The organism is Nonomuraea sp. NPDC050310 (assembly GCF_040655795.1).
Taxonomy (GTDB): domain Bacteria; phylum Actinomycetota; class Actinomycetes; order Streptosporangiales; family Streptosporangiaceae; genus Nonomuraea.
In genome coordinates this window covers 55910-107994 of sequence record NZ_JBFAKP010000025.1, presented here as the reverse complement: position 1 = coordinate 107994, position 52085 = coordinate 55910, and the positions used below count along the sequence as shown (strand labels likewise).

Genomic DNA, 52085 nt, shown 5'->3' with positions numbered 1-52085 from the left:
ATCGGGCTCTACCAGCCCGACGAGGCGCACCTCACCGCGCTCGGCGAGGAGTTCGGGCTGCACGAGCTGGCGGTCGAGGACGCGGTCGTCGCCCACCAGCGGCCCAAGCTCGAACGCTACGGCGAGACGCTCTTCGTCGTGCTGCGCGCCGCGCGCTACGACGACGCGGCCGAGGAGGTGGAGTTCGGCGAGATCCACCTGTTCGTCGGCCCCGACTTCGTGCTGACCGTCCGGCACGGCAACGCGCCCCCGCTGCATGCGGTGCGCGAGCGGCTGGAAAGCGACCCCGACCTGCTGGCCCGCGGTCCGGAGGCGGTGCTGTACGCCGTGCTGGACCACGTCGTCGACGGCTACGCGCCGGTGGTCGCGGGGCTGCAGAACGACATCGACGAGATCGAGACACAGGTGTTCGGCGGCGATCCCGGCGTCTCCCGGCGTATCTACGAGCTGTCGCGCGAGGTCATCGAGTTTCAGCGGGCCACCCGCCCGCTGCTCACCATCCTGGACAGCCTGACCTCCGGCTTCGTCAAGTACGCCACCCAGGAGGAGCTGCAGCGGTACCTGCGCGACGTGGCCGACCACGCCACCACCGTGGCCGAGCGGGTCGACGGCCTGCGCCAGATGCTGACCGACATCCTGGCGGTCAACGCCACCTTGGTCACCCAGGCGCAGAACGAGGAGATCAAGCACATGACGCAGGCCAGCCTCGCCCAGAACGAGGAGATCAAGAAGATCTCCTCGTGGGCGGCGATCCTGTTCGCCCCGACGCTGATCGGGACGGTCTACGGCATGAACTTCGAGGCGCCCGGCATGCCGGAACTGCGCTGGGCCTACGGCTACCCCTTCGCGCTGGGCCTGATGCTGCTGACCTGCGCCACCCTGTACCTGATCTTCAAGCGGCGCGACTGGCTCTGACCCCGGCGGGCGCCGCTCAACTGGCGGTGCCCTCGGTGATCCTCCGGAGGGTGGCGGTGTACTCGCGGAAGGCGGTACGGCCCGCGTCGGTCAGCGACAGCCAGGTGCGCGGGCGCTTGCCGACGAAGCCCTTGGTCGCCTCCACGTACCCCGCCTTCTCCAGCGTGGTGATGTGCTTGGACAGCAGCGAGTCGCTGACCTCGATCGTGTCCCTCAGGTAGCCGAACTCGGCGGTGTCCGCCGCCGCGAGCATCGCCATGATGGACAGCCGTACCGGGGCGTGGATGATCTCGTCGAGGGCGTGACGTGGGTGGCTTGCGAGCACCCAGCCGGGGCCGGCGGGCTCGCGCGGGTGCGGGAACATCGCGTAGAGCGCCGCGAGCGGTCGTCCCCACGAACGCGTAGGTGATCCGGTAGGCGAGCCGGGAGTGCGACCGGCCGTGCCCGCGTAGGGTGCCTCTCATGGGCAGGCTTCAGGCGTTGCTCGGCATCGAGCATCCGATCGTCCAGGGTCCCTTCGGCGGAGGGCTGTCGTCGGTGGCGCTGGTGGCGGCCGTCTCCGAGGCCGGCGGGCTCGGGTCGTACGGCGGGAACACGCTGGGGCCGGCGGAGCTGACCGGGCTGGTCGGCGAGCTGAAGGCGGCCACGGCCCGGCCGTTCGCGGTCAACCTCTGGGTGCCGCAGCCCGGCGAAGGGACCGCCCGGGTGAGCGAGGCGGATCTGGCGCGGCTCCAGCCGTACTACGACCGGTTCGGGCTGGCGCCGCCGGAGAGCCTGACGATCCCGGACTTCGCCGAGCAGGCCGAAGCGTTGCTGGCGGCGGAGCCGTACGTGATCAGTTTCGTCATGGGCGTGCCACCCGCCTGGGTGCTGGCCGAGGCCCGGCGCAGGGGCGTGGTGACGATCGGCACGGCCACGACCGTGGAGGAGGCGGTCGCGCTGGCCGAGGCGGGGCTGGACGCGGTCGTGGCCTCCGGCGCCGATGCCGGAGGCCACCGCGGGGCGTTCCTGCGGCCCGTGCGCGAGTCGCTGGTCGGCACCTTCTCGCTGGTCCCGCAGGTCGCCGACGCGGTCGAGGTGCCGGTGATCGCGGCCGGGGGCATCGCCGACCGGCGCGGTGTCCGCGCGGCGCTGGCCCTGGGCGCCGACGGCGTGCAGATCGGCACCGGTTTCCTGGCCACCGAGGAGTCGGCCGCGCGGCCCGCGCACAAGCAGGCGCTCCTCGGCCCGGAGGGGCGGATCACGGTGCTGACCCGCCTGTTCTCCGGTCGTACGGCACGCGCCATCCCCAACCGCTTCATCAGGGAGCTGGCCGCCCACGAGGCGGACGTGCCGGACTACCCGCTGCAGAACGCGCTGATGATGCCCATCCGCCGCCAGGGCGACCCGGACTACCTCAACCTGTGGTCCGGCCAGGCCGCGCCGCTGGCGGTGGGCGGCAGGGCGGCCGACTACCTGGCCGTCCTCGTGGAGCCGCGTTCTACGGAACGCTGACCAGGTCAGGGGGCGGGACGGGTGTCCAGGCCGTAGCTGACCCGGTCGATCCAGTAGGGGCCGCAGCTCGCGCCGCTCCACTGGCCGGTGTTGGTGCGCACCCAGGCCCCGTCGCGGCGGCCGTTGACGCACTGGACCCAGGCGCGGAACTCGTAGGCGGGCCCGCTGGTCGCGCAGCGGGCCGAGAAGGAGTTCTGGCCGATGGAGTACTCACAGTCGCCGGCCGCCGAGGCGGCGGACGCCGAACCGATGGTGATGGCGCCCGCGGCGAGCGCGGTCGCGGCGAGGACGCGCAGGACTCTTCTCATTCCCTCTCCCAGGGCTGGTGATGACGGTGGGCCGTACGCGCGACGGAAGTAATTCTTAGGAAACTTTCCTAAGCAAACGACACCGTGCGCGGCCCGTCAACCCCACGGGTTCCTGGTTGACCCGTGCCGGGAACGGTGCCCCGCCGAGGTGAGGACCGCCACGACACGCCCAGGCGAAGGCAGGCCCGATGCGCATGCCGGCAAACTTTTCTCTGCCCAATCACGGAGCGCCTATGGTCCCCCGCAATAACGCCGCATACACGTGTCCGTGACAAATAATTCTTTGACGGGGATTATCAAAACTCGCGAAAGTGTCGCGGGAATGGCGAAGATACCGTCGTCCCATGACCTCGTCCAGAGTTCTCGCCGTGGTGCTGGCCGGCGGGCAGGGAAAGCGTCTGCTGCCTTTGACGTTGCGCAGAGCCAAGCCCAACATGACCTTCGGTGGGATGTTCCGCTTGATCGACTTCGTGCTGTCGAACCTGACCAACGCCGGCCATCTGCGAATAGTGGTGTTGACGCAGCACCACAGCGCCGGACTCGACCGCTACATCTCTCGGGGCTGGCAGCTCTCCTCGCGGGTGGGCCACTACGTCGCGCCGATCCCGGCGCAGCGGCAGTTCGGGCCGCAGTGGTTCTCGGGCTCGGCGGACGCGTTGTTCCAGAACCTGCATTTGATGCGGGAAGAGCTGCCCGAGCACGTGCTGGTGTTCGGCGCCGACCACGTGTACCGGATGGACCCGGCGCAGATGCTGGCCCAGCACGTCGAGTCGGGCGCCGACGTCACGGTGGCGGCGATCCGGCAGCCGCGGGAGCTGGCGCACCACTTCGGGGTGATCGAGTGCGGCCAGGCGGGCCGGCGGATCGTCCGGTTCAGGGAGAAGCCGAGCGACCCGGCCGGGCTGCCGGACTCGCCGCAGGAGATCCGCGCCTCCATGGGCAACTACGTGTTCCGCACCGACTCGCTGATCGACGCGCTGGAGCGCGACGCCCGTGACCTGGCGAGCAAGCACGACATCGGCGCGGACATCATCCCGTATCTGACGCGGGAGGGCCGCGCGGAGGTCTACGACTTCGCGCGCAACCACGTGCCCGGGGTGAACGCCCACGAGCGCGGCTACTGGCGGGACGTGGGCACGCTGGACGCCTACTACGAGGCGCACATGGACCTGATCGGGCCGGAGCCGGCGTTCTCGCTCTACAACGCGGACTGGCCGATCCGGACCTACCACGACCTGCTGGCCCCGGTGAGCTTCGGCCGGGAGCGCGCCTGCCGTACCGTCGACTCGTTGTTGTCGCCCGGCGTCGTCGTCGAGGCCGAGGCCGAGATCGAGCGGTCGGTGCTCGCGCCGCGGGTCAGCCTGGGAGCCCGGGCCCAGATCACCGACTCGGTCCTGCTGGGCAACGCGCGGATCGGGCGCGACGCGATCGTCCGGCGAGCCATCGTCGACCGCGACGTCGTCATCCCGGACGGGGCGCGCATCGGCGTCGACCCCGACCAGGACCACGAGCTCTTCCAGGTCACCGCCAACGGCATCGTGGTCGTCGGCAACGACGACGCCCGCCCCGCCCAGGCGCGGGTGGAAGCGGCCGGAGACCTGGCGATAGCACCGCGACACTGAGAGCCGGGCACAGCGACTCGGGAAAACTCGATCAAAGAGTGCGGAGATCATCAGGTTCCGCCGGACGAGGCGGGTATGCCTGAACGCGCAATCGTCGGAACCATCCATTCGGGGGAAAGATGTTCACACACAGCAAACCCAATCGGAAGGGACAGGTGGAGGTCCTCTTCACGCTGCCCCGTGAAGTCGGCCCGGTGTCGGTCGTCGGCGACTTCAACGGCTGGGACCCGTTCGCGCACCCGATGACCCTGGGCGAGGACGGTCACTACAAGGTCGCGATCGCCGTACCGCAGGGCGAGGCGTTCGCCTTCCGCTACCTGGGCGAGGGCGGCCGCTGGTTCGACGACGAGGGCGCCGAGGAGTACGACCACCGCGGTGCGGTCTTCCGCGTTCCGGCGCCGAAGGCCCGCACCACCACGGCCAAGCCGCGCGTCGCCGCGACCAGGGCCACCGCCGCCGCGCGCTGAGCGGTGGCGCGTGTTCGCGAGCATGGTCGTGATTGCGCGTCGTGAGGCCCCTTGCCTCCCGCGACGCTGATGCCGCAGGCAGGCGATCGGCCGGTCACCGTACGCGGGGACCGGCCGGCGTCGGTCCGGACCGCCTGCGGCGCGGACGGAACCGTTTGACAGCCCGCCATCGGGGGAGCCGAGACTGATGACCGACAACATCCCGCCGCAAGAGCAGCCCTATCCCGGTCACACCGACCGGATGACGCCGGAGCCCAAGGACGAGATGCGCGACTACCAGGGTCGCGACCTGCTCGCCGGCAAGCGGGCGCTCATCACCGGCGGCGACTCCGGCATCGGCCGGGCCGTCGCGGTCGCCTTCGCCAAGGAGGGCGCCGACGTCGCCATCGCCTACCTGAACGAGCACGACGACGCGGCCCACACCCGCTCCCTGGTGGAGAAGGCGGGCCGGCGCTGCCTCACCATCCCCGGCGACCTCGCCGAGCCCGAGCACTGCCGGAAGGTGGTCGAGGCGACCGTCGCCGAGCTGGGCGGCCTCGACATCCTGGTGAACAACGTGGCCTACCAGGAGCCGGTCGAGTCCCTCGGCGAGCTGAGCGACGAGCAGTGGCTGCGCACGTTCGCGGTCAACATCCACAGCTACTTCCGCGTCACCCAGGCCGCGTTGCCGCACCTCGGCGACGGGTCGGCGATCATCAACACCTCCTCGGTCAACGGGCTGCGCGGCAACAAGACGCTCATCGACTACGCGGCGACCAAGGGCGCGGTCAACGCCTTCACCCAGTCGATGGCCCAGAACCTCATGGACCGCGGCATCAGGGTCAACGCGGTCGCGCCGGGACCGGTGTGGACGCCGCTCATCCCCGCGACCATGCCGGCCGACCGGGCGGAGGGCTTCGGCCAGCAGGCGCCCATGGGCCGGGCGGCCGACCCGGACGAGATCGCCCCGTCGTACGTGTTCTTCGCGGCCGGGCGGCTGTCGTCGTACTACACGGGGGAGGTGCTCGCCCCGGTCGGCGGCGAGACGATGCCCGGCTGATCGGGTGGAGCCGCGGTCTAACTGCGGTGCAGGGAGGCGGCGAGGCGGTGCCCGGCCCAGCGCTTGACGCGGCGGAGCGCCGCCAGCCCGCTGGCCGCCCGGTCCAGCCGGTGGTACAGCCGCGGCGGCAGGTACGGCAGCAGCGGTGAGTGCCGCTGGCCGAGCAGGGCGAACATCTGGTCCGGCGGCAGCCGCAGGTAACGCGGCAGGTTCTCGTAGAACCGGGCGCTGTAGCGCGCCGCGCTCTGCAGCGGGCGCAACGCCGCCTTCCGCGCCCGCTCGTACTCCAGCAGGGCCCGATCCCCGCCGCCGACCGTGCCGGCCAGCGCGATGGCGTCCTCGATGGCCAAGGTCGTGCCGGCCCCGATCGAGTAGTGGGTGCTGTGCGCCGCGTCGCCGAGCAGGACGAGGTTGCCGCGTGACCACGACCGGTTGGTGACCGTCTGGAAGCGGAGCCACTGGACCTCGTCCTGGCCCCGGCCGATCAGGGGATGGCCGTCCAGGATCCCGGCGAAGAGCTTCTCCAGCAGGGAGAGGGTGTCCGCCTCGCCGGCGCGGTCCAGGCCCAGCCCTCGCCAGGTGCCGGGGGAGCACTCGATCACGCACGTGCCGCGCTCGGCGCTGTAGCGGTAGCCGTAGCACCAGATCCAGCCGTGCTCGGTCTCGACGAAGGCGAAGGTGAAGGCGTCGAACGCCTTCGTGGTGCCGAGCCAGAGATAGGTGTTGCCGCCGGTCGCGACCTCGGTGCCGAACGCGGCCTCGTGGCGGGCGCGCAGCCGGCTGTGCACGCCGTCGGCGGCGACGACCAGGTCGGCGTCCAGGGGCTCGTCGGTGATCTCGCGCTCGAACTCCACCCGCACCCCCAGGTCGGTCGCGCGGTTGGCCAGGATGTCGAGTAGCCGGTGCCGGCCGATGCCGAAGCCCTCGTCGCCGCGGTGCCGGGCGGTGCGCTCGCCGATGTGGGCGACGCCGTCGCGCCAGCGCACCGACGCGGCGGCGATGGCGCGGGCCGATTGGGGGTCGTGCTCCTGGAGCTTGGTCAGGAAGGATCCCCAGTAGGTGACACCCCAGCCGTAGGTCGCGCCGGCCGGGTTCCGTTCGTACACCGTGATGTCGTGATCAGGGGCCTTGAGCTTCCGCAGGATCGCGAAATACAGGCCGGCGGGTCCGCCGCCGACGCAGCTCACCTTCACATGTGCTCCCTGACCAGGCGGTTTGTCTGTCGCTCAGCGTAGTCATTTGGCCACGAACTGCCCGGATCGGCACGCCCGTTGTCAGCCGCCCGGAAAAGTGATATCACTTTGCTATAGGCTCGATAGCAACCGCCAAGGAGTAGAGATGGTGGACGCAACGGAAGAGGTCATCGTCGACATGCCGGCGCCGCGCACCAGCGAGCGCCAGGCGCGGGGAGCCAACGGCTTCGTCGTGCTGACCGTGGCGACGATCGTGCTCCTCGGCGGGATCGCCGCGCTCATCGGAGGCATCGTCATGCTCGCCGGCGGGGCCGGGACGAGCGGCTGGCTGGTCCTCGCGCTGGGCGTGCTCGCGGCGCTGGCCGGATTCGTCCTGTACTTCGGCCTGTCGGCCGTCGCGCCCGGCGAGGCGCGGGTCGTGCAGTTGCTGGGCCGCTACGTCGGCACCCTGCGCACGCCCGGCCTGCAGTGGGTCAACCCGTTCACGGTACGGCGCCGCGTCTCGACCAGGATCCGCAACCACGAGACCGACGTGACGAAGGTCAACGACGCCGACGGCAACCCGATCCAGATCGCCACCGTGGTCGTCTGGCAGGTCCAGGACACTGCCCAGGCCGTCTTCGAGGTCGACGACTTCGTGGAGTTCGTCGCCATCCAGGCCGAGACGGCCGTCCGGCACATCGCCGGCAGCTACCCCTACGACTCCCACGGCGAGCCCAGGCTGTCGCTGCGTGACAACGCCGAGGAGATCAACGAGAAGCTGGCCGCCGAGATCTCCGTCCGGGTCGCCTCGGCCGGCGTGAAGGTGATCGAGGCCCGGATCGTCCACCTGGCCTACGCGCCCGAGATCGCGCACGCGATGTTGCGCCGCCAGCAGGCCGGCGCCGTGGTCGCGGCCCGCCAGCGGATCGTCGAAGGCGCGGTCGGCATGGTCGAGATGGCCCTGGCCAAGCTCGCCGAGGACGGCGTGGTCGAGCTCGACGAGGAGCGCAAGGCGGCGATGGTCAGCAACCTGCTGGTGGTGCTGGTCGGTGACCGCGACACCCAGCCGGTCGTCAACACCGGCACGCTCTACCAGTAACCGCCGTGGAGCGGAAGAAGATCCTGCTGCGCCTCGATCCCACGGTCCACGACGCGCTGGCCAGGTGGGCGGCCGACGACCTGCGCAGCACGAACGCGCAGATCGAGTTCCTGCTGCGCAAGGCGCTCAACGAGGCGGGGCGCCTGCCCGGCGGGGTGGGTCAGATGCGCAGGCAGGGCCGGCCCCCGAAGAAGCAGACGGAGGAGTCCGAGGATGAGAGCGCAGCGGAGAAGCACACGGGCGATGGCGCGGCGGAGGCGGACGGCGCCGGGTGAGTCCCTGGCCGAGTCGGTGTTCCTGCTCGCCTTCGACGTCCGCAAGCAGCGGCTGGCCGGGCTGAGCGACCTGGGGTACGTCGTGCGGGCGGCGGTGCTGGCCGAGTTCCTGCTCAACGGGAACGTCGCCGACGAGGGCGGCAAGGTCCGGCCGCTCACCCCGCCGGTCGCGCCGACCGCGCTGGAGGCGGCCGTCTGGGAGCAGCTCTCGGCCTCGCCGCCGCGCTCGTGGTCGCGGTGGATCAACAAGAACGCCACGCTCGCCTACCGGCTGGTGCGGGACGAGCTGGTGGCGGCCCGGCTGGTCCACGTGGAGCACCGCCGGATCCTGTTCTTCCCGGTCCAGCGGGTCACGCCCCGCCGGCCGTACGTCTCGCGCCGGCTCGCCGAGCGTGTCACGTCGGCGGCCCGGGGAGGGCAGCCGGTCGGGCGGCTGCCGCAGGAGCTCAGGGCGCTGGCCGCGCTCGCCGCGGCGGCCAAGATGACCACGGTGCTGTCGCAGCGCGAATGGCGGCAGTACCGCAAGCGGACCGACGAGCTGTCCGCGCCGATCGAGCCGATCACCACGGCCCTGCGCAAGACCCTGGCGTCCCACCACTCGTCCGACGCGGCCGGCTGACCAGCCGCCCGGCTCATCCCCTGGAAGGGAGACCGACAGTGAGCTCACCGGCCCGCGTGCCCCTCGCGCCCGAGCGCCCGCCCGGCGCCGCCCCCCGCGCGCTCGCCCCCGACCTGGCCAGAGGCGTGATGCTGCTGGCCATCGCCTTCGCCCACGCGCCGCTGTTCGTGCTCGACCCCGAGCACGGCTCCACGCTCGCCAACCGGATCGCCGACGCCTTCCAGTTGCTCTTCGTCACCAACCACGCCCGGCCGATGTTCGCCTTCCTGTTCGGCTACGGCATGGTCCAGTTGCTGCACCGGCAGGCCGAGCGCGGCCAGGACCCGGTGGCGGTCCGCAAGCTGGTGCGCCGCCGGGGCTGGTGGCTGATCGTCATCGGCGTCCTGCACGCGGTCGTGCTCATCCCGCTGGACATCCTCGCCGCCTACGGCCTGGCCGCGGTCGTGCTCGCCGGGCTGCTGCGGCGCAAGGACGCCACCCTGCTGTGGGTGGCCGGCGTGAGCTTCCTCGGGGCCACGGCGCTGGTGGGCGCGGCCATGGGCTACGTCTTCACCGCCGACATGCCCTCGATGCAGGTCCCGCTGGGCGCCACGCCCTGGGAACTGGTCGGCGACCGGCTGACCGGCCTGCCGTACGGCATCGTGATCGGCACGATCATGGTCATCCCCGGCGTGGTGATCGGCATGTGGGCCGGGCGGCGGCGGGTGCTGGACGAGCCCGAGCGGCACCGGCGCTTCCTGACCCGCGCCGCGGTGATCACCACGGTCGTATCGGTCGCCGGAGCGATCCCGCTGGTCCTCATCGGGACCGGGCTGTGGACGCCGTCGGGGGCCACGCAGTGGCTCGCCGCCTTCGCCCAGCCGCTCACCGGTTACCCCGGCGGGATCGGCATGGCGGCGATCATCGCCCTGGTCGCGATCCGGGTGGGGCGCCGCCCCGGCCGGCTGACCACGGCGGTCACGGCGCTCGGGCAGCGCTCGATGAGCCTGTACCTCTTCCAGTCCGTCGCCTTCATGGCGGTCTTCGCACCGTACGGGCTCGGGCTGCAGGACGACCTCGGCACCGCGGGGGCGCTGGGGGTGGCCGCGGTCACCTGGCTGGTCTCACTGGCGCTGGCCGAGGCCATGCGCCGGGCCGGGTACCGCGGCCCCGCCGAGGTCCTGCTGCGCAGGCTGAGCTACCGCCGCTCGTCGGCCAGATAGGCGAGTACGGCGAGCACCCGCCGGTTGGTGTCGTCGTCCGGCTCGATCCCGAGCTTGGCGAAGATCGCGGCGATGTGCTTGCCGACCGTCCCCTCGCTGACGTACAGGTGGGCGGCGACGGCGCTGTTGGACCGGCCCTGGGCCATGAGCTGGAGCACCTCCCGCTCCCGAGGGGTCAGCAGCGCCACGGGGTGGCGGGGCGAGGTGCCGCCGAGCAGCTTGGCGATCACCTCGGGGTCCATGGCGGTGCCGCCCCCGGCCACCCGGCGCAGCGCCGAGACGAAGTGGCCGGTGTCGAAGACGCGGTCCTTGAGCAGGTAGCCCACCCCGCCGGCGCCGTCGGCCAGCAGCTCGCGGGCGTAGATCTGCTCGACGTACTGCGACAGCACCAGCACCGGGAAGCCGGGCCGGCGCCGCCGGGCCTCGATCGCCGCCCGCACGCCCTCGTCGGTGAAGGCGGGCGGCAGCCGTACGTCCACGACGGCCAGGTCGGGCCGGTGCGCGTCGACGGCGGCCAGCAGCTCCTCGGCGGTGCCGACCGCGGCCACGGTCTCGATGTCGTGGGCCTTCAGCAGGTGAGCGAGTCCTTCCCGGAGGAGGAAGACGTCCTCGGCGAGGACAACGCGCATGGGATCTCCAAAGTGGCCACGGTCGGCCCGCCGGGCGGGCTGGAGAGCGTGAGCAGGCCGTCGAAACCGGACAGTCGCCGCCGGATGCCGGCCAGGCCGCCGCCCGGGCCGGCGCTCGCCCCGCCCCGGCCGTCGTCGGCGACCGAGACCGCCAGCACCCCGGCGGAGTGCCGCAGCTCGATCCGCACCCGCGTCGCGTCGGCGTGCCGGGCGGCGTTGGCCAGCAGTTCCGAGACCGCGAAGTAGACCGCCGCGGCGATCGGGGGTGGCACCGTACCGGGCAGGTCCACCTGGACCTCGACATCGAGCGGGGCGTCCAGCGCGAGGGTGCGGACGGCGTCGGGCAGGCCGCGGTCGGCCAGGACGGGCGGGTGGATGCCGCGGATGAGCTCGCGCAGCTCGCCCAGGGCGGTCACCGACAGGTCCTTGGCCCGGGCGACCAGGTCGCGGGCGGCCTCGGGATCGCGGGCGATCAGGTCCTCGGCCGCGCCGAGCGTCATCCCCACCGCGATCCACCGGGCCTGGGCGCCGTCGTGCAGGTCGCGCTCGATGCGCCGCAGCTCGGCGGCCTGCGCGTCGCCGAGCTCGGTGCGGCTGGTGGACAGCGCGCTGACCCGGTGGGCGAGCACGGCCGCTCTCGTGGGGCCGAGCAGCGTCGCGCTCAGCCGGGCGTGGAGGCGCAGCAGGGCCGGCGCCACCGCGGCCCCGGCCAACGCGACGCCCAGCCCGGCGAGCGGGATCCACAGCCCAAGCGTCCAGGACAGGCCGGCGGGTGGGGGCCACGGCTCCAGCGTCCAGGGCAGGTCGGCGCCCAGCAGCCGGAGCGCGGTGAGCCACACCCACGCCCAGCACGCGGCGAGCCCACCGGCGACCAGCACGGCCGGACCGGCGAGCACCAGGCCGGCGGGCAGCTCCAGCGCCAGCCAGGCGAGGTCGCGCCAAGAGGCGGGGTCGCGCACGGTCCACTGCCATCGCAGGGCGCGCGCCGCGCTCGCGGCACTCCGGTGCACGGCGCCGAACTCGCCACCGACCACCCGGTAGCTCCCGTCGGCGTCCGGCTCCGGCACCACCGGCGCCAGCCGGTACGGCTCGGCGATCCGCACCCCCGTCCAGCGGCGGAACCGCTCCCGGCAACGCGCGACGAAGCGCCGGGAGGCCAGCACGGTCTCCGGCCACAGCCGCATGGCCGTCGCCACGATCGTCCCGATGTGCGCCACGGCCAGCGCGACCGCCACCACGGCCAGTCCCACGCTCGCCCACAGCCGCGCGGCGGCCAGAGCGTGCCGCCCGAGCGCCGACACCACCCGCCCCGGCCCCGGACGGGCGGCCCGCGCGAGCAGCACCCGGGTCCACCGCGCATGCAGCCGCAGCGACACCGGACCGACGGCCAGTCCCGCCAGCACACCGGCGACACCCGCCACCGGCCACCCCGACCAGGCCGCCACCACCCCGCCGCCGATCAACGCCGGCCCCACACCGACCAGCGTGCCCCCGACCACCGGCTCGACCGCCAGCCACGCCAGATCCCGCCAGGTCGCCGGATCGCGCGCCACCCACCGCAGCCTCGCCAGGTAAGCGGGCACGAACGCCGAGCGGTACAGGTCGTCGCCGTCGCGATACCAGCCCTCGGCGTCACGCCCGGGCGGCGGCGGCTCCGGAAGGTAGGGCGCCGGGATCGCCACCCCGCCCCAGCGACCGGCCAGCCGCCGCGCCAGAGCCGGCAGCCGCCGCGCCTGGACCACGAAGAACGCCGGGGACGGCAGGCCCGCGTGCACCGCCACGAACAGGACGGCCAGGACCGGCCAGCCCACCGCGGCCAGCCCGGCGAGCGCCAGGCCGCGCACCGGGGCGATGACGTGCGCGCGCACCCGTGCCCCCTCCACGTGACCGATGAAACCACGCCGGGCCGGCCGGCGGTATGGGGGCCAGCCCCCAGACGGCCGGGGGGCCAGGCCGGTTCTCCGGGCCGGGCGGCGTTCCTAGCGTCCTGGACATGACTGTCACCGCTGTACGCATGGCCCACCTCGACCGGGTCCGGGTGCTGCTGACCGTGCTCGTCGTGCTCCACCACGTCGCGCTCACCTACGGGAGCTTCCCGCTGTGGTACCACCACGAGCCGGACGGGAGCGGGTGGGGCCGGCTGCTCGACCTGCTCATGCTCCTGAACCAGACCTTCGCCATGGGCCTGTTCTTCCTGATCTCCGGCTACTTCCTGCCCGGAGCCGTCGAGCGGCGGGGCCGGTGGCGGGTGCTCGGCGATCGGGCGGTCCGGCTGGGGGTTCCGCTCCTGCTGATCGTCTTCGTCGTCGTGCCGCTGGCCAAGCTGCCGGGCTACCTGCGTGCGCCGCAGGGCGGGTACCTCGACTTCTACCTGCGGGAGCTGGAGCAGGGGCCGGGCTGGTTCCTGGCGGCGCTGCTGCTGTTCACCGCGGCGTACGTGCTGCTGCACCGGCCGCCGGGGGAGCGCCCGGGCTCGCCGCTGCGGGCTCGCACGCTGATCGGCTTCGCGCTGGCGCTCGTGGTGCTCGGCGTCGCCTGGCGGGTGGCGCAGCCGCTCGACCGGGTGCCGCTGGTGCAGTTCCCGGTGCCGGCCTACCTGCCGCAGTACGTGGGCATGTTCGCGGCCGGGGTGCTGGCCTGGAGGCAAGGCTGGCTCACCGAGTGGCCGGCGCGGGCGGCCGGCTGGGGCTTCGGAGCCGCGGCGGTGGCAGTGGTCGCGCTCGTCCCGCTCACCCTGGACGGCTCGCTCCTGGCGCGGGTGGCGCACGGGATCTTCGACGGCGTCTACGGCGTCGGCATGTCGGTGGGGGTGCTGGCGTTGTTCGCCCACCGGTTCGCCGGACCGCCGACGGCGCTCGGCCGGTTCCTGGCGGCCAACGCCTACACGGTTTACGTGCTGCACGCCGTCGTGCTCGTGGCGGTCTCGGTGGCGTTGTCGGGGCTCGACGTCGGGCCGCTGGCGAAGTTCGTCCTGGTGGGCGCGGTGTCGGTCCCGCTGTGCTGGGCCCTCGCAGCGCTCGTGCGGGGGCTCGGCACAACCGCCCGCGCGGCGGTCGGGCGGGGGGTCAGGCGGTGAGCAGGGCGGCGGCCACCCGGTCGCCCAGGTCGCGGACGAAGCTGTCGCGTTCGGGCCGGTTCAGCATGAAGACCCACAGGAAGACCGGCCCCACCAGCAGCGCCTGCGCGAAGCCCACCTCCGGCTCCCGGTCGAGCTCGCCGCGCTCGACCGCCCGCCGCAGCACGCCCGCCACCACGTCCTGCTGCCGCGCGACGAAGGTCTGGTGGAACCGCGCGGCCAGCGCCGGGTCGGCCCCGAGGTCGGCCAGCAGCCCCGGCACCGCCGCGTGGGTGGCGGGCCCGGTCAGGGAGCTCACGATGTCGCCGACCAGGGCGCGCAGGTCGCTCGCCAGCGCCCCGGTGTCCGGCGGGAGTTCGAGGTCGAGCCCGTGCACGGCGGCGGCGAACACCATCTCCTGCTTGGTCGCGTACCGCCGGTAGAGCGCCGCCTTGCCCGCGCCCGCTCTGGCCGCCACCGCGTCCATCGTGAGCCGCGCGTAGCCGACCTCGCCCAGCACCTCCCGCGTGGCCGCCAGGATCGCCTGATCGACCTTCTCGTCCCTGGGCCTGCCCGTCATCACCCCTGGCTCCTCCCCGCCCTCAGCAACATGATCGCCGGAACCCAGGTGAGCAGGAACGGCGACGGCTCCAGCACGAGCGCCCCGACCGTACCCCAGCCGCCCAGCAACCAGGCCACGTACGCCGGAGGCACCAGGCCGGCCCGGCCGAGCCACGCGATCAGCAGGCCCATGGCCAGCAACGGCACCGCGAAGGAGCCGACGACGAGCCAGAAGGCGCCCTGGGCCGGGGTGAGGTCGCTCAGGCCGTTGGCCGGGAGCCACATCTCGCCGTTGAACCAGGCGGGCAGGTGGCCGAGGTTTAGGGCCCCGGTGATCGCCAGATGCAGGGCGCCCAGGGCGGCTACCACCCTCCCGGCGAGGACGACCCGGCGATTGCTTACGGAACTGATAGTTTCGGATCTCATGGTTCCGTATTGTGCCGCCTGCCGTACCCGGGAGACAAGTCCGGCCGCCCGTTCGGTCGGAACGGGCGGCCGGGGTGTGGCTACGGGGTGATCAGGTCAGCGCACGACCTCGTACGGCAGGATCTCGGCGAGCGCGGAGGCGCCGCCGATGCCGTAGTCCGAGCGGAGCCGGATGTAGCGCGCCGAGACGCCCTGGAGGCTGACGTCGTTGGGCGAGGTGAGCCGGAGCCACTCGACGGCCTTGACGTCCCTGAAGGTGACGCCGTCGTCGCTGACCTGCACCATGCCCTTGAGGATGGTGCCGTTCATGTTGGTGCGGAGCTTGGGCTGGAACCGCACTGCGGACAGTTCCCTGACCCGGCCCAGGTCGACCGTGATGGTGTGCGGCTGCGGGGGGACCACCGGGTAGTCGGAGTGGAAGTCGGTGGTCAGGTTGCCGTCCACGGCGCGCTTGGGGTCGCCGATGCCGGGCTTGAAGGTGCTGGCGGTGGCGGTGAGCTCCGCCGGCGGGATGCGGCGGCCGGCCGGCTCGGCGGGCCAGATCTCGCGGGCCTTGCCGACCTCCTCCGACACCGGCTCGCGGGTGGGGCCGGGGCCCTCGCCGCGGATGAGGATGTCGGTGATGACCGAGCCGTGGTCGGAGTAGAACGGGTACTGCGGGTTGAGCCAGCTGCTGCGGTGCCGCGGCAGGCGGTCGACGTCGGCGCGCGAGCCCAGGATGCGGACCTCCTCGCCGCGGGCGAAGACGTAGTCGATGCGGCCCGGGATGGCGCCCATGCCGTGGAACGGGCTCCACGTGCGGCCGGGGAAGCGGCCGGCGTCGGGGTTGGCGTAGCGGAAGGTGTCCATGAAGCCGGCGTCGTCGTACTGCTTGGTGTACGGCCAGGGCAGCACCAGGCCGCCATGGCCGGGGGCGTTGGCGAACTGCTCGGTCCAGTCGAGGTAGGACTGCGCGTTGAGGTCGCCGCCCATGACGATCGGCGCGCCGTCGTTCTCGGTGAAGAACGGGATGGCCTTCTCGATGATGGCCTTGCCCATGGCCATGCGGCGCTCGTAGTCGCCGGCGAGGATCTGCTCGTTGGTCTTGCTGCGCGGCAGGCCGTGCGTGTTCTCCACGGCCGCGTTGTGGGTGTCGCCGTAGGCCCAGCCGTCGTGCCAGGTCCACATGCTGAAGGCGTGCACGTGCTTGCCGCCGGGCAGGCTCAACCGGGCGCCGCCGAAGTTGAAGGAGTCGATGTCGGCGTCGGCGTAGCGCGGGTAGACCTTCTCGACCTTCAGCTTGGTGTACAGCCAGAGGTTGTCGCCGTTGTGGCTGTTGTCCTCCGGCTGGGTGATCATCACCGCGGAGAACCGGTCGCCCTCGGCGCGGCCGGCGTTCAGCCCGTCGAGGATCTTCTGGCTGGAGCCGTAGGCCTCGACCACGAAGAGGATGTCCGGGTTGACCTCGTTCATGTACTCGATCATCTGGGCGAGGTTCTCGCCCGTGGTCTCCTTGCGGTCGAACGTGCCGCCCACGAAGAGGTTCCACGCCATCAGCCGCAGCGGCGTGCCGACCCGCTTCTGGTGGATCGGCGTGACCGAGACGTCCACCGTGACCTCGCCCTTGGGCAGCGGGAAGGGGCGGCTGCGCGCCTGGCCGTCCCGGCTGTAGACGGTGTCGCGCGCCCAGACCTGCTCACCGGTCTTGACCGTGGTGATGTACTCCTCCACGTGGTTGGGCCGGCTCTTGCCGGAGGCCACCACGACGCAGGAGTTGCCGGGCTGCTGACCGCCCTCGCACTCCAGGCGGTAGGCGCCGGGCTTGGGGCCGGGGTCGGCCGAAGCCGGTGCCGGCACCGTCAGCGCGGCCAGCGCCAGCGCGGCGGCCATCGGGGGGATCAGTCTGCGCATCGAGGTCCTCTTCCGGGTGGGGGTGCGGTCCGGGCAGGCCTAGCAGAGCACTTTCGATGGTCTGCAAAATATGTAGGGGTCGGCGCTGCCGCTGTTACCTGGATCATCGGGAAAAATCTTCCCGACCGCAAGAGGGTGAATGATGACTATTTAAGGAGTCCAAGATAAATCCCAGGTTAAGGGCAGCATGCTCCAGCCCCCACCGGGTAGACGGCATAGATGGACGACGGGATCACGGTCGGCGTCGAGGAGGAGTTCCTCCTCCTGCACCCGGCCACGCGGGAGCCTGCCACGCGGGCGGGCGAGGTGCTGCACCGGGCCGGGCGGCACCGCTGGGCGGACGCGGGCGGAGGCTTCCACCGCGAGCTCTTCCAGACCCAGGTCGAGGCCGCCACCGGCGTCTGCGGCACGCTCGCCGAGCTGAGGACCCAGATCGAGTACGGCAGAGCCCGCCTGGCCGAGGCGGCGAACGCCTGCGGGCTCGCCCTCCTGGCGACCGGCACCCCGGTCGTCGCCGGACCGCCACCCGAGCTGACGCCCGGCGACCGCTTCGCGCACATCGGCCGCGTCTACGCCGGGGTGGTGGCCGACTACCAGAGCTGCGGCTGCCACGTGCACGTCGGCGTGGCCGACCGCGAGACCGCGGTCGCCGTCCTCAACCACCTGCGCCCGTGGCTGCCCGTGCTGCTCGCGCTCTCGGTCAACTCCCCGTACGGCGCGGCGGGCGACTCCGGCTACGCGAGCTGGCGCATGGTCCAGCAGTCCCGCTTCCCCGGCTCCGGCGTCCAGCCGGTGTTCGCCTCGGCGGCCGGCTACGACGAGACCGTCGAGCGCCTGGTGGACTGCGGCGTGCTGGCCGACGCGTCGATGTCGTTCTGGCTGGCCAGGCTGGGCTCGAAGCTGCCCACGATCGAGATCCGGGTCGCCGACGCCGCGGCCACCGCCGATGACGCGATCCTCCAGGCCGCCCTGTCCCGGGCCCTGGTCAGGACCGCCCTGCACGACCTGGGCGCCGGCCGGCCACCCGCCCGGCCGGACGCGCAACTGTGCGCGGCCGCCGTCTGGAACGCCGCCCGCTACGGCATGGACGGCCCCGGCGTCGACCTGACGACCGGCCGCCCGGCCCCCGCCTGGCAACTCGTCGAGAACCTGCTCGGCCACGTGGGACCCGCGCTGGCGGAACGGGACGACCTCGCCGAGGTAAAGGAACTGCTCGAACGGGTGAGGAACGAGGGTGACGGGGCAGGGCGGCAGCGCCGGGCCGCTCGCGAGGGGGAGGCGCCGGTCGTCCGGCTGCTCACGATCGACGGAGGGACCTCATGAACGACGTCACGCCGAAGCTGCCCGTCCCGCGCGGCCCGATGTCGGCCGCCGTCGTCGGGATGCTGAGCGGCCGCGATCCGGCCGTGCCCGCCGCCGACGAGTGCGACCCGTTCGGCGAAGACCTGCACCTGGCCCTCTACACCTGCTACGAGCTGCACTACCGCGGCTTCGGCGGGGTGGACGACGCCTGGGAGTGGCATCCCGGGCTGCTGAGCGTGCGCGGCGAGCTCGAACGCGTCTTCCTGACGGCCCTGCGGGCGAACGTGGCCGGCGGCGACGACGTCACCGGCGTCCTGGACGAGCTGCTGGTCGAGCCGATCGACGGCGACGGCATCTCCTACCACCTGCGCGACCAGGGGGAGCGCTGGCAGTTCCGCGAGTACGTGGCCCACCGCTCGATCTACCACCTGAAGGAGGCCGACCCGCACGCCTGGGTGATACCGCGGCTGACCGGCAAGGCCAAGGCGGCGCTGGTCGCGGTGGAGTTCGACGAGTTCGGCGGCGGCCGGGCCGAGATGATGCACTCCAAGCTGTTCGCCGACCTGATGGAGGAGCTCGACCTCGATCCGGCCTACGGCGCCTACCTCGACGTGGCCCCGGCCCGGATGCTCGCCGTGGTGAACATGATGAGCCTGTTCGGCCTGCACCGGGCGCTGCGCGGCGCGCTGGCCGGGCACTTCGCGGCGGCCGAGATCACCACCTCGCCGAGCGCCCGCCGGCTGGCCCAGGCGGCCGAGCGGCTCGGCGTCGGGCCCCGCGGCACGCTGTTCTACACCGAGCACGTCGAGGCGGACGCCGTGCACGAGCAGGTGCTGCGCCGGGACGTGCTGGGCGACCTGCTGGCCCGCGAGCCGGAACTGGCCGCCGACGTGACCTTCGGGGTGCAGGCGACCGGGTTCCTGGAGGACCGGTTCGGCGAGCACGTTCTGGCGTCGTGGCGTGCGGCGGAACCGGCGTCCTCGCTGCTCAGCCCGCTGCCTTGAGTTTGGAACGTCCGAATTGCGGTATTTCGTGAGACATGTTCTTGTTGAGACCGCCGGGTGTCTACCGGCCGCAGGGAGACACCTTCCTGCTGTCCGAGTCGCTCTCGCGTCTGGACCTGCGTCCCGGAGCTCGCATCCTCGACATCTGCTCGGGAACGGGCCTGATGTCGGTGCTGGCCGCACGGCACACCGTGGCGGCACAGGTGACCGCCGTGGACGTCAGCCTCCGGGCGGCCTTCGCCGCCTGGTTCAACACCACCGTGCGCGGCCTGCGGGTCCGGGTCCTGCGCGGCGACCTCTTCGAACCGCTGCGGGGTGAGGAGTTCGACGTCATCCTCGCCAACCCGCCCTACGTCGCCGGCCGCTCCAGGCCGCCCGGCTCGCACAGCGCCGCCCGCGCCTGGGACGCCGGCCTCGACGGCCGGCGGCTCCTGGACCGCATCTGCGCCGCCGCGCCCCGCCACCTGGCGGCCGGCGGCACCCTGCTCATCGTGCACTCCGCTCTCTGCGGGGTGGAGGCCTCCCTGCGCCACCTGCGTGAGGCCGGGCTCCGCGCCACCGTGGACGCGCGCCGTCCCGAACGCTTCGGCCCGGTCATGCGGGCCCGAGCCGCCCAACTGGCCGCCCAGGGGCTCATCGAGCCCGGCCAGTGCGAGGAGGAACTGGTGGTGATCCGTGCCCGGCGACACGCCGCGGCCGCGCAGGCCGCTTGACGACACCAGGGTCGCCCTGGTCCAGGGCGGCCCCATGCTGGTCGAGGGACCGGTCGAGATCACCCTCGACGACGACACCACCGTGCGCTCCGACCGCTTCCTGGTCGCGCTCTGCGTCTGCCGCCGCAGCCGTACCTACCCGTTCTGCGACACCAGCCACCGCCGCCGGGTCAGGACGGAGGAGCCCGAATCCGACGAGTAGGGTCGGGGCGATGAAGCTGGCCCTCACCGTCCACCAGGTGCACCGGCTCACCGTGCTGCGCCCGGCCCGGCCGCTCCGGCACGCGGTCCTGCTCGACGAGGACCGCTCCTTCGACGCCTACCTCGACCAGGAGGCCGCCCGGCGGATCGGCGCGTTGTGGGAACTCGCCGCCGCCTCACCGCACGCGCTGGTGCATGTGCCGCTGCGCGGCAACGCCGTACCGGCTTCGGTGGGTGGTGGGCGGCGGCTGGACCTGGTGCTGGTGCATCACTCGCTGCAGTTCAGGCCGTCGCGGTGGAAGGAGGTGCGCGGGCGGCTGGGGGCGGGACGGGCGCGGACCGTGGAGGTGGGCTGGAGGGCTCCCGAAATCGATCACGCGGCCGGGCGCTTCCGGGAGAACCGCGACCTGTTCCACCAGCACGTGCACGCCGAGACCCTGTTCATGACCGGCAGCGCCAAGGCGTTCCGGGACAGCGCCCGGCACCTGTTCGAGCTGGCGCCCGCACCGGACGGCACGCACTCCTGCACCGAGCTCGACCCGGTCGGACGGGCACGGCTGGTGCACTTCGTCTCCTGCGAGCAGTGGTAGACGATCTCCCCCGAGTTGGTTGCGCGCGCCTGTCGAGGGCAGGTTGAATAAATTGTGAGTAGGTTTTCTCCAGACGGGGAGGTGGGGTCATGGTCAGGCCACGGGTGGCGGTGTCGAGCTGCCTGGTCGGCGAGCCGGTCCGGTTCAACGGCGGCCACAGCCGCGACCGCTTCCTCGCCGGCCCGCTCGACCCGTACGTCGACTGGGTGCGGATCTGCCCCGAGATGGAGGCCGGCCTCGGCACCCCCCGCGAGACGCTGCGCCTGGAGACCTCCCCGGCGGGCCCCCGCCTGATGACCAGGAAGACCCGCCGCGACCTCACCGACGAGATGCGCGAGCTGGCCCGCCGGAGAGCCGCCGAACTCGACGTGGACGGGTACGTGTTCAAGGCCCGCAGCCCGAGCTGCGGCATCCACGGCATCCCCGTCTACCCCGGCCCCGACGGCCCGCCGGTCGAGCGCCGCAACCGGGGCCTGTTCGCCGGCACGGTCCTCGACGCCCACCCGCTGCTCCCGGTCGAGGACGAGGGCCGGCTCAACGACGCGCTGCTGCGCGAGGCCTTCGTCGAGCGGATCTTCGCCCATGCCCGGCTGCGCGAACTGCGGCAGGGCGACTGGAAGCCGCGCGACCTGGTGGCCTTCCACGCCCGGCACAAGATGCAGTTGCTCGCGCACGACCCCCAGCTCTACCGCGAGGCCGGCCGGATCGTCGCCCGCGCCGGCTCGGCGGAGCCGTACGAGGTGGCCGGCGGCTACGGCGAGGTCTTCCGCCGCATCCTGGCGAAGAAGCCCAGCCCGGGCCGGAACGTCAACGTGCTCCACCACTGCCTGGGCATGCTCGATCTCGACCCCGTCCGCCGGGACGACCTGCTCGGCGTCATCGACGCCTACAAGGCGGGCCAGGTGCCGCTCAGCGTGCCGGCCACGCTGATGCGGCACCACGCCCGCGGCGAGGGCGCGGCGTGGGTGCGCGACCAGACCTACTTCGCCCCGTACCCTGACGACCTCCGCCTGCGCAACCACACGCCGGAAAGGGGCTGAGCCGTGGCCCTCTGCCTGGTGACCGGCGCGACCGGCTACATCGGCGGGCGGCTCGTGCCCGAGCTGCTGGAGGCCGGGCACCGGGTGCGGTGCATGGTCCGCTCGCCCGGCCGGCTGCGCGACCTGCCGTGGGCCGGCCGTACGGAGATCGCGACCGCCGACGCGCTCGACCCGGAGGCGACGCGGGCGGCGATGGAGGGCGTCGAGGTCGCCTACTACCTGATCCACACCATGGGCGGCGGCAAGGGCTTCGCCGGCGCCGACCGGGAGGCGGCCCGCGTCTTCGCGGCGGCGGCGCAGGCCGCGGGCGTACGCCGGATCGTCTACTTGGGCGGCCTGTCCGGCGAGGGGGCGCTCTCCCCGCACCTGCGGTCCCGGGCCGAGGTGGCGCGGATCTTCCTCGACGCGCCGGTGCCGGCCGTGGTGCTGCGCGCGGCGGTGATCATCGGGTCGGGCTCGGCGTCCTTCGAGATGTTGCGCCACCTCACCGAGCGGCTGCCGGTGATGACCACCCCGCGCTGGGTGCACAGCCGGACCCAGCCCATCGCGGTCCGCGACGTGTTGCGCTACCTGCGCGCCTGGGCGGACGTGCCGGACGAGGTGAACCGCGCCTTCGACATCGGCGGTCCCGACGTGCTGACGTACGGCGAGATGATGCACGGCTACGCGGCGGCGGCCGGGCTGCCGCCCCGGCTGATCATCCCGGTGCCGCTGCTCAGCCCCTGGTTGTCCAGCCACTGGGTCGGCCTGGTCACCCCGGTGCCCGCCTCGATCGCGCGCCCGCTGGTCGAGGGGCTGCGCAACGAGACCGTCTGCCGCGAGCACGACATCGCCCGCTACGTCCCCGATCCGCCCGAGGGTTTGATCGGCTTCTCGCTGGCGGTCAAGCTGGCGCTGCAGAAGATCAAGGAGGCGGACGTGGCGACCCGCTGGACGTCCGCCTCCACGCCGGGCGCGCCCAGCGACCCGCTGCCCAGCGACCCCGACTGGGCCGGCGGCAGCCTCTACATCGACCGCCGCACCCTGACCAGCGACGTCGCGCCGGAGGCGCTGTGGCGGGTGATCGAGGGCATCGGCGGCGAGAACGGCTGGTACTCGCTGCCCACCGCCTGGAAGCTGCGCGGCGTGCTCGACCGGGCGGTCGGCGGCGTGGGGCTGCGGCGCGGCCGGCGTGACCCCCGCCGGCTCCGCGTCGGCGACGCCAACGACTTCTGGCGGGTGGAGGAGATCGAACCGGGGCGGCTGCTGCGGCTGCGCGCCGAGATGCTGGTGCCGGGCGTGGCCTGGCTGGAGCTGGGCGTGCGGACCGAGGACGGCCGGACGGTGTACGAGCAGCGGGCGATCTTCCACCCGCACGGCCTGTTCGGCCACCTGTACTGGTGGTGCCTGGTGCCGTTCCACCGGGTGATCTTCGGCCGGATGCCGGCCAACCTCGCCGCCGCCGCGTCACGGCCCTCCTGACCAGCCGGTCAGCGGGCCGCGGCCACCAGCGTGCTCACCGCGGCGTCCAGGGAGTCGACCCTGACCACCCCGCGCGGCAACTCCGCGTGCCAGCCCGGCCCGCCGACCACGAGCCGGTACGGCGGCCGCACCGCGGGCAGGGCGGCCAGCGGCGCGGGATCGCCGGTCTCCTCCTGCTGCGACCAGACGAACACCGCGCTCGGCCCCAGCGCCCGCACCGCGTCGGCCAGCGCCGGGTACGGCACGCGCGCCCCCAGCACCCGGGCGTCCACCCCCATCGCCGAGGCCAGCACGGCGCCCAGCGCGTAGACGGGCAGGCTGTGCTGTTCCTCCTCGGCGCAGGCGAGCAGCACCGGCCGCCCCGCCGCCCGGCCGGTCGCCAGCAGCGGATGCAACGCGGCCAGGACCCGGTCGGAGAAGACGTGCTCTACCTCGATCCCCGCGCCGGTCTGCGCCTGCCGCCGGCTGATCGCGCGAAAGACCGGCACCACCAGGTGCGCCCACGTCCAGGCCGCGCCGTGCCGGGCGAGCGCGGCGGCCAGCCCTTCGTCGAGGGTCCGGCCGTCCAGGCGCACCGCCGCGCGGCTCAGCATCGCGACCGACGGCACGGCCGCGCCTGGCTCTACGGCCGGAGCCGGCTCGGCGGGCTCGGACGCCGGGGCCGGGGTCCCGCGCAGGGCCTCGCGCGCGGCCTCGGCGGGCGGGACGCCCTGGTGGATGAGCCGGCTCATCTCCTCCAGGCGCCGCAGGTCGGCCCGGTCGTAGCGGCGGTGCCCGCCGGGGCTACGCCGGCTGGGACCGATGCCGTAGCGCAGGTTCCAGGTGCGGAGCGTGGGCGCGGGCACGCCGAGCCGCCGGGCCACGGCTCCGATGCCGTAGCCCTCCTCGTCGCTCGTGTCCCGTTGCTCAGCCATCGCTCCGTCCATTCCTTCGGACACCAGGTCCGGCAGGTTGCAACCGCGGGCGGCTCCCTGACGAATTCCTGGTGATGGAGACCGCGATCGTACTGCTCAACCGGGACCTACGGGTCCACGACCACCCTGCCCTGGCCGCCGCCTGCGCCGCCGCCCGGCAGGTCGTTCCGCTGTTCGTGCTGGACCCGGCGATCCCGGCCGGGCGGCGCACGAGCTTCCTGCTCGACTGCCTGACCGACCTGCGGGCCTCGTTGCGGGCCAGGGGCGGGGAGCTGTTCGTCCGGCGCGGGGACACCGTGACCGAGACCCTGCGGCTGGCCCGCCAGGTCGGCGCCGAGGCCGTCCACGCCAGCGCGGACGTCAGCGCGCTCGCGCAACGCCGGCAGCGGCGGCTGGCCGCCGAACGCCTCGACGTCCGGTTCCATCCGGGTGTGACCGTGGTGCCGCCCGGCGAGCTGCGGCCGGGCGGAGGCGGGGACCACTACCGGGTCTTCACGCCCTACTGGCGGGCCTGGAGCCGGCGAGCACGGCGGGCGCCCGCGCCGGTGCCGGAACGGCTGGCCGTACCGGCCGGGGTGGAGGCGGGGGAGCTGCCCGAGGCCGGGCCACGCTGGGGCGCGATGCGCGGCGGGGAGTCGGCCGGCCGCGAGCGGATGCGCGCCTGGCTGGACACCGGCCTGGACGGCTACGCCGACGGCCACGACGACCTGGCGGGTGACCGTACCTCCCGGCTCAGCCCCTACCTGCGCTTCGGCTGCCTGTCGCCGCTGGAGCTGGCCGCGGCCGGCAACGAGGACTTCACCCGGCAACTGTGCTGGCGCGACTTCCACCACCAGGTCACCGCCGCCTTCCCGGAGATCGCCCGGCGCGACTACCGCCCGCGCGGCCACCGATGGCGCGAGGACCCGGACGCGGCCGAGGCCTGGCGGCAGGGGCTGACCGGCGTCCCGATCGTCGACGCCGGCCTGCGGCAACTGCTCGCCGAGGGCTGGATGCACAACCGCGCCCGGCTGATCACCGCCTCCTACCTGGTGCGGCACCTGCGCCTCGATTGGCGGATCGGCGCCGCGCACTTCCACGAGCTGCTGCTCGACGGGGACGTGGCGAACAACTGCGGCAACTGGCAGTGGGTCGCGGGGACCGGCAACGACACCCGCCCCAACCGCACCTTCAATCCGCTCCGCCAGGCCAGGCGGTTCGACCCCGACGGCGAGTACGTGCGCCGCTACGTGCCCGAACTGGCCGGCCTGCCGGCCCCGGTGATCCACGAACCCTGGCTGTCCGGCCACCCGATGGGCGACTATCCCGTCCCTCTGGCCTGAGCCCTCGTGCGTCCGGACGACCGGACGCCTCGGCCTGGCGAAGGAGGGGCTCTGCCCGAACGGCCGATCCGGCGGGACCGGCCGCCGACTCATGATCGCCTCATGCGAAGAGCCGGAAGAATCATGATCGCGCTGGCATTGGCGACCTCGGTGACCGCCCTGGCCCAGCCCGCCCGGGCGGACGCGGACCCGTGCGAGCACGGCGAAGCCCGGGCGCTGCTGCGCGAGCTCAGGGTGATCGGCGCGGTCCTGACCGTGGAACGGCCCGGTTGCCGCCCTTGGACCGCGGCGGCCGGCCGGGCCGAGCTCGGACGCGAGCGGGCCATGCGCGGCGACGAGCGGTTCCGGATCGGCAGCGTGACGAAGACCTTCACCGCGACCGTCGTCCTCCAACTGGTCGCCGAGGGGCGGCTGGAGCTGGACCGGCCGGTCGTGGACTACCTGCCCGGCCTGGTTCCGGCGGCGATCACCGTCCGCGAGGTGCTCGACCACACCAGCGGGCTCGGCGACTACACCAAGGCCCTCGACCTGGGCCGCGCCGACGAGTGGCGGCTGAAGCGGTACGAGGCCGCCGACCTGGTCGCCCGGGGCGTCCGGCTGAAGGGCACGCCGCGCGGCGAGTGGCACTACTCCAACACCAACTACCTGGTCGCCGGCCTGCTGGTGGAGAAGGTCACCGGCAACGACGTCGGCCGCGAGGTGACCCGGCGGATCCTGCGCCCGCTCGGGCTGCGGGACAGCTCCTGGCCGGGGAACACCACCAAGATCCCGGGACGGCACGCGCACGGCTACTTCCCGCTGCCCGACGGCCCGGCGGACGTGACGAGGAGCTTCCACCCCAGCCTGGCGGGGGCGAGCGGCGCGCTGATCTCGACGCCGGCCGACGTCAACCGCTTCCTCGCCGCCCTGCTCGACGGCCGGCTGCTGCCCGACCACGTGCTGGCCCGGATGCGGGAGGGCGTGGCGACCGGCAACCGCCTCTGGCCCGGGGCGAGGTACGGGCTGGGCCTGGTGAGCACGCCGTCCCGGGCCTGCGAAGGCGTCTGGTACGGCCATCGTGGCAGCTTCTACGGCTACCGCACGCTGGCCGGCGCCACGGCCGACGGGCGAAGGGCCACGGTGGCGGTCAACGCCTACCCGCTGCCGAAGGCCGTGGAGACCAAGCTGAGGGAGCTGGTGGATCGGGCCCTGTGCGGAAACGCCGCCCGCGACCGGTAGGTCGGGGCGGCGGCCCGTCACGGAGGAGAGCCGCCAGCCGCACGCAGGCGGACTCTCACCTGCTTAGATGCCGGAGATCACCAACTGGTTCGCGACCTAGCCCTGCTGGGCGCGGAAGTGCGCGACGAGCGCGTTGGCGTGACCGTGGCCCAGGCCGTGCTCGGTCTTCAGCCAGGAGACGAGCTCCATGTGCTTGGTCAGGGGAGAGGCCTGGATCAGGTCCAGCCACTCCTGGACGGGCTTGCCGTACTTCTTCTCGATGGCCGGGAAGTAGCTGCTCGGGTCGCCCTTGGCGGGGGTCGATGCGGTCATGGGGAAAGTCTGGCAGGGGCCTCCACCTGCGAGGACACGGGGGTCTCCGGGCGGTCGGCGAGCTTGCGCAGGAGAACCTCACCGGGTCCGCGGTACCCGGCGGCGTGCATCAGCCAGGCGAGCAGGAGCGAGACGACCCAGACCGCGACCGCGATCACGAAGGTGGCCGCGAAGCTCAGGTCGTCGTGCAGGCCGAGGCCGAAGGGGTAGAAGAGCACGACCCACACCACGGCCTGGAAGAGGTAGAAGCTCAGCGAGCGCTGGCCCAGGGCGGTCAGGGCGGTGGTGAGCGGGCCACGGCGGTGGATGCGCACGGCGATGAGGCCGATGGCCGCGGCCATGCCGACGCCGCCGGCGTACCCGGTCAGGTCGTGCCCGACGGCGATGGCCCAGCGCAGCGGCGTCGCGGGCAGCGGGAAGGCGCCGGCGGCCAGGAGCGCGGCGGGCAGCCGGCCGATCAGGGCGAGGGCGAGGCCGCCGTAGGCGAGCCGGCGCAGGAGGGGCAGGTGCCGCTCGGGCTCGTCGAGCAGCCGGCGGCGGGCGGCCCAGATGCCGGCCAGCATGCCGGGGACGACCATGATGGTGCCGGCCAGCGCGTTGCCGGGCCAGGTGGGGAGGTTGCCGATCACGTGCTCGCCGAAGGTGCCGGCCATGAAGGAGGTCATGGTGACCGGCCCGGCCTGGGCGATGACGCTCTGCCAGGCCAGCAGCAGGGTCGCCGGGATCAGCGTCAGGCCGGCCGTCCACCACAGGACCGAGTCCCTGGCCCGCACCATGGGAGCGAGGGCCAGCAGGGTCAGCCCGTAGACCGCGATGATGTCGAACGGCACCAGCAGCGCGGTGTTCAGCAGGCCGATCGCGATCAGCCACCAGGCCCGGCGGCGCATCAGCTTGCGGGTGGAGATCCACTCCAGGCCCTTGGCCCGGCGGCTGTGCGCCAGTTGCCCGAGGCCGTAGCCGAACAGGAAGATGAACATGTCCCGGGCCTGGTTGTCGGCGATCAGCGATTTGGTGAACGCGAGCCAGGCGGGGCCGCTCCAGTCGCCGACGAAGGCGGGCGCGTGGGCCAGAGCGATGAGGAGCAACATGAAGCCGCGGGCCAGGTCGGGGGCGAGCGAGCGAGTCTTGTTCAACACCTGGCGAACGCTACGTTGCATTCAAGCTTCGATCAATCCATAATCTGAGGAATTGCTCCGTTTGTGCAGGATAAAGAGTCCGAGAATTGCATCTAGTCTCCGCCTGAACGCAACGGCACTATTGCAATGGCCTCGGAACCGAACGCAACGGAGGACACCTGGATGCCCGGAGGACGGCTGACCGCGCAGGACCGCAAGGACATCGCCGCCGGTCTGGCCGAAGGGCTGGGCTACGCCGAGATCGCCCGCCGCCTCGACCGCCCGACCTCGACGATCAGCCGCGAGGTCGCGCGCAACGGCGGCCCGGAGTCCTACCGGGCCGACCGGGCCCAGCGCGAGACCGGCAAGCGGGCCAAGCGCTCCGGCCCGGCCGCCCCCAAGGTCCCGGCCATCCCCAATCCCTTCGGCCGCGACCCGCGCGCGGTGCGCGCCTTCGAGGAACGCCTGGTCGAGGTGCTGGTCAGCGGCGGCATGCCGCAGATGGCGGCCCGGGTCATGGTGACGCTCTACCTCACCGACAGCGGCACCCTCACCGCGGCCGAGCTCGTCGCCCGGCTCCAGGTCAGCCCGGCGTCCATCTCCCTGGCGGTCGGCTTCCTCGAAAGCCAGGAACTGCTCACCAGGCGTCGCGACCCGCGCCGCCGCCGCGACCTGTACGTCGTGGACGACGACGTCTGGCTCCGGTCCTGGCTGGCCAGCGTGCAGGCGAACGCGGCCCTGGTCGAGACCTCGCGGCAGGGCGTCGCCGTCATGGGCGCCGGCACCCCGGCCGGCGCACGCCTGGACGACATGAGCCGGCTGCTCGGGCACCTCATGGACGACATGCTCAGATCCGCCGAACACTGGCGCAAGGTCTTCGCCGCCCGCAGGTCCGGCGAGGCGGTCAAGGACCGAACTCCACCCGCATGATCACCCGGCGCAGCGTCGGCCGGCACACCTCCGTGAAGCCCGCCTCCTCGAACACCTGCACCGCGCCCACGTGCAGCTCGCCCCAGGTGATCTCCTTGCCCGGCTGGGTGAGCATCGCGTACGCCTCCAGCGCGCGAGCCCCCCGCTCCCTGGCGTACGGGACGACCGCGCGTGCCAGCTCGTAGGTCAGCCCCCGGCCCCGATACCCCTTGCGCACCACGAAGCAGGTGACCGACCAGACGCCCTCGTCGTCCTTGTCCTCCTCGCGCCCGCTCCACGGCACCCGCAACGTGCGCAACTTCGGGTAGGCGACGCGCGGCTCCACCGCCACCCACGCGACCGGCTCGCCGTCGAGGTAGGCGACCAGCCCGCTGGTCTCCGGCGCCGCCGTCTGGGAGCGCAGCGCCGCGGTCCGCTGGTCCAGGGTGGAGTCGCGCCAGATCCAGCCCTCCACCTTGAAGCGCTGGCACAGGCAGCGGCTCGCCTCGCGGACGCTGAAGATCGCCTGCAGATCCGCCCAGGGGGCCTCGTTGGCCGGGACGATGGTCAACTTGCTCATGCCTGTGGCGGGTCCTCGCCGACCAGGCCGTCGATCGCCTCGCGGAACAGGTCGGCGTGGCCCACGTGCCGGGCGTACTCGTCGTGCAGGTCGGTCAGCACGCGCCGCAGGTTGGGGGAGTCGCCGTCCCGCGTCCTGAACTTCGAGCGCTGGTCGAGCCCGCCGTGCGGCAGGATCTCGGCCAGAGCCGCCCGCGACCGGTCGACCGCGCCCTGCCACAGCGCGTACAACTCCTCCGGGCTGTCCCCGTCCACCGCCCAGCCGCCCTGCGGGTCGGCCTTCGTCCATGGCTCACCCAGGGGCCGGCCCAGCAGGTCGACGCAGGTCCGTTCGTCCTCCACCAGCGCCAGGTGCTTGATCAGCCCGGCGAGCGTCATCGCGCTCGGCGGGTGCCGCCGGTGCAGCGCCTCCGCGTCCAGGCCGCCCACCTTCCAGGCGAACTGCGCCCGCGAGCGGTCGAGCGCGAACAGCGCCATCTCGACCTCCCCGGCGTCCATGGCCGGCTCCTCGATCGACGTGTCGAGCAGGTTCTTCTCCATGTCGGGCGATGTTAGATTCCATTCCGGACGTTCTACTGCCGGATTGTGAGCGTGTTCGGTGAAATCTGACGCCGGTCCTGCCGCGCGGGCCCTTCTCGCCCTCGAACTGCTGCAGAACCAGCCCGGCATCCGCGCCGACGCCCTGGCCGACCGGCTCGGCGTCTCCGAGCGGGCCGCGCGCCGCTACGTCGGCATCCTGCGCGAGGCCGGCATCCCCGTCGAGTCCACCCGTGGCCCCTACGGCGGCTACCGCGTCGGCCGGGGTCTGCGGCCCCCGCCGCTCGTCTTCACCGCCGACGAGGCCCTCGGCCTGGTCATGGCCGTGCTCGACGGCCACCACGACGCCGGTGACGGGCCGGTGGGCGCCGCCCTCGGCAAGATCGTCCGGGCGCTGCCCGCGCCGGTCGCCGCCCAGGTCGAGGCGGTCCGCCGGACCACCGCCCCGGCTCCCGACCGCGCCGCCGCCCGCCCCGACCCGCACCTGACCACCGCCCTGGTCCAGGCCTGCTCCCGCCACCAGCGGGTACGGCTGGCGTACCGCACCGGCGGCGGAGCCGCCCGCGAGTTCGAGGTCGACCCCTGGGCCGTGGTCGTCCGGCACGGCCGCTGGTACCTGCTGTGCTGGTCGCACACCGCCTCCGCCCGCCGCGCCTACCGCGTCGACCGCATGGCCGCCGTCGCCGCCCTCCCCGCGACCTTCGACCCGCCCGCCGGCCTCGACCCCGTGGCCGTGCTGGAGGAGCACCTCGCCGTCGGCTGGGACTACGAGGTCGACGTGCTCATCCACGCCCCCGCCGCGCTCGCCGCCCGCTGCCTGCCCCGCGCTCTCGGGCTGCTGACCGACCTCTCCCCGCAGTCGTGCCGGCTGACCGGCACCACCAGCAACCCGGCCTGGTACGCCGAGCAACTCGCCGTCCTCCCGGCCCCGTTCCGCGTGGCAGGCTGCCCCGAGCTTCGCGCCGCCGTACGCGAGCTGGCCGAACGGCTGCTGGCCGCTTCGGAGGCGTGACCGCCGCGGCTGCTCAGCCCGCCCGGTGCCGGCGGACCGCGTCCCGGTTGGCGCACCGCGGCGAGCAGTAGCGCTGCCGCCCGGTGCGGGAGGTGTCGGCGAAGATCGTGGCGCACTCGGTCACGGCGCACCGCCCGAGCCGGTGCATCCCTCGCCCCACCAGGTGCAACGCGGTCCCCACGGAGATGAGCGCGAACAGCACCGAGCCGAGCGATTGCCGGTCGTCGCGGTAGTGCAGGTGCCAGCCGGTCCCCGCGTGGTCGGTCAGCCGGGGGTAGGCGGCCGACTCCGCCAGCATGCGATTGACCAGCTCGGCGCGTTCGTGCTCGCCGGCGGCGTCGACGACCTTCTCCCACCTCTCCAGAACGGCGTGGACCCGGTCCACGTCCTCAGGCGTGGCCGGCCGCTCCAGCACGAGCCCCGCCGCCCGGCAACGGTCCGCGAGTTCCTGAGCGGTCGCCGGGCGCCGGTTGGCCAGATCCGCGGCCAGGTTCACCGCATCCTCGCCGTAAGGGTTGAAGCGCATAAGACCATTACATCAATCTGATCCGCATGACCCATCACCCCGATGTACGGCAGGCGTCCAAGGACGACATCGCCGAGCTCGTCCGCCTGCGGGCCCTGCTGTTCGAGGACCTCGGCGGCGACTTCTTCAACCCCTCGTCGGCAGGCGACGACTGGCGGGACGCCCTCGCCTCGGTCCTGGAGGCCAAACTGGCGCAGGACGACGCACGGATCCTGGTCGTGGACGGCGTCGGCGGCCTGGCCGCCTGCGGCATCGGCACCATCGAGCAGTGGTTTCCCGGCCCGCACTCACGCAACGGCCGGATCGGGCACGTGATCGGCGTGGTCACCGATCCGGCGCACCGACGGCGCGGCCACAGCCGCGCGATCATGCAGGGGCTGCTCGACTGGTTCCGGGAACGCGAGGCCGTGCGCGTGGACCTGTTCGCCTCCCGGGAGGGTGAACCGCTCTACCGGGAGCTCGGCTTCTTCGATCATCCCGACCCCGCGCTGTGCTGGAAGCCGTGACGAGCCGGCGGGCTGGTCAGAGGGCGGCCATGGCCATCGGGCGGGGCCGCGTGCCGTACACGGGCCGGGTGAGCAGCGCCTGGGCCAGCGAGGCGCGCAGGAGGGTGGCGGTGCGGACGACCGGGATGAGGGTGAGCGCGAAGAGGACCCCGGCCAGGGTGCTGAAGCCCAGGTAGGCGCCGAGCCCGTCGCCGAGGCCGAGCAGCTCGGGCAGCGTCGTCTGCGACTCCGACAGGTTGTACAGGATCCAGCCGTACAGCGGGAAGGTGAGCCCCGCGATGGCGCCGGCCCACCAGGTGACGGTGATCACGAAGGCGACGATGGCGAACGGGAAGTTGATGATCGCGTGCAGCAGGTCGAGGAAGGCCTGGCCGCGCGTCAGCGGGTGCATGGTGCGGCGGAACCACCCGGCCCAGCTCGGCGCCTCGGAGTAGTCGGGCACGGCGAGCGGCCGGTCGATCACCTCGGCGAGGCCGCCGCGCTCGAAGTCGGCGAAGCGGCGGGCGGCGCCGGCGGTGCCGGCCAGGACGGGCAGGCCGACGAAGGCGACCGCGCTGCCGACTCCGGCGGCGACGCCGGCGATCGTGACGCTGAAGGACAGCGCTGAGGCGGGCAGTCCGGCCAGGCAGTAGCGGGTGTCGGCGGTGAGGCGCTGGAGGGAGTTCATGCCCATAAAACTACGGATCGGGGCCTGGCGGCTCGATCCTGCTCACCGGCGAACCGGGGGTAGGGCCAGCCCTACTGCCAGGCCCCCGTCCGGGCGGGCTCGGGCGCTGGCCGTACCGCCGTGGGCGTCCATGATCGCGCGGACGATGGACAGGCCGAGCCCGGCGCCCTTGGCCGAGCGCACGCGCTCGCCCTGCGCCCGCCGGAACGGCTCGAACAGGTCGTCCACCTCGTACGGCGCGACCGCCGGCCCGGTGTTCTCGACGACGAGCGAGCCGGTGCCGTCGACGCGCACCCACACCTCGCCGTCGCGGTGGTTGTACTTGACCGCGTTCTCCAGCAGGTTGAACACGGCCCGTTCGAGCAGCAGCGGGTCACCCTCCACGGTCACCGGCGAGAGGTCGTGGTGGATGGTGACCGAGCGCTTGCGGGCCAGGTCGAGCTGGTCGAGCGCCGCCTTCACCACGGCCGACAGCTCGACCGGCCGGCGCACGCCCAGCTCCTCGGCCGATTCGGCGAGCAGGAGCAGCCCCTCGATCAGCCGCTCATAGCGGGCGTTGGTGCTGAGCAGCGTGCGTGCCAGCGTCCGGAGGTCTTCGGAGCTGTCCGGCTCCTCCAGCGAGACCTCCAGCACGGTCCGGTTGATCGCCAGCGGGGTGCGCAGCTCGTGGGAGGCGTTGGCGATGAAGCGCCGCTGGTTGTCGAAGACGCGGTGCAGCCGGTCGAGCATGGCGTCGAAGGTGTCGGCGAGCTTCTTGACCTCGTCGTCGGGCCCTTCCAGGCCGATGCGCTCGTGCAGCGTGCTCTCCGACAGCCGCCGGGCGGTCTGGGTGACCAGGTCGAGGGGGCGCAGGGCCCGGTCGGCGACGAAGTAACCGATCACCAGCGCGACCAGCCCCACGATGACCAGGATGGTGATCGAGGTGCGCAGCATGTCCTGCTGCACGCCGTCCTCGACGGTCGAGAGCTTCTCGAACAGGACGTCGGCGGAGGCGGCGTCCACCGGCTTCGCGCCGACGATCTTCGTCTTGAGCGAGCGGGTGTTGAACAGGTGCGAGAACCACACCAGCACCGCCCCGGCCAGGAAGAACAGCCCGCCGTAGATCAGCGTGAGCCGGGTGCGCAGGCCGAGCCGTCTCACAGGCGATACCCCCGACCCGGCACGTTCTCGATCACCGAGGGCGTGCCCAGCTTGCGGCGCAACGAGGTCATGGTCACCCGCAGCACCCCGGAGTCGGGCGCGAACTCGTCCCAGACCCGGCGGCGCAACTCGGCCGAGCTGACCAGCTCGCCGCCGGCCTCCAGCAGGGCGCGCAGCAGGTCGAACTCCTTGCGGTTGAGCCCCACGGCCGCGCCGTTCCTGGCCACCGTACGGCGAGCCGGGTCGAGCACGATGCCGCGCCGCTCCAGCGGGGGCGTCTCCGGACGGCCCACCCGCCGCCCCAAGGTGCGGACGCGGGCGACCAGTTCGGCGAAGACGAACGGCTTGGCCAGGTAGTCGTCCGCGCCCAGTCCCAGCCCCTGGACCCGGTCGTGCACCCGGCCGGCGGCGGTGAGCATCAGCACCCGGCTCGACCCGCCGAGCGAGCGGCAGACCTCGTCGCCGTGCACCTCGGGCAGGTCGCGGTCGAGCACGACGACGTCGTAGTCGACGTAGGAGGCCCGTTCGAGCGCTTCCCGCCCGTCGTAGGCGACGTCCACCGCCATCGCGTGCAGCCGCAGGCCGCGGGCGATCGCGTCGGCCATCTGCTCCTCGTCCTCCACCACCAGCACTCTCATGCCGCTGAGCCTGCCGTGCGGGGTGTTAGACCCCGGTAAGCCTTATGAGCCTTATCCACGTTTAGCGCCCGGCTCGCTGGAGTGTGCGGCATGAAGCCACGTTTCGTGCCGGCCCTGCTGCTGGCCCTCGCCCTGTCCGCCTGCGGCTCGACCGCGACCGCCACGGGAGCCGGTACCGGTACCGGCTCGCCCTCCGCCTCGCCCTCCGTCGACCGCCAGCAGGCCGCCCTCAAGTTCGCCCAGTGCATGCGCGAGAACGGCGTGCAGATGGAGGACCCCGGCGCCAACGGCATGATCAAGATCCAGGGCGGTCCCGGCGACCGCGAGAAGGTGGAGAAGGCGCAGAAGGCCTGCCAGCAGCATATGCAGGGCTCCGTCGGCGACCGGGCCGGCGGCCTGTCCAAGGAGGAGCACGACCGGCTGCTCAAGTTCGCGCAGTGCATGCGCGACAACGGCGTCCCGATGGACGACCCGGGCATGGACGGCCGCATCGAGTTCAAGATCTCCAAGGACATCGGCGAGAAGAAGGTCGAGGCGGCACAGGCCGCCTGCAAGGAGTACGCGCCGGGCGGCAAGGGATGAGGCGGGTCCTCACCGCGGCGGCCGCGATCGGGGTGATCGCGGCCGGCGGCTGGCTCGCGCTCGGCCTCGCCGAGCCGGTCGTCGCCCCCACCAGCGCCGGCGCCCCCACGGTCGCGGCCACGGCCGAGATCACCCGCCGCGACCTGGTGGACCGGGAGAAGGTCGACGGCACGCTCACCTACGCCGACCGGCAACGCATCACCACCGAGCGGGCCGGCACCGTGACCTGGACCCCCGACCCCGGCCGCATCGTGCGGCGCGGCCAGTCGCTGATCAAGGTGGACCGCGAACCGGTCACCCTCCTGTACGGCACGCTCCCCCTCTACCGGGAGCTGTCGTGGGGCGTGAGCGACGGCCCCGACATCACCCAGCTCCGCCGCAACCTCAAGGCCCTCGGCTACGACGTGGACGTGGAGGACGAGTTCGACTACGAGACCTACGCCGCGGTCCTGGAGTGGCAGCAGGACCGCGGCCTGGAGGAGACCGGCCGCATCACCGCCGGCCACGTCGTCTTCCTGCCCGGCGCGGTCCGGGTCGGCGAGATCAAGGCCGAGGTCGGCGCGAAGGTGCGGCCCGGCCAGGAGATCATGACCGTCAGCGGCACCACGCTCCAGGTGCACGTGGACCTCGACGCGGCCGAGCAGGCCCTGGCCAGGAAGGGCGCCCGGGCGCGGATCGAGCTGCCCGGCGGCGAGACGGTCTCGGGACGCATCGTCGAGGTGGGCAAGGTGGCCGAGTCCTCCGGCGGCCAGGACCCGCGCACCACCATCGACGTCGAGATCGCCCTGGACAAGAAGCCGAAGACCCGGCTCGACCAGGCCCCGGTCGAGGTCGAGCTGCAGAGCGAGAAGCACGAGAACGTGCTCGCCGTCCCGGTGGAGGCCCTGCTGGCCACCCGCGAGGGCGGGTTCGGGCTGGAGGTCGTCGAGGCGGGCGGCAGCCGGGTCGTCCCGGTCGAGCTCGGCACCTTCGCCGAGGGCCTGGTCGAGGTCGAGGGCCCGGGCCTGACCGAGGGCATGAAGGTCGGGGTGCCCGCGACATGATCATCGAGCTGAAGGCGGTGACCAAGGTCTACGGCGGGAACGTCCAGGCCCTTCGCGGCGTCGATCTGCAGGTCGAGCAGGGGGAGTTGCTGGCCATCGTCGGGCCGTCCGGATCGGGCAAGTCGACCATGCTGCACATGATCGGCACGCTCGACCGGCCGACCAGCGGGACCGTGCGCATCGCCGGTCACGACGTCGCCACGCTCAACGACCGCCGGCTCTCCGCCCTGCGCGCCCGGCACCTGGGCTTCGTCTTCCAGCACTTCCACCTCTCGCCCGGCGTCCCGGCCGTGGACAACGTGGCCGACGGCCTGCTGTACAGCGGGGTCCCGATCCGGGAACGCCGCGAGCGGGCCGCGGCGGCGCTGCGCCGGGTGGGCCTCGGGCACCGGCTCGGCCACCGGCCCAACCAGATGTCCGGCGGCGAGCAGCAGCGGGTCGCCATCGCGCGGGCCGTGGTCGGCGACCCGCCGCTGCTGCTGGCCGACGAGCCGACCGGCAACCTCGACTCCGCCAGCGGGGCGGAGGTGCTGAGGCTGCTGAAGGAGCTCAACGACGCCGGCACCACGATCGCGATCATCACGCACGACAACGACATCGCCGAGTGGTGTCCCCGCCAGGTACGGGTGCGCGACGGGAGGCTGGCATGAAGCCGGCACGCCTCTCGCCGGGCGACGTGCTGCGCGTGGGCGCGGCCGGGCTGCGCAGCAGGCCCGCGCGGGTGATCCTGTCCGCGCTGGGCATCGCGATCGGCATCGCCACCATGATCGCGGTGATCGGCATCTCGTCCTCCTCGCGCGAGCAGCTCCTGCGCCAGCTCGACCGGCTCGGCACCAACCTGCTGACCGTCGCGCCCGGCCAGACCGTCTTCGGCGAGCAGGCCAAGCTGCCGGAGACCGCCCTGGCCATGGTCGGCCGGATCGACCAGGTCCAGACCGCCGCCGCCACCGGCGTCGTCGACACCTCGGTGCGGCGCACCAACCACATCTCCGAGGCGGTCACCGGCGGCATCACCGTCCAGGCCGCCTCCACCGAGCTGCTCACCACGCTGGAGGGCGAGGTCGTCACCGGCGCCTGGCTCAACGACGCCACCGGCCGGCAGCCGGCCGTCGTGCTGGGCGCGGAGGCGGCCAAGCGGCTCGGCGTCACCAGGACCGGCGTGCGGGTCTGGATCGGCAACCGCTGGTTCACCGTGCTCGGCGTGCTCGGGCCGATGCCGCTCGCCCCCGAGATCGAGCGCTCGGCGCTGGTCGGGTTCCCGGCGGCGGAGAAGTACCTCGGGTTCGACGGGCATCCGACGACCGTCTACGAACGTTCGGCCGACGAGGCGGTCGAGCAGGTGCGGACCCTGCTGCCGCGCACGGTCAACCCGCAGGCCCCCGAGGAGGTGCAGGTCAGCCGTCCCTCCGACGCGCTGGCCGCCAAGGCCGCCGCGGCCGGGGCCTTCACCAGCCTGCTGCTCGGCCTGGGTGCGGTGGCGCTGCTGGTGGGCGGGGTCGGCGTGGCCAACACCATGGTCATCTCGGTGCTGGAGCGGCGCAGGGAGATCGGCCTGCGGCGCTCGCTCGGGGCGACGCGGGGGCAGGTGCGGACGCAGTTCCTGGCCGAGTCGCTGCTGCTGTCGGCGCTCGGCGGAGCCGTCGGAGCGGTGCTGGGCACGGCCGCGACCATGGGGTACGCGGTGTGGCGGGACTGGCCGCCGGTCGTGCCGCCCTGGGCGATCCTCGGCGCGGTCGGCGCGACCCTGGTGATCGGCACGATCGCCGGGATCTACCCGGCGATGCGCGCCGCCCGCCTGTCGCCCACCGTCGCGCTCACCACGACGTAAGAGCGCCCGCTCAGGACACCTTGAGCCGGTAGCCGTAGGTCTCGTGGGCGACCTGGAAGCCCAGCCCGCGATACAGGGCGGCGGCCGGGAGGTTCTCGGCGTTGTGGTTGACGCTCGCCGAGCGCAGCCCGGCCGCCCGCATCTCGGCCAGCGCGTGCGCCATGACCGCCCGCGCCAGGCCGAGGCGGCGGAAGCCGGCGTGCGTGCCGACCGGCTCGAAGTGGCCGGTCCCGTTGCGCGGGTCGGTCCAGGCCACGGTGAAGGCCCCCACCCGACCCTCCGGGTCGACCGCGACCACGGCCGGGGCCTGCGCGCGGCCCAGGATCAGCCGGCCGTAGTCGGCCCCGCGCCAGTCGGAGCCGAAGGCGCTGTTGTGCGCCTCGGCCAGCGTCCAGGCGTCGCTGCCGGTCGCCTGCCGTACGGTGAAGCCGTAGGGGAGCAGCGCCTCGGGCACCGGCTCGGCCAGGGAACGGTCGTTCACGTGGTCCCAGACCCGGAAGCGCTCGAAGCCCAGCCGGTGCAGCAGCTCGATGCGGCTGCTCGAACAGTCGAGCACGTCGGTCAGCACGTACGGCCGGCCCGAGGCCGCGGTGGCGCGCGCGGCGAACTCCAGCAGCTCCGCCTCCGTCTCCGACCCGGCCAGCTCCGGCGCCACGAACAGGTCGAAGGCCTCGCCGAAGCGCATCGTCAGCGCCAGGGCGACGATCTCGCCGCCGTCCTCCCACAGGTGCACGCGGTCGGGGTCGCCGCGCAGGTTCTCGTAGATGCGGTGCGGCACCTCGCCCACGTGGTCGTAGGCGCAGCGCCCGCCGCGTTCGATCCAGCCGGAGAAGGCGTCCAGGAGCCGGGGCAGCTCGGCGTGGGTGTAGGGGCGAACTCTCATCGACCTGCTCGATGCTCCTGGGGGCTGACGCCGCGCACGCGCTTGAAGGCGGCGCTGAGCGCGAAGGGGCTGCCGTAGCCGACCTTCCGTGCCACCGTACCGATCGTCGCGCCCGGCTCGCGCAGCAGGTCGGCGGCGAGGGTGAGCCGCCAGTCGGTCAGGTAGCTCATCGGGGGCTCGCCGACCAGGTCGGTGAAGGTGCGGGCGAAGGTGGCGCGGGAGACGCCGACCCGCTCGGCCAGCGCGGCGACCGTCCACGGGTGTGCGGGGTCGTTGTGCATCAGCCGCAGCGCCCGGCCCACCACGGGGTCGCCGAAGGCGAGGTACCAGTGCGTGTCCCGCGAGGCGAACCAGCCGCGCAGCACCGCGATGACCAGCAGGTCGAGCAGCCGGTCGAGGACGACCTCCTGGCCGGGGTCGTCCTTGCCGATCTCGTGGTCGAGCAGAGCCACCAGCGGGCTGTCCACCGCGGGCATGACGACCAGCGGCGGCAGAGCCCGCAGCAGCCGCTTGCTGACCTCGGAGTCGAGCTGGTAGCTGCCGATCAGCATCGCCGTCGCGCCGTCGGGGGAGGTGCCCCAGGTGCGCAGGCCCAGGCTCATCTCCTGCACCAGCTCGCGGCCGTCGAGCGTACGGCAGTGCTGGCCGGGGTCGATGACGATCTGGACCGGGGAGGACGGGTCGTCGCAGAAGGTCAGCGGCTCGGGGCCGCGGGTGATGACCACGTCGCCCTGGCGGAGCCGTACGTCGGGCAGGACCCACGCGTCGCCGCGCAACATGACCACGACGCTCAGCGGCGCCTCGTCCTGCACCAGGATCGACCACGGCGGGTCGAGCAGAGCCCGGACGAGGAAGGCGCCCTGCGCCCGCGGGCCGCTGAGAAGTCCGGCGAGTGCGTCCATGCGTGAGACGATAGAACATGGAAGTGAGTCGCTCAACTATGGAGAGTCTCACGCTCCTGCACTTCACTAGGAGACATGACAAACCTGGTGATTGGCGCGAACGGCAAGACCGGCCGCCGAGTGATGGACCGCCTGACCGCCCGCGGCCTGGACGCGCGAGGCGTCTCCCGCCCCCGCTTCGACTGGACCCAGCCCTCGACCTGGGACGGCGTCTTCGACGGCGTGCGGGCCGCGTACGTGACCTACCAGCCCGACCTGGCCTTCCCCGGCGCGGCCGAGGCCATCCGCGAGCTGACCGGCCTGGCCGTGCGCAGCGGGGTGCGGCGGCTGGTGCTGCTGTCCGGGCGCGGCGAGGACGAGGCGGCGGTCAGCGAGCGGACCGTGCTGGAGTCCGGCCTGGAAGCGACGATCGTGCGCTGCAGCTTCTTCAACCAGAACTTCTCCGAAGGCGCCTTCGCCGGCATGGTCGAGGGCGGCGTGCTGGCGCTGCCGGCGGGCGAGCGGGCCGAGCCGTTCGTGGACGCCGAGGACATCGCCGACGTGGTGACCGCGGCGCTGACCGAGGACGGCCACGCCGGCCAGGTCTACGAGCTGACCGGGCCGCGGCTGCTCACCCTCGACCAGGTCGCCGCCGAGATCTCCGCGGCCTCCGGCCGTCCGGTGCGCTACCTGCCGCTCGGCGCGGCCGAGTACGTGGACCTGCTCACCGGCTACGGCCTGCCGCGCGAGGAGGCCGAGGCGCTGACCGACCTGTTCACCCAGGTGCTGGACGGTCGCAACGAGAGCCTGACCGACGGGGTCCGCCGGGCCCTCGGCCGGGAGCCCCGCGACTTCGCCGACTACGCGAAGACCGCCTTCACCCGCTAGCCCGCGATCGGCCGGATACCGGCAGACTGCGGGGACACCACCGACACCCCTCGACAAAGGTGATTGCCATGGCATCGATGATCGTCGCAGTGCTGGCCCTGCTCCTGACCGGCGCGCTGGCCGGCCTGTTCTACGCCTTCTCCATGTCGGTCATGCCGGCCCTCGACGCCGTCGAGCCCGCCCAGGCCGAGGCGGTCATGCGCAGCATCAACCGCAAGATCCTCAACCCGTGGCTCTTCCTGCCGTTCTTCGGCTCCTGGCTGCTCTCCGGAGCGGCCGGGGTGCTGCGGCTCACCGCGGGCGAGCCGGCGGGCTTCTTCCTCGCCGCCGCCGGCGTCACCTTCGTGGGCGCGTTCCTGTCCACCATCGTGGTCAACGTGCCGATGAACAACGCGCTCGACGCGGGGGAGCGGTCCTGGAGCGCCTACTCACCGCGCTGGACCCTCTGGAACACCTCGCGCACGATCGCCTGCCTGATCAGCCTGGGCCTGCTTGGCGCGGGCCTGATCACCTGGAACTGACCCGCACGGGCCCGGAGGATCGGGCCCGGCGGATCGTGCCTCACATGTTGATCATGTGACCGGCCAGGCCGTGGATCGCCTCCTTGACCGCCTCTCCCAGGGTCGGGTGCGCGTGGATGTTGCGCCCGACCTCGTGCACGGTCAGGTCCCACTGCTGGGCCAGGGTCAGCTCGGGCAGCAGCTCGGTGACCTCGGGGCCGATCAGGTGGGCGCCGATGATCTCGCCGTACTGGTTGTCCGCGATGATCTTCACGAAGCCGTTCGCGTCGCCCAGGCCGTGCGCCTTGCCGTTGGCGGTGAAGGGGAACTTCTGCACCTTCACGTCGTAGCCCATGTCGCGGGCCTGCGCCTCGGTGTAGCCGAAGCTGGCCACCTGCGGCTGGCAGTACGTCGCCCGCGGCACCATGGCGAAGTCGATCTCCATGGTCTCGTGGTCGGCGATCGTCTCGGCCGCCACGATCGCCATCGCCTCGGCCGCGTGCGCCAGCATCAGCTTGGCGGTGACGTCGCCGATCGCGAAGATGTGCGGCACGTTGGTCCGGCCGCGCCCGTCGACCGCGATCGCGCCGCGCTCGGTGAGCTGCACGCCGGTCTTGTCCAGGCCGTAGCCCTCGGTGCGCGGCTGGAAGCCGATCGCCTGCAGCACCTTGTCGGCCTCCAGCACCTCCTGGGCGCCGTTCTTCGACACGGTGACCTTGACGGCCGAGCCGGTGTCCTCGATCGCCTCGACCTTGGTGCCGACCCGCACGTCGATGCCCAGCCGCTTGTAGCGCTTGAGCAGCTCGGCGCTGACCTCCTCGTCCTCCAGGGGGACCATGCGGTCGAGGAACTCGACGATGGTGACCTTCACCCCGTAGTTGTGCAGGACGTAGGCGAACTCCACGCCGATCGCGCCCGAGCCGGCGATGATGATGCTGCCCGGCAGCTTGTCCTCGAGGATCTGCTCCTCGTAGGTCACCACCCGCTCGGAGAGCTGCGTGCCGGGGATCAGCCGCGTGGTCGCGCCCGCGGCGATGATGCAGTGGTCGAAGGTGATCGTCTCGCCGTTCACCTGGATGCTGTTGGCGTCGAGGAACGTGCCACGGCCGTTGTACTCCGTGATGCCGTTCTTCTTCATCAGGAAGTGCACACCCTTGACGCGGCCGTCGGCCACCTTGCGGCTGCGCTCGAAGGCCGCGCCGTAGTCGAAGGTCACCTCACCCTGGATGCCGAAGGTCTTGGCCTCCTTGGTGAAGATGTGCGCCAGCTCGGCGTTGCGCAGCAGCGCCTTGGACGGGATGCAGCCCACGTTGAGGCAGACGCCACCCCAGTACTTCTCCTCGATCACAGCGGCCTTGAGACCGAGCTGGGATGCGCGGACCGCGGCGGTGTAACCCCCCGGCCCGGCGCCGAGGACGACTACGTCGTAGTGAGTGCTCATACCCTGGACATTAGCCGGATCAGACCTCCACCTTGTACGGCAGTGCCAGTTCGTCCGCCGGAAGGCCGCGAATGCCCCAGTTCACCTTGGGCGTCTCGATGATTGTGATCTCCACCTCGTCGAACTTGGCCGAGATGCTCCGGTGCAGGGCCCGCTTGGCGGCCTCGCTGCGGCCCTCGAAACAGAGGATCTCCACGATCAGGTAGCCGGGCCCGCGCTCGGGCATCACGAAGTCCTCGGCGTCCATCAGGAAGAAGCGGTGGAAGCGCTTGCTCTCCGGCAGGCCCCACTCGGTCACCAGCGAGTCGTGGATGAGGTCCGAGACCTCCTGCCGGCGCTCGGCCCAGACGTCGCGACGACCGTAAATCTTCACCTGTCCCATGGGCGGCCACTATAAGACGGCGGGCTGAGCCGGTTTCTGGGGAGGTCGGCCGCTATAAGACGGCGGGCTGAGTCGGTTTCTGGGGAGGTCGGCCACTACAGGACGGCCGGTCGGCCCGGCTTCTGGGGAGGTCGGCCACTATAGGAGGGTGATCCGGATTCTCCTCGCCGACGACGAGACCATGATCCGCGCTGGCGTGCGGGCGATCCTCTCCACCGACCCCGGGCTGGAGGTGGTCGCCGAGGCGGGGGACGGGCGCGAGGCCGTCGACCTGGCGCTCAGCCACCACCCCGACGTCGCCCTGCTCGACATCCGCATGCCCCGCCTCGACGGGCTGGCCGCCCTCGGCGAGATCCGCCGCGCCGCGCCGTCGGTCGCGGTGGTGATGCTGACCACCTTCGGCGAGGACGACTACATCGCCAAGGCCCTCGACCTGGGCGCCTCCGGGTTCCTGCTCAAGTCCGGCGATCCGCGCGAGCTGATCGCCGGCGTCCACGCGGTCGCCGGCGGCGCCGCCTACCTGTCGCCGAAGGTCGCGCACCGGGTGATCGCGCTCATGGGCCGCCTGTCCCGCGGCGCCGTCGCGCGCGACCGCCTGGCCGGGCTCACCGACCGCGAGCGCGAGGTGCTCGCCCTGGTCGGGGCCGGGATGTCCAACGCCGAGATCGCCCGCGAGCTGCACCTCGTGGAGGGCACGGTCAAGACCTACGTCAGCGCCGTCCTCACCCGGCTCGACGTCCGCAACCGGGTCCAGGCCGCGATCATCGCCTACGAGGCGGGGTTGGTACCCTGAGCTCTTGATGTATCGACTCCTGTTCTCGCTGGTCCTGTGCCGGTTCGACGCCGAATCCGTGCACCACCTGACCGTCCGCGCCCTGACGCTGCTCGCGCGCCTGCCGTACCTGAAGAAGGTCGTGCACCGGCTGATGGCGCCGCACGACCCGGCGCTGCGGGTGAGCGCCTTCGGCGTGCACTTCCCCTCGCCGTTCGGGCTGGCGGCCGGGTTCGACAAGGACGCGGCCTGCGCCGAGGCGCTGTCGGCGATCGGCTTCGGGCACGTCGAGGTCGGCACGGTCACCGCGCACGCGCAGCCGGGCAACCCCCGGCCGCGGCTGTTCCGGGTGGCCACGCAGCGGGCGATCATCAACCGGATGGGCTTCAACAATCGGGGCGCGGCGGCCGCCGCCGCGCGGCTGCGCCGTACGCGCGGGGTGCCCACGGTGGTGGGGGTCAACATCGGCAAGACCAAGGTCGTGCCCGAGCACGCCGCGGTCGACGACTACGTCACCTCGGCCAAGGAGCTCGCGCCGCTGGCCGACTACCTGGTCGTCAACGTCAGCTCGCCCAACACGCCCGGATTGCGCAACCTCCAGGCCGTCGAGCTGCTCCGGCCGCTGCTGGAGGCGGTCAAGCAGGTCGCCGACGCGACGCCCCGCCGTACCCCGCTGCTGGTCAAGATCGCCCCGGATCTGGCCGACGAGGACATCGACGCCGTCGCCGACCTGGCCCTGGAGCTGCGCCTCGACGGGATCATCGCCACCAACACCACCATCCGCCACCCCGGCGAGACCGGCGGCCTGTCCGGACGGCCGCTGAAGACGCGCTCCGTCGCGGTGCTGCGCCGGCTGCGCGCCCGGGTCGGCGACCGCCTCACGCTGGTCTCGGTCGGCGGCGTCGAGAACGCCGACGACGTCTGGGAGCGGCTGCTGGCCGGCGCGACCCTGGTCCAGGGCTACACCGGCATGATCTACGGTGGTCCCCTCTGGGCCTACCGCCTGCACCGCGACCTGTCCCGGCGGCTGGTACGGCACGGCATCCCGGCGATCACCGACGTGATCGGCCGCACCGCGCCCTGAGGCCGGTCAGCTCCGCGGCTGATCGAAGGCGATGACGAGGTAGCGGCCGTTGGCGTAACTGACCACCGGCCGCCCCAGCCGCTCGCCCACGGTCCGGGCCACGCCCTGGAACAGCTCGACCATCTCCGGCGTGTCCGCGCTCACCCGGAAGCTGCCCTTGGCGCCCAGCTCCGCCACGACCAGGTCGGCGAAGTTCGCCTCGGCGCGGGCGCGCTCGTCGGCGTCGAGCGGGGTCTTCCTGACCGCGGGTTCGGTGCTGAAGGGGCGGGACATCCGTCGGTTCTCCTCCGGTCGGGGGTTTCCCAGCATGCCACTCGAACTCCCGTGAAGGCGACGGCGCCCATCGGTGGAGTACTGGTGTGACGCACCGAAGGGAGACCACGTGACCCTCGTCGACGTGGAGATCCGCCACCCGGACCGGTTCGGGGAGCTGTACGACCGCCATTTCGAGGAGATCCACCGCTACCTCGCCGCGCGGCTGGGCGGCGAGGCGGCCGACGACCTGGCGGCGGAGACCTTTCTCGTGGCCTTCAGGAAGCGGTCGAGCTTCGACGCCGGCCGCGGGACCGCCCGCGCCTGGCTGTACGGCATCGCCACCAAGCTCGTCGCCCAGCACCGCAGGAGCGAGGCCCGCCGCTTACGCGCCTTCCAGCGCGCCCCGAGGGACGGGCCCGACAGCGGCCACGAGGAACGGGTCATCGACCGCGTGGCGGCGGGCGCACAGGGGCGGCTCGCGGCCGAACTGGCCGGCCTGGCCAAGGGCGATCGGGACGTGCTGCTGCTGGTGGCCGTCGCCGAGCTCAGCTACGAGGAGGTCGCCGAGGCGCTCGGTATCCCCTACGGCACCGTCGGCTCCCGGCTCAACCGGGTGCGCAGGAAGCTTCGAGCAGCTTTGGGAGGCATGGATGGATGAGTTGGGGGCGGTCAGAGACCTGCTGGCCGCCGGACCGCCGGCGCCGGAGGTGGTGCGGGCGGGCCGCGCCCGCCTCACCGCGCTGAGCGCCCACGAGCCGGTACGGCGAAGCCGCCGAGCCGCCTGGTGGAGCACGATCGCCCTGGGCGTGGCCGGAGCCGCCGCCGCGACGGCCCTCGTGCTGGGCACGTCCCCGCAGCCGGTCTCCGTGCAGCACGTCCTCGCCGCCGCGGCCACCCGCGTGGAGCGCCTGCCGGACGAGGGCGCCTGGTGGGGCGCCACGGTGATCAGCCGGAGCCGGGGCCGGGTGAGCACGCAGGAGACCTGGATCCCCGCCGACCCAGAGGGGAAGACCTGGCACCGCCGGACCACCGGCGGCCGCTCGGAGACCTTCTCGACCGACGACTGGGACTTCCGCATCGTCCTGGCCGGCCGCCCGCTGACCAAGATGAGCGGCGTCCCCGACACCCCCGAGGGCCTCCAGGCCCTGCTCGGCGGGCCGGGACTGCTCGACAACGTCGCCCGGCTGCTGGTCCACGCCCCGGTGACCAGCGAGACCCGCGCCGCGGCCTACCGGCTGCTGTCCGGCCTGCCCGGCGTCGTCGCCGTGGGCGAGGTCACCGACCCGCTGGGCCGCCCCGGCCAGGCCGTCGAGTACGACTCGGCCGAACTGGGCGGCCGGGCCCGCCTGGTGATCGACCCGGCCACCGGCGCCCCGCTCGCCCTGGAGACCAGGGCGGACGGCGTCACGACCGACTACACCGCGATCCAGAACACCCGCTGGGCCGAGGACAACCCGCTGGACAACCCGCTGGACACGTCGTTGGAGGAACAGGAATGAAGCTTCTGGTCATGGCCGCCCTCGCCGCGTCGACCCTGGTCGGCGCCCCGCCCGAGGCCGACTACTGGCGGGTCGAGACCATTCACAGCCGCGTGCACCCGCACCAGGTCGGCAGCGGCTACTGGGTGCGGGAGAAGAACGTCGCGGTGGAGTGGCTGACCCCGCAGGGCAAGGCCTGGTCGGCCTACCGCCCGCTCGGCGCCCACCCGGCGAGCAAGGCCGACGAGGCGGCCTGGAAGGCGGACGGCTCGCCGAAGAGCTGGACCTACCGCACCGAGGGCATGAAGATCACCCTGTCCACCGAGCCGGGCAAGGGCACCCTCGGCCCGGCCAAGGGCCGTCCGGACGGCTTCCAGCTCGTGGAGAAGTACGTCACCTACGCCCAGCTCCAGGACCTGCCCGCCGAGCCGGCCGCGCTGAAGGCCCGGGTGGTCGCCGACCTGCGGGCGTGGATGGCCGAGGCCGCGGAGGAGGCCAAGACCACCTCGCCCGGCTCCAAGGTCGAGGACTGGACGGCGCAGCTCGACCGCTACACCGCCGGCAGCCTGGCCCGGCTGCTCGTCGACAACCCCGTGCCCAAGCCGGTCCGCGCCGCGGCCTACCAGGCGCTCCGTACCGTCACCAAGGACCTGGGCCCGGGCCGTGACCTGCTGGGCCGGAGCGGCCGGCTGCTCGCCCTGCCCGTGCTCGACCGCAAGGGCACGGTCCTGAAGCAGGAGGTGCTCGTCGACACCACCGCCATGCTCCTGCTGGAGCAGCGCACCGCCACCACCGTCGGGGGCAAGCCCGTGACGGCCAAGTCCGGTGTGGAGACCTACAAGGCCGGCTGGACCGACGCCCGCCCGGCCCTCCCCACCGGCTGACCGACCACCGCCATGGTCACCCGGAAAACCGGGTGACCATGGCGGCTCGGCATCCCTAGAGTCCGGGGGTGCATCCCGCCGACTTCTACACCGGTATCGTCGCCGACCTCTACGGCCCTCTGAAGTCCTACTCCCAGGAGGCGGCCCCCTACGCCAGTTTCATTCGGGAAGCCGGCCAGCCCGCGCTGGAGCTGGGGTGCGGCGACGGCGACCCGCTCCTCGCCCTCCTCGACCTCGGCCTCGACGTGGACGGCGTCGACTCCTCCGCCGACATGCTCGACCGCTGCCGCGCCCGGAGCACGTCCCAGCGCGAGCCGGCCCTGTACCACCAGCGCATGGAGTCGCTGGACCTGCCGCGGCACTACCGGGCCGTCTTCCTGGCCGGTCCGACCTTCACGCTGCTGCCCGACGACGCCACCGCCCTGGCCGCGCTGCGCGCCATCCGGGCCCACCTCGCGCCGGACGGTCAGGCCCTGATCCCGCTGTTCATCCCCTCGCCCACCCCCGTCGCCGACATGGGCCGGGTCCGGACGGCCCCCGCCCCGGACGGCGCCGAACTGCGCGTCTCCGTCGTCTCCGAGGAACGGGACGAGGCCGCCCGCACCCAGGTCACCGTCTGGCGCTACGAACGTCACCTCGACGGGGAGAGCACGGTCGAGGACCGCCCCTGGACCGTCCACTGGCACACCCGGGCCGGCTTCGAGGCGCTGGCCGCCGAGGCCGGGCTGGCGGTGGCAGCGGTCGAGAGCTCCCCGGACGGCACCGACCTGCGCTTCCGCCTGCGAGCGGGCGACAACCCGCCGGTCTAGGCGGGGGCCAGCGCGCGGGTGGAGGCGTCGAGGATGTCGCCCAGCGCGGTGCGCGCCCGGTCGAGGTCGGCGATCCGGGCGTCCAGCTCGGCGTACTGCGCGCGGAGGTGGTCGAGGACACAGGCCTGCAGCTCGGTGCCGTCCCCCGCGAAGCAGGGCATCAGCTCACGGATGACCTTGGTGGGCAGCCCGGCGGCGAGCAGCGTGCGGATCCGGGCGACGGCGGCCGGAGCCTCGGCGTCGTAGTGGCGGTGCCCGCCCTCGCTGCGGTGGGAGCTCAGCAGCCCCTGCGCCTCGTAGTAGCGAAGCAGCCGCACGGCCACGCCGGTCTCGCGGGACAGCTCCCCGATCTTCATGTGACCCACCTCACAGCCGCACGGCTTGAATCTGACACCGATGTCACATCCTAGCGTTGCCCGCATGACGAACCTTTCCAGCTCAGCACCCGTTTCGCTCTACGGATTCCTGACCCCCAGGCCCGGCCACGCCGACGAGCTGCGCAAGCTCCTGACCGACCTGGTGGAGCCCTCGCGCGGACACGAGGGCAGCCTGCAGTACCACCTGCACGAGCAGGAGGACGGGCGCTTCTTCCTCTACGAGATCTGGTGCTCGCGCGAGGACCTCGACCGGCACAACGCCACCCCGCTCCTGCGCGCCTTCATGGCCGAGCTGCCCGCCCACCTCGAAGGCGCGCCGGAGGCGTACTTCGGCGCGATGCTCAGCGACCTGCCCTGAAGGTCAGACGGAGGGCCGGGTGGAGTCGGCGCTCTGCGTCATCTCGTCGAGGTGCTCCATCATCGCCGAGACCGGGACGCTGCCCGGCCGGTGCGGACGGCGGCGCTGCCAGGGCTTGGGCCCGTCGAGCGGGCGGTACTCGACGCCGAGGGCGTCCAGCCGCCTCAGGTGGCCGGGCAGCCGCTCGGCGAAGTCGGCGCCTGCCGTACCGGACCAGCCGACCTCGGCCAGGGCGCAGGCCCGCGGCCAGGCGCGGTAGTCGACCACACGCGGGTCGATGAGGCGCTCGCTCCAGAGCTGCCCCTGCAACCCCAGCACCCGTCCGACCTCGTCGGCGGCCCAGTCGGCGGGCGCCGGGGCGAAGGCGGCGACGTCGGCGACGGTGATGGTGTCGCCGATGGCCATGGGCTCGTCGGCGGAGGCCGCTTCGGCGTAGTCGAAGTAGAGCGGGAAGACCGGGCAGGCCACCACGTCATGCCCGGCCGCGGCCGCCCGGCGGCCGACGCCCATGCCGCGCCAGGGCATGACCACGGTGTCCTGCCGCAGGCCGCCGCTGACGAAGGCCTCGTCCCACACCACGGCACGCGCGCCGCGCGCGGCGAGGTGGTCGGCCAGCACCCGCAGGAACCACGACTGCAGCTCGACCACGGAACCGAGGCCGAGCGACTCGCGGTAGGCGACGATCTCGGGGGAGTCGGCCCAGTGGTCGAGGACGACCTCGTCCCCGCCGATGTGCACGAACGGGGTGTCGCCGAGCGCGTCGAGCAGCTCGTCCAGGACGGTCTTGAGGAAGTCGACGGTCTCCGGGAGCGGCGACAGGATGGCGGGGGAGATGCCCCACTTCGGCAGGACCTCGTAGGTCTCGCCGGTCGCCCCGAACTCGGGGTAGGCGGCCAGGATCGCCGTGGCGTGGCCGGGGACGTCGATCTCGGGCACGACGACGACCGACCGGGAACGGGCGTAGGCCGCGATCTCGGTGAGGTCGTCGAGGGTGTAGTAGCCGCCGTGCGGGATCTCGTCGAAGGTCTCGGTCTCGCGGTAGTAGTTGGTCGCCGTGCGAGCCCGCCAGGAGCCGACCTCGTGCAGGCGCGGGTAGGCGCGCGACTCGATCCGCCAGCCCTGGTCGTCCACGAGGTGCAGGTGGAGCCGGTTCAGCTTGTGCACGGCCATGACGTCGATCATGCGCAGCACTTCGCGCTTGGGCAGGAAGTGCCGTGAGACGTCCAGGTGGAGGCCGCGCCAGCCGTACCGGGGCGCGTCCTCGACCCGCACGCCGGGCACCGGCCAGGAGCCGGCGGAGCCGAACCGGTAGGAGGCGTCCGGCAGGAGCTGGTGCAGCGTCTGGGCCGCGTAGAAGGCGCCGGCCCGCCCGCCGGCGACGATCTCGATGCCGCGCGAGCCGGACGTCAGCCGGTAGGCCTCCTCGCCGAGCGAGGGGTCGAGGCGCACCTCGACGTCACCGGAGTCGCCGGGACGCAGGTCGAGGAAGCCGAGCGCGTGCCGGACCGGGTCGACCAGGTCGGCCGGGCCGGAGATGATCGCGCCGGTGGCGAGCTCGAAGGAGCCGGACAGTTCACTGAAGACGGCAGGACGGGGCAGCAGCGAGGTCATGCACAGATCATGTCACTTGAGGTAGTTCTGGAGCCCATTGGCCAGGGCTAGGGCAATCTTCTGCCGGAAGGCCGGATCGCGGAATTTGGCCGCTTCTTCGGCGTTCTTCATGTTCCCGCACTCGACGAAGATCTTGGGCACCGTCGAGAGGTTCAGCCCGCCCAGGTCGTTGCGGTAGTCGAGGGCCTTGCTGCCGATGTAGGTGGAGTAGGCCAGGCCCGTCCCCTTGCGGAAGGCGTCCCGTACGGCCAGCCCCAGCCGCCCGGAGTCGGCGACGACCGGGTCCACCGGCCCGTTGATCTTCTTCGGCATGATCACGTGGAAGCCGTGGTTGCCCGCCGCGGAGCCGTCGGCGTGGACCGAGATCGCCGCGTCGGCCTTGGCCCTGTTCCCGATCGCGGCCCGCTCGGTGATGCACGGGCCGACGCCGGTGTTGTTCGCGCGGGTCAGCTCCACGCTGGCGCCGCGCTTGCGCAGGATCTTGGCCAGCCGGGTGGAGACGTCCCAGGTGAAGGCCGCCTCCGCGTAGCCGGTGGCGTCGGCGGTGCCGGTGGTGTCGCAGGCCTTCTTCTTCGTCAGGACGTCCACCTGGCGGTTGATGGCCTTGGGGTCCTTGTAGTTGTGGCCGTTGTGCCCGGGATCGATGACGATCTTCTTGCCCGCCAGCGCCGGCTCGACGGCGGCCGAGGGCGAGGCGGCGGGCACCGCGGCCGCGGGCGCCGGCAAGACCTCTCGCCCGGCGTCTCCGCCGGCCACGGCACCGCAAGCCGAGACGGACAGCCCGCACAGGGCCAGAAGGAATGCACGCATGCGCTCCAACTTACGTCACGTCCCCGAGCGGCCTGGCGGGTTCCCCCCAACCGGACCTACCAGGCGTGCTCGCCGACGTCCTGGCGCTGGAGCAGCGCGGCCAGCTCGCGCGCCTCCTCGGCGTCGAGGCCGAGCACCACGCGGGGCCGCCCCCACGGATGGTCGAGGGAGTGGGCGACGTAGCTGGCCACCGACTCGGCGCCGACCTCGCTGCCCCGGCCCTTGCCCGCCCGCCAGTGCGCCCACGCGCGCTCGAGTTCCGCGGCCGCGCGCTGGGCGCAGGACACCAGTTCTGGATCACGCATACTGTCCCCCCGGATCAGATGACCCTTGGAGTTAACAGTCGCCCGCGCGCGACTCCCGGCGGGTTGACCCAGCTTTGGCCAGACCTTAGGCAGCGCGCGCGGCTCAGGCGGGGCCGGTGCTCCGCCGTACGATGAGGTGGGGTTCGACCTGGCGCAGCCGGGCGACCTTGCCCGGGTCGGAGATGCGGTCGCTGAGCATCGCGGCCGCCCAGCGCCCCATCGCGCGGCGCGGCTGGTCGACGGTGGTCAGCGAGATCGGGTGCAGCGCGGACAGGTGCGTGTTGTCGTAGCCGACGACCGACAGGTCGTCCGGGACGCTCAGCCCCAGCTCGCTGGCGGCCGAGAGCACCCCGAGCGCGACCAGGTCGCTGGCGGCGAAGATCGCGGTGGGCCTGGGGTCGCGGGTGAGCAGGGCGAGCGCGCTGCGCCGGC

The 52085-nt window shown here is 72.7% G+C and carries 62 protein-coding genes and 1 pseudogene (2 of these 63 running past the window's edge); 36 read left to right on the top strand and 27 right to left on the bottom strand.

What is annotated here, in order from left to right:
• Positions 1-915: the 3' portion of a magnesium and cobalt transport protein CorA gene (locus tag AB0I67_RS37315; RefSeq protein ID WP_357934050.1), read on the top strand. 150 nt of this gene lie to the left of the window's left edge; the window shows 915 of its 1065 coding nt (coding positions 151-1065); its start codon lies off the left edge, out of view; the stop codon is at positions 913-915.
• 16 nt (positions 916-931) lie between these two features.
• On the opposite strand, the gene AB0I67_RS37310 is transcribed toward AB0I67_RS37315, so the two are convergent.
• A complete protein-coding gene (locus AB0I67_RS37310; RefSeq protein WP_357933960.1) occupies positions 932-1279 on the bottom strand; it encodes a transcriptional regulator in 348 nt (115 codons plus the stop codon).
• 98 nt (positions 1280-1377) lie between these two features.
• Here AB0I67_RS37310 and AB0I67_RS37305 point away from each other — a divergent pair, with 98 nt between their 5' ends.
• Positions 1378-2409, top strand: a complete 1032-nt coding sequence (locus AB0I67_RS37305) for a DUF561 domain-containing protein (protein ID WP_357933957.1) — start codon at positions 1378-1380, stop codon at positions 2407-2409.
• Positions 2410-2414: 5 nt separating this feature from the next.
• Here the strand turns inward: AB0I67_RS37305 and AB0I67_RS37300 are convergent, their stop codons facing one another.
• Positions 2415-2717: a hypothetical protein gene (locus tag AB0I67_RS37300; protein ID WP_357933954.1), complete on the bottom strand. Its 303-nt coding sequence runs from the start codon at positions 2715-2717 to the stop codon at positions 2415-2417.
• A gap of 344 nt (positions 2718-3061) precedes the next feature.
• On the opposite strand from AB0I67_RS37300, the gene AB0I67_RS37295 reads away from it, so the two are divergent.
• The 3 genes from AB0I67_RS37295 (at position 3062) to AB0I67_RS37285 (ending at position 5845) form a co-directional block, all read left to right on the top strand.
• Entirely contained in the window at positions 3062-4339 is a 1278-nt protein-coding gene (locus AB0I67_RS37295) for a glucose-1-phosphate adenylyltransferase (RefSeq protein ID WP_357933951.1), read from the top strand.
• Between the two features lie 155 nt (positions 4340-4494).
• Entirely contained in the window at positions 4495-4806 is a 312-nt protein-coding gene (locus tag AB0I67_RS37290) for an isoamylase early set domain-containing protein (RefSeq protein WP_357933949.1), read from the top strand.
• A 187-nt stretch (positions 4807-4993) separates the two neighbouring features.
• The gene (locus AB0I67_RS37285; RefSeq protein ID WP_357933947.1) at positions 4994-5845 is read left to right on the top strand and encodes an SDR family oxidoreductase; all 852 of its coding nucleotides are present in this window, start codon (positions 4994-4996) and stop codon (positions 5843-5845) included.
• Between the two features lie 17 nt (positions 5846-5862).
• Here the strand turns inward: AB0I67_RS37285 and AB0I67_RS37280 are convergent, their stop codons facing one another.
• Positions 5863-7038: an FAD-dependent monooxygenase gene (locus tag AB0I67_RS37280; protein WP_357933944.1), complete on the bottom strand. Its 1176-nt coding sequence runs from the start codon at positions 7036-7038 to the stop codon at positions 5863-5865.
• Positions 7039-7216: 178 nt separating this feature from the next.
• Here AB0I67_RS37280 and AB0I67_RS37275 point away from each other — a divergent pair, with 178 nt between their 5' ends.
• Genes AB0I67_RS37275 through AB0I67_RS37260 form a run of 4 tightly spaced genes read left to right on the top strand, consistent with a single transcriptional unit; the run spans position 7217 to position 10215 of the window.
• The gene (locus tag AB0I67_RS37275; RefSeq protein WP_357934047.1) at positions 7217-8119 is read left to right on the top strand and encodes an SPFH domain-containing protein; all 903 of its coding nucleotides are present in this window, start codon (positions 7217-7219) and stop codon (positions 8117-8119) included.
• A gap of 5 nt (positions 8120-8124) precedes the next feature.
• On the top strand, positions 8125-8394 hold the full coding sequence (locus AB0I67_RS37270; protein ID WP_357933942.1) for a hypothetical protein: 270 nt from the start codon (positions 8125-8127) through the stop codon (positions 8392-8394).
• On the top strand, positions 8363-9013 hold the full coding sequence (locus AB0I67_RS37265) for a GPP34 family phosphoprotein (protein ID WP_357933939.1): 651 nt from the start codon (positions 8363-8365) through the stop codon (positions 9011-9013). Before AB0I67_RS37270 ends, AB0I67_RS37265 begins: the two co-directional genes overlap by 32 nt.
• A gap of 38 nt (positions 9014-9051) precedes the next feature.
• A complete protein-coding gene (locus AB0I67_RS37260) occupies positions 9052-10215 on the top strand; it encodes a DUF418 domain-containing protein (protein WP_357933936.1) in 1164 nt (387 codons plus the stop codon).
• Here the strand turns inward: AB0I67_RS37260 and AB0I67_RS37255 are convergent.
• Both AB0I67_RS37255 and AB0I67_RS37250 read right to left on the bottom strand, forming a co-directional pair.
• Entirely contained in the window at positions 10191-10844 is a 654-nt protein-coding gene (locus tag AB0I67_RS37255; RefSeq protein ID WP_357933933.1) for a response regulator transcription factor, read from the bottom strand. The genes AB0I67_RS37260 and AB0I67_RS37255 overlap by 25 nt on opposite strands.
• A complete protein-coding gene (locus AB0I67_RS37250) occupies positions 10784-12727 on the bottom strand; it encodes a sensor domain-containing protein (RefSeq protein ID WP_357933930.1) in 1944 nt (647 codons plus the stop codon). The genes AB0I67_RS37255 and AB0I67_RS37250 overlap by 61 nt, the downstream gene beginning before the upstream one ends.
• A gap of 110 nt (positions 12728-12837) precedes the next feature.
• Between AB0I67_RS37250 and AB0I67_RS37245 the strand changes: the two genes are divergently transcribed.
• Positions 12838-13920 carry an acyltransferase family protein gene (locus tag AB0I67_RS37245; protein ID WP_357933927.1) on the top strand — a complete coding sequence of 361 codons (1083 nt, stop codon included), beginning with the start codon at positions 12838-12840 and terminating at the stop codon, positions 13918-13920.
• On the opposite strand, the gene AB0I67_RS37240 is transcribed toward AB0I67_RS37245, so the two are convergent.
• From AB0I67_RS37240 to AB0I67_RS37230, 3 genes are all read right to left on the bottom strand, one after another.
• Complete coding sequence (locus AB0I67_RS37240) at positions 13910-14479, bottom strand: TetR/AcrR family transcriptional regulator C-terminal ligand-binding domain-containing protein (protein WP_357933924.1); 570 nt, start codon at positions 14477-14479, stop codon at positions 13910-13912. The two genes, AB0I67_RS37245 and AB0I67_RS37240, sit on opposite strands and share 11 nt — an antisense overlap.
• A complete protein-coding gene (locus tag AB0I67_RS37235) occupies positions 14479-14886 on the bottom strand; it encodes a hypothetical protein (protein ID WP_357933921.1) in 408 nt (135 codons plus the stop codon). Before AB0I67_RS37235 ends, AB0I67_RS37240 begins: the two co-directional genes overlap by 1 nt.
• Before the next feature lie 96 nt (positions 14887-14982).
• Complete coding sequence (locus tag AB0I67_RS37230) at positions 14983-16776, bottom strand: discoidin domain-containing protein (RefSeq protein ID WP_357933918.1); 1794 nt, start codon at positions 16774-16776, stop codon at positions 14983-14985.
• A 219-nt stretch (positions 16777-16995) separates the two neighbouring features.
• On the opposite strand from AB0I67_RS37230, the gene AB0I67_RS37225 reads away from it, so the two are divergent.
• From AB0I67_RS37225 to AB0I67_RS37195, 7 genes are all read left to right on the top strand, one after another.
• On the top strand, positions 16996-18099 hold the full coding sequence (locus AB0I67_RS37225) for a glutamate--cysteine ligase (protein WP_357933915.1): 1104 nt from the start codon (positions 16996-16998) through the stop codon (positions 18097-18099).
• Entirely contained in the window at positions 18096-19082 is a 987-nt protein-coding gene (locus AB0I67_RS37220; RefSeq protein WP_357933912.1) for an iron-containing redox enzyme family protein, read from the top strand. The genes AB0I67_RS37225 and AB0I67_RS37220 overlap by 4 nt, the downstream gene beginning before the upstream one ends.
• A gap of 35 nt (positions 19083-19117) precedes the next feature.
• Complete coding sequence (locus AB0I67_RS37215) at positions 19118-19795, top strand: HemK2/MTQ2 family protein methyltransferase (protein WP_357933910.1); 678 nt, start codon at positions 19118-19120, stop codon at positions 19793-19795.
• 34 nt (positions 19796-19829) lie between these two features.
• Entirely contained in the window at positions 19830-19997 is a 168-nt protein-coding gene (locus AB0I67_RS37210) for a CDGSH iron-sulfur domain-containing protein (RefSeq protein WP_357933907.1), read from the top strand.
• A 10-nt stretch (positions 19998-20007) separates the two neighbouring features.
• On the top strand, positions 20008-20586 hold the full coding sequence (locus tag AB0I67_RS37205) for a hypothetical protein (RefSeq protein WP_357933904.1): 579 nt from the start codon (positions 20008-20010) through the stop codon (positions 20584-20586).
• Between the two features lie 89 nt (positions 20587-20675).
• Positions 20676-21626 (top strand): DUF523 and DUF1722 domain-containing protein, encoded by a 951-nt coding sequence (locus tag AB0I67_RS37200; RefSeq protein ID WP_357933902.1) that lies wholly within the window; start codon positions 20676-20678, stop codon positions 21624-21626.
• 3 nt (positions 21627-21629) lie between these two features.
• Positions 21630-23087 (top strand): SDR family oxidoreductase, encoded by a 1458-nt coding sequence (locus tag AB0I67_RS37195; RefSeq protein ID WP_357933899.1) that lies wholly within the window; start codon positions 21630-21632, stop codon positions 23085-23087.
• A gap of 8 nt (positions 23088-23095) precedes the next feature.
• On the opposite strand, the gene AB0I67_RS37190 is transcribed toward AB0I67_RS37195, so the two are convergent.
• Positions 23096-24001, bottom strand: coding sequence for a MerR family transcriptional regulator (locus AB0I67_RS37190; RefSeq protein WP_357933896.1), 906 nt, complete (start codon positions 23999-24001; stop codon positions 23096-23098).
• Between the two features lie 74 nt (positions 24002-24075).
• Here AB0I67_RS37190 and AB0I67_RS37185 point away from each other — a divergent pair, with 74 nt between their 5' ends.
• Both AB0I67_RS37185 and AB0I67_RS37180 read left to right on the top strand, forming a co-directional pair.
• Positions 24076-25323: a deoxyribodipyrimidine photo-lyase gene (locus AB0I67_RS37185; RefSeq protein WP_357933893.1), complete on the top strand. Its 1248-nt coding sequence runs from the start codon at positions 24076-24078 to the stop codon at positions 25321-25323.
• 102 nt (positions 25324-25425) lie between these two features.
• Complete coding sequence (locus tag AB0I67_RS37180; RefSeq protein WP_357933890.1) at positions 25426-26541, top strand: serine hydrolase domain-containing protein; 1116 nt, start codon at positions 25426-25428, stop codon at positions 26539-26541.
• Between the two features lie 96 nt (positions 26542-26637).
• Here the strand turns inward: AB0I67_RS37180 and AB0I67_RS37175 are convergent, their stop codons facing one another.
• Complete coding sequence (locus AB0I67_RS37175; protein WP_357933887.1) at positions 26638-26853, bottom strand: DUF4287 domain-containing protein; 216 nt, start codon at positions 26851-26853, stop codon at positions 26638-26640.
• The gene (locus tag AB0I67_RS37170) at positions 26850-27989 is read right to left on the bottom strand and encodes a DUF418 domain-containing protein (RefSeq protein ID WP_357933884.1); all 1140 of its coding nucleotides are present in this window, start codon (positions 27987-27989) and stop codon (positions 26850-26852) included. The genes AB0I67_RS37175 and AB0I67_RS37170 overlap by 4 nt, the downstream gene beginning before the upstream one ends.
• Positions 27990-28115: 126 nt before the next feature.
• Between AB0I67_RS37170 and AB0I67_RS37165 the strand changes: the two are divergent.
• Positions 28116-28349, top strand: a pseudogene (locus AB0I67_RS37165) (helix-turn-helix domain-containing protein); the annotation flags it as partial.
• A gap of 111 nt (positions 28350-28460) precedes the next feature.
• Positions 28461-28898 carry a MarR family transcriptional regulator gene (locus tag AB0I67_RS37160; RefSeq protein WP_357934044.1) on the top strand — a complete coding sequence of 146 codons (438 nt, stop codon included), beginning with the start codon at positions 28461-28463 and terminating at the stop codon, positions 28896-28898.
• Here the strand turns inward: AB0I67_RS37160 and AB0I67_RS37155 are convergent.
• Positions 28873-29457, bottom strand: coding sequence for a GNAT family N-acetyltransferase (locus tag AB0I67_RS37155; protein WP_357933882.1), 585 nt, complete (start codon positions 29455-29457; stop codon positions 28873-28875). The two genes, AB0I67_RS37160 and AB0I67_RS37155, sit on opposite strands and share 26 nt — an antisense overlap.
• The gene (locus AB0I67_RS37150; protein WP_357933879.1) at positions 29454-29996 is read right to left on the bottom strand and encodes a DUF664 domain-containing protein; all 543 of its coding nucleotides are present in this window, start codon (positions 29994-29996) and stop codon (positions 29454-29456) included. Before AB0I67_RS37150 ends, AB0I67_RS37155 begins: the two co-directional genes overlap by 4 nt.
• Before the next feature lie 58 nt (positions 29997-30054).
• Here AB0I67_RS37150 and AB0I67_RS37145 point away from each other — a divergent pair, with 58 nt between their 5' ends.
• Entirely contained in the window at positions 30055-31005 is a 951-nt protein-coding gene (locus tag AB0I67_RS37145; RefSeq protein WP_357933876.1) for a WYL domain-containing protein, read from the top strand.
• A gap of 13 nt (positions 31006-31018) precedes the next feature.
• Here the strand turns inward: AB0I67_RS37145 and AB0I67_RS37140 are convergent, their stop codons facing one another.
• Positions 31019-31531, bottom strand: a complete 513-nt coding sequence (locus AB0I67_RS37140) for a CGNR zinc finger domain-containing protein (RefSeq protein ID WP_357933874.1) — start codon at positions 31529-31531, stop codon at positions 31019-31021.
• A 26-nt stretch (positions 31532-31557) separates the two neighbouring features.
• Here AB0I67_RS37140 and AB0I67_RS37135 point away from each other — a divergent pair, with 26 nt between their 5' ends.
• The gene (locus AB0I67_RS37135) at positions 31558-32037 is read left to right on the top strand and encodes a GNAT family N-acetyltransferase (RefSeq protein ID WP_357933872.1); all 480 of its coding nucleotides are present in this window, start codon (positions 31558-31560) and stop codon (positions 32035-32037) included.
• Between the two features lie 16 nt (positions 32038-32053).
• Here the strand turns inward: AB0I67_RS37135 and AB0I67_RS37130 are convergent, their stop codons facing one another.
• Genes AB0I67_RS37130 through AB0I67_RS37120 form a run of 3 tightly spaced genes read right to left on the bottom strand, consistent with a single transcriptional unit; the run spans position 32054 to position 34482 of the window.
• Complete coding sequence (locus AB0I67_RS37130; protein WP_357933869.1) at positions 32054-32704, bottom strand: sensor domain-containing protein; 651 nt, start codon at positions 32702-32704, stop codon at positions 32054-32056.
• A gap of 42 nt (positions 32705-32746) precedes the next feature.
• The gene (locus AB0I67_RS37125; protein WP_357933866.1) at positions 32747-33844 is read right to left on the bottom strand and encodes an ATP-binding protein; all 1098 of its coding nucleotides are present in this window, start codon (positions 33842-33844) and stop codon (positions 32747-32749) included.
• Positions 33841-34482: a response regulator transcription factor gene (locus AB0I67_RS37120; RefSeq protein WP_357933863.1), complete on the bottom strand. Its 642-nt coding sequence runs from the start codon at positions 34480-34482 to the stop codon at positions 33841-33843. The genes AB0I67_RS37125 and AB0I67_RS37120 overlap by 4 nt, the downstream gene beginning before the upstream one ends.
• Positions 34483-34572: 90 nt before the next feature.
• Here AB0I67_RS37120 and AB0I67_RS37115 point away from each other — a divergent pair, with 90 nt between their 5' ends.
• From AB0I67_RS37115 to AB0I67_RS37100, 4 genes are read left to right on the top strand one after another with little or no spacing between them, the layout of a single operon-like run.
• Positions 34573-35064: a hypothetical protein gene (locus tag AB0I67_RS37115; RefSeq protein WP_357933861.1), complete on the top strand. Its 492-nt coding sequence runs from the start codon at positions 34573-34575 to the stop codon at positions 35062-35064.
• Positions 35061-36107 carry a peptidoglycan-binding protein gene (locus AB0I67_RS37110; protein ID WP_357933859.1) on the top strand — a complete coding sequence of 349 codons (1047 nt, stop codon included), beginning with the start codon at positions 35061-35063 and terminating at the stop codon, positions 36105-36107. Before AB0I67_RS37115 ends, AB0I67_RS37110 begins: the two co-directional genes overlap by 4 nt.
• Positions 36104-36757, top strand: a complete 654-nt coding sequence (locus AB0I67_RS37105) for an ABC transporter ATP-binding protein (RefSeq protein ID WP_357933856.1) — start codon at positions 36104-36106, stop codon at positions 36755-36757. The genes AB0I67_RS37110 and AB0I67_RS37105 overlap by 4 nt, the downstream gene beginning before the upstream one ends.
• Complete coding sequence (locus AB0I67_RS37100; protein WP_357933853.1) at positions 36754-37935, top strand: ABC transporter permease; 1182 nt, start codon at positions 36754-36756, stop codon at positions 37933-37935. Before AB0I67_RS37105 ends, AB0I67_RS37100 begins: the two co-directional genes overlap by 4 nt.
• 10 nt (positions 37936-37945) lie before the next feature.
• Here AB0I67_RS37100 and AB0I67_RS37095 read toward each other — a convergent pair whose 3' ends face one another.
• Both AB0I67_RS37095 and AB0I67_RS37090 read right to left on the bottom strand, forming a co-directional pair.
• Positions 37946-38818: a GNAT family N-acetyltransferase gene (locus AB0I67_RS37095; RefSeq protein ID WP_357933850.1), complete on the bottom strand. Its 873-nt coding sequence runs from the start codon at positions 38816-38818 to the stop codon at positions 37946-37948.
• On the bottom strand, positions 38815-39720 hold the full coding sequence (locus AB0I67_RS37090) for an AraC family transcriptional regulator (protein ID WP_357933847.1): 906 nt from the start codon (positions 39718-39720) through the stop codon (positions 38815-38817). The genes AB0I67_RS37095 and AB0I67_RS37090 overlap by 4 nt, the downstream gene beginning before the upstream one ends.
• A gap of 75 nt (positions 39721-39795) precedes the next feature.
• Here AB0I67_RS37090 and AB0I67_RS37085 point away from each other — a divergent pair, with 75 nt between their 5' ends.
• Positions 39796-40587, top strand: coding sequence for an NmrA family NAD(P)-binding protein (locus AB0I67_RS37085; protein ID WP_357933844.1), 792 nt, complete (start codon positions 39796-39798; stop codon positions 40585-40587).
• A gap of 68 nt (positions 40588-40655) precedes the next feature.
• Positions 40656-41108, top strand: a complete 453-nt coding sequence (locus tag AB0I67_RS37080; RefSeq protein WP_357933841.1) for an anthrone oxygenase family protein — start codon at positions 40656-40658, stop codon at positions 41106-41108.
• 40 nt (positions 41109-41148) lie between these two features.
• On the opposite strand, the gene lpdA is transcribed toward AB0I67_RS37080, so the two are convergent.
• Both lpdA and AB0I67_RS37070 read right to left on the bottom strand, forming a co-directional pair.
• A complete protein-coding gene (gene lpdA / locus AB0I67_RS37075) occupies positions 41149-42528 on the bottom strand; it encodes a dihydrolipoyl dehydrogenase (protein ID WP_357933839.1) in 1380 nt (459 codons plus the stop codon).
• Between the two features lie 19 nt (positions 42529-42547).
• On the bottom strand, positions 42548-42910 hold the full coding sequence (locus tag AB0I67_RS37070) for a tautomerase family protein (protein WP_357933836.1): 363 nt from the start codon (positions 42908-42910) through the stop codon (positions 42548-42550).
• A gap of 148 nt (positions 42911-43058) precedes the next feature.
• Between AB0I67_RS37070 and AB0I67_RS37065 the strand changes: the two genes are divergently transcribed.
• Both AB0I67_RS37065 and AB0I67_RS37060 read left to right on the top strand, forming a co-directional pair.
• On the top strand, positions 43059-43703 hold the full coding sequence (locus AB0I67_RS37065) for a response regulator transcription factor (protein WP_357933833.1): 645 nt from the start codon (positions 43059-43061) through the stop codon (positions 43701-43703).
• 7 nt (positions 43704-43710) lie between these two features.
• Entirely contained in the window at positions 43711-44766 is a 1056-nt protein-coding gene (locus AB0I67_RS37060) for a quinone-dependent dihydroorotate dehydrogenase (protein ID WP_357934042.1), read from the top strand.
• Between the two features lie 6 nt (positions 44767-44772).
• Here AB0I67_RS37060 and AB0I67_RS37055 read toward each other — a convergent pair whose 3' ends face one another.
• Entirely contained in the window at positions 44773-45039 is a 267-nt protein-coding gene (locus AB0I67_RS37055; protein ID WP_357933831.1) for a hypothetical protein, read from the bottom strand.
• A 109-nt stretch (positions 45040-45148) separates the two neighbouring features.
• Here AB0I67_RS37055 and AB0I67_RS37050 point away from each other — a divergent pair, with 109 nt between their 5' ends.
• From AB0I67_RS37050 to AB0I67_RS37035, 4 genes are all read left to right on the top strand, one after another.
• Positions 45149-45679: an RNA polymerase sigma factor gene (locus AB0I67_RS37050; protein ID WP_357933828.1), complete on the top strand. Its 531-nt coding sequence runs from the start codon at positions 45149-45151 to the stop codon at positions 45677-45679.
• Positions 45672-46520: a hypothetical protein gene (locus AB0I67_RS37045; RefSeq protein WP_357933825.1), complete on the top strand. Its 849-nt coding sequence runs from the start codon at positions 45672-45674 to the stop codon at positions 46518-46520. The genes AB0I67_RS37050 and AB0I67_RS37045 overlap by 8 nt, the downstream gene beginning before the upstream one ends.
• A complete protein-coding gene (locus AB0I67_RS37040) occupies positions 46517-47383 on the top strand; it encodes a hypothetical protein (protein WP_357933822.1) in 867 nt (288 codons plus the stop codon). Before AB0I67_RS37045 ends, AB0I67_RS37040 begins: the two co-directional genes overlap by 4 nt.
• A 68-nt stretch (positions 47384-47451) precedes the next feature.
• A complete protein-coding gene (locus AB0I67_RS37035; RefSeq protein WP_357933819.1) occupies positions 47452-48192 on the top strand; it encodes a methyltransferase domain-containing protein in 741 nt (246 codons plus the stop codon).
• On the opposite strand, the gene AB0I67_RS37030 is transcribed toward AB0I67_RS37035, so the two are convergent.
• Positions 48189-48548 carry a MerR family transcriptional regulator gene (locus AB0I67_RS37030; RefSeq protein WP_357933816.1) on the bottom strand — a complete coding sequence of 120 codons (360 nt, stop codon included), beginning with the start codon at positions 48546-48548 and terminating at the stop codon, positions 48189-48191. The two genes, AB0I67_RS37035 and AB0I67_RS37030, sit on opposite strands and share 4 nt — an antisense overlap.
• A 64-nt stretch (positions 48549-48612) precedes the next feature.
• On the opposite strand from AB0I67_RS37030, the gene AB0I67_RS37025 reads away from it, so the two are divergent.
• Positions 48613-48927 (top strand): putative quinol monooxygenase, encoded by a 315-nt coding sequence (locus tag AB0I67_RS37025; protein ID WP_357933814.1) that lies wholly within the window; start codon positions 48613-48615, stop codon positions 48925-48927.
• A 3-nt stretch (positions 48928-48930) separates the two neighbouring features.
• On the opposite strand, the gene AB0I67_RS37020 is transcribed toward AB0I67_RS37025, so the two are convergent.
• The 4 genes from AB0I67_RS37020 to AB0I67_RS37005 all read right to left on the bottom strand — a co-directional run.
• A complete protein-coding gene (locus AB0I67_RS37020) occupies positions 48931-50538 on the bottom strand; it encodes a beta-N-acetylhexosaminidase (protein WP_357933811.1) in 1608 nt (535 codons plus the stop codon).
• A 12-nt stretch (positions 50539-50550) separates the two neighbouring features.
• Positions 50551-51348: an N-acetylmuramoyl-L-alanine amidase gene (locus AB0I67_RS37015; RefSeq protein ID WP_357933809.1), complete on the bottom strand. Its 798-nt coding sequence runs from the start codon at positions 51346-51348 to the stop codon at positions 50551-50553.
• 56 nt (positions 51349-51404) lie between these two features.
• Positions 51405-51653, bottom strand: coding sequence for a hypothetical protein (locus AB0I67_RS37010; protein ID WP_357933806.1), 249 nt, complete (start codon positions 51651-51653; stop codon positions 51405-51407).
• A 103-nt stretch (positions 51654-51756) separates the two neighbouring features.
• A protein-coding gene (locus AB0I67_RS37005; protein WP_357933803.1) for a LacI family DNA-binding transcriptional regulator crosses the window boundary here: on the bottom strand, positions 51757-52085 show its final stretch. Its footprint extends 685 nt past the window's final position; only the last 329 of its 1014 coding nucleotides appear in the window; the start codon falls outside the window, past its right edge; it ends in the stop codon at positions 51757-51759.

Bases quoted from the DNA above. Each gene is read 5' to 3' on its own strand.
- AB0I67_RS37185 (WP_357933893.1), top strand. From the start codon at position 24,076: ATGGAGACCGCGATCGTACTGCTCAACCGGGACCTACGGGTCCACGAC.
- AB0I67_RS37205 (WP_357933904.1), top strand. From the start codon at position 20,008: ATGAAGCTGGCCCTCACCGTCCACCAGGTGCACCGGCTCACCGTGCTG.
- AB0I67_RS37180 (WP_357933890.1), top strand. From the start codon at position 25,426: ATGCGAAGAGCCGGAAGAATCATGATCGCGCTGGCATTGGCGACCTCG.
- AB0I67_RS37105 (WP_357933856.1), top strand. From the start codon at position 36,104: ATGATCATCGAGCTGAAGGCGGTGACCAAGGTCTACGGCGGGAACGTC.
- lpdA (WP_357933839.1), bottom strand. From the start codon at position 42,528: ATGAGCACTCACTACGACGTAGTCGTCCTCGGCGCCGGGCCGGGGGGT.
- AB0I67_RS37235 (WP_357933921.1), bottom strand. From the start codon at position 14,886: ATGAGATCCGAAACTATCAGTTCCGTAAGCAATCGCCGGGTCGTCCTC.
- AB0I67_RS37220 (WP_357933912.1), top strand. From the start codon at position 18,096: ATGAACGACGTCACGCCGAAGCTGCCCGTCCCGCGCGGCCCGATGTCG.
- AB0I67_RS37025 (WP_357933814.1), top strand. From the start codon at position 48,613: ATGACGAACCTTTCCAGCTCAGCACCCGTTTCGCTCTACGGATTCCTG.
- AB0I67_RS37030 (WP_357933816.1), bottom strand. From the start codon at position 48,548: ATGAAGATCGGGGAGCTGTCCCGCGAGACCGGCGTGGCCGTGCGGCTG.
- AB0I67_RS37140 (WP_357933874.1), bottom strand. From the start codon at position 31,531: ATGCGCTTCAACCCTTACGGCGAGGATGCGGTGAACCTGGCCGCGGAT.
- AB0I67_RS37245 (WP_357933927.1), top strand. From the start codon at position 12,838: ATGACTGTCACCGCTGTACGCATGGCCCACCTCGACCGGGTCCGGGTG.
- AB0I67_RS37020 (WP_357933811.1), bottom strand. From the start codon at position 50,538: ATGACCTCGCTGCTGCCCCGTCCTGCCGTCTTCAGTGAACTGTCCGGC.
- AB0I67_RS37160 (WP_357934044.1), top strand. From the start codon at position 28,461: ATGCCGCAGATGGCGGCCCGGGTCATGGTGACGCTCTACCTCACCGAC.
- AB0I67_RS37100 (WP_357933853.1), top strand. From the start codon at position 36,754: ATGAAGCCGGCACGCCTCTCGCCGGGCGACGTGCTGCGCGTGGGCGCG.
- AB0I67_RS37055 (WP_357933831.1), bottom strand. From the start codon at position 45,039: ATGTCCCGCCCCTTCAGCACCGAACCCGCGGTCAGGAAGACCCCGCTC.
- AB0I67_RS37060 (WP_357934042.1), top strand. From the start codon at position 43,711: ATGTATCGACTCCTGTTCTCGCTGGTCCTGTGCCGGTTCGACGCCGAA.
- AB0I67_RS37045 (WP_357933825.1), top strand. From the start codon at position 45,672: ATGGATGAGTTGGGGGCGGTCAGAGACCTGCTGGCCGCCGGACCGCCG.
- AB0I67_RS37255 (WP_357933933.1), bottom strand. From the start codon at position 10,844: ATGCGCGTTGTCCTCGCCGAGGACGTCTTCCTCCTCCGGGAAGGACTC.
- AB0I67_RS37275 (WP_357934047.1), top strand. From the start codon at position 7,217: ATGCCGGCGCCGCGCACCAGCGAGCGCCAGGCGCGGGGAGCCAACGGC.
- AB0I67_RS37115 (WP_357933861.1), top strand. From the start codon at position 34,573: ATGAAGCCACGTTTCGTGCCGGCCCTGCTGCTGGCCCTCGCCCTGTCC.
- AB0I67_RS37230 (WP_357933918.1), bottom strand. From the start codon at position 16,776: ATGCGCAGACTGATCCCCCCGATGGCCGCCGCGCTGGCGCTGGCCGCG.
- AB0I67_RS37175 (WP_357933887.1), bottom strand. From the start codon at position 26,853: ATGACCGCATCGACCCCCGCCAAGGGCGACCCGAGCAGCTACTTCCCG.
- AB0I67_RS37110 (WP_357933859.1), top strand. From the start codon at position 35,061: ATGAGGCGGGTCCTCACCGCGGCGGCCGCGATCGGGGTGATCGCGGCC.
- AB0I67_RS37070 (WP_357933836.1), bottom strand. From the start codon at position 42,910: ATGGGACAGGTGAAGATTTACGGTCGTCGCGACGTCTGGGCCGAGCGC.
- AB0I67_RS37305 (WP_357933957.1), top strand. From the start codon at position 1,378: ATGGGCAGGCTTCAGGCGTTGCTCGGCATCGAGCATCCGATCGTCCAG.
- AB0I67_RS37310 (WP_357933960.1), bottom strand. From the start codon at position 1,279: ATGTTCCCGCACCCGCGCGAGCCCGCCGGCCCCGGCTGGGTGCTCGCA.
- AB0I67_RS37040 (WP_357933822.1), top strand. From the start codon at position 46,517: ATGAAGCTTCTGGTCATGGCCGCCCTCGCCGCGTCGACCCTGGTCGGC.
- AB0I67_RS37210 (WP_357933907.1), top strand. From the start codon at position 19,830: ATGCTGGTCGAGGGACCGGTCGAGATCACCCTCGACGACGACACCACC.
- AB0I67_RS37085 (WP_357933844.1), top strand. From the start codon at position 39,796: ATGACAAACCTGGTGATTGGCGCGAACGGCAAGACCGGCCGCCGAGTG.
- AB0I67_RS37080 (WP_357933841.1), top strand. From the start codon at position 40,656: ATGGCATCGATGATCGTCGCAGTGCTGGCCCTGCTCCTGACCGGCGCG.
- AB0I67_RS37240 (WP_357933924.1), bottom strand. From the start codon at position 14,479: ATGACGGGCAGGCCCAGGGACGAGAAGGTCGATCAGGCGATCCTGGCG.
- AB0I67_RS37190 (WP_357933896.1), bottom strand. From the start codon at position 24,001: ATGGCTGAGCAACGGGACACGAGCGACGAGGAGGGCTACGGCATCGGA.
- AB0I67_RS37120 (WP_357933863.1), bottom strand. From the start codon at position 34,482: ATGAGAGTGCTGGTGGTGGAGGACGAGGAGCAGATGGCCGACGCGATC.
- AB0I67_RS37135 (WP_357933872.1), top strand. From the start codon at position 31,558: ATGACCCATCACCCCGATGTACGGCAGGCGTCCAAGGACGACATCGCC.
- AB0I67_RS37300 (WP_357933954.1), bottom strand. From the start codon at position 2,717: ATGAGAAGAGTCCTGCGCGTCCTCGCCGCGACCGCGCTCGCCGCGGGC.
- AB0I67_RS37130 (WP_357933869.1), bottom strand. From the start codon at position 32,704: ATGAACTCCCTCCAGCGCCTCACCGCCGACACCCGCTACTGCCTGGCC.
- AB0I67_RS37010 (WP_357933806.1), bottom strand. From the start codon at position 51,653: ATGCGTGATCCAGAACTGGTGTCCTGCGCCCAGCGCGCGGCCGCGGAA.
- AB0I67_RS37155 (WP_357933882.1), bottom strand. From the start codon at position 29,457: ATGAGCAAGTTGACCATCGTCCCGGCCAACGAGGCCCCCTGGGCGGAT.
- AB0I67_RS37150 (WP_357933879.1), bottom strand. From the start codon at position 29,996: ATGGAGAAGAACCTGCTCGACACGTCGATCGAGGAGCCGGCCATGGAC.
- AB0I67_RS37285 (WP_357933947.1), top strand. From the start codon at position 4,994: ATGACCGACAACATCCCGCCGCAAGAGCAGCCCTATCCCGGTCACACC.
- AB0I67_RS37225 (WP_357933915.1), top strand. From the start codon at position 16,996: ATGGACGACGGGATCACGGTCGGCGTCGAGGAGGAGTTCCTCCTCCTG.
- AB0I67_RS37265 (WP_357933939.1), top strand. From the start codon at position 8,363: ATGGCGCGGCGGAGGCGGACGGCGCCGGGTGAGTCCCTGGCCGAGTCG.
- AB0I67_RS37095 (WP_357933850.1), bottom strand. From the start codon at position 38,818: ATGAGAGTTCGCCCCTACACCCACGCCGAGCTGCCCCGGCTCCTGGAC.
- AB0I67_RS37215 (WP_357933910.1), top strand. From the start codon at position 19,118: ATGTTCTTGTTGAGACCGCCGGGTGTCTACCGGCCGCAGGGAGACACC.
- AB0I67_RS37015 (WP_357933809.1), bottom strand. From the start codon at position 51,348: ATGCGTGCATTCCTTCTGGCCCTGTGCGGGCTGTCCGTCTCGGCTTGC.
- AB0I67_RS37295 (WP_357933951.1), top strand. From the start codon at position 3,062: ATGACCTCGTCCAGAGTTCTCGCCGTGGTGCTGGCCGGCGGGCAGGGA.
- AB0I67_RS37090 (WP_357933847.1), bottom strand. From the start codon at position 39,720: ATGGACGCACTCGCCGGACTTCTCAGCGGCCCGCGGGCGCAGGGCGCC.
- AB0I67_RS37200 (WP_357933902.1), top strand. From the start codon at position 20,676: ATGGTCAGGCCACGGGTGGCGGTGTCGAGCTGCCTGGTCGGCGAGCCG.